At 38.0% G+C, this 57,671-nt stretch carries 48 protein-coding genes, 1 tRNA gene and 1 pseudogene (2 of these 50 cut by a window edge); 23 read left to right on the top strand and 27 right to left on the bottom strand.

Annotated elements, in window-relative coordinates:
* The 3 genes from mgtA to A7A69_RS01070 form a co-directional block, all read right to left on the bottom strand.
* Positions 1-2,616: the 5' portion of a magnesium-translocating P-type ATPase gene (gene mgtA / locus A7A69_RS01060; RefSeq protein WP_152876004.1), read on the bottom strand. It extends 147 nt beyond the left edge of the window; the window shows 2,616 of its 2,763 coding nt (coding positions 1-2,616); its start codon is at positions 2,614-2,616; the stop codon falls past the left edge of the window.
* 112 nt (positions 2,617-2,728) lie between these two features.
* Complete coding sequence (locus tag A7A69_RS01065; RefSeq protein WP_241675192.1) at positions 2,729-3,355, bottom strand: hypothetical protein; 627 nt, start codon at positions 3,353-3,355, stop codon at positions 2,729-2,731.
* A 375-nt stretch (positions 3,356-3,730) separates the two neighbouring features.
* Positions 3,731-4,174 (bottom strand): RDD family protein, encoded by a 444-nt coding sequence (locus tag A7A69_RS01070; RefSeq protein ID WP_151981930.1) that lies wholly within the window; start codon positions 4,172-4,174, stop codon positions 3,731-3,733.
* Positions 4,175-4,453: 279 nt separating this feature from the next.
* On the opposite strand from A7A69_RS01070, the gene A7A69_RS01075 reads away from it, so the two are divergent.
* Positions 4,454-4,897 (top strand): universal stress protein, encoded by a 444-nt coding sequence (locus tag A7A69_RS01075; protein ID WP_152876006.1) that lies wholly within the window; start codon positions 4,454-4,456, stop codon positions 4,895-4,897.
* A 32-nt stretch (positions 4,898-4,929) separates the two neighbouring features.
* On the opposite strand, the gene A7A69_RS01080 is transcribed toward A7A69_RS01075, so the two are convergent.
* Both A7A69_RS01080 and pepN read right to left on the bottom strand, forming a co-directional pair.
* Entirely contained in the window at positions 4,930-5,274 is a 345-nt protein-coding gene (locus tag A7A69_RS01080) for a hypothetical protein (protein WP_241675193.1), read from the bottom strand.
* A 201-nt stretch (positions 5,275-5,475) separates the two neighbouring features.
* Positions 5,476-8,082, bottom strand: coding sequence for an aminopeptidase N (pepN, locus tag A7A69_RS01085; RefSeq protein ID WP_152876007.1), 2,607 nt, complete (start codon positions 8,080-8,082; stop codon positions 5,476-5,478).
* Between the two features lie 369 nt (positions 8,083-8,451).
* On the opposite strand from pepN, the gene A7A69_RS01090 reads away from it, so the two are divergent.
* From A7A69_RS01090 to thiM, 3 genes are all read left to right on the top strand, one after another.
* A complete protein-coding gene (locus tag A7A69_RS01090; protein ID WP_120369269.1) occupies positions 8,452-8,709 on the top strand; it encodes a hypothetical protein in 258 nt (85 codons plus the stop codon).
* Positions 8,710-8,856: 147 nt separating this feature from the next.
* Positions 8,857-10,014 (top strand): hypothetical protein, encoded by a 1,158-nt coding sequence (locus A7A69_RS01095; RefSeq protein WP_152876008.1) that lies wholly within the window; start codon positions 8,857-8,859, stop codon positions 10,012-10,014.
* A gap of 28 nt (positions 10,015-10,042) precedes the next feature.
* Positions 10,043-10,867 carry a hydroxyethylthiazole kinase gene (thiM, locus tag A7A69_RS01100; RefSeq protein ID WP_152876009.1) on the top strand — a complete coding sequence of 275 codons (825 nt, stop codon included), beginning with the start codon at positions 10,043-10,045 and terminating at the stop codon, positions 10,865-10,867.
* 51 nt (positions 10,868-10,918) lie between these two features.
* Here the strand turns inward: thiM and A7A69_RS01105 are convergent, their stop codons facing one another.
* From A7A69_RS01105 to A7A69_RS01115, 3 genes are all read right to left on the bottom strand, one after another.
* Positions 10,919-11,770: an AraC family transcriptional regulator gene (locus tag A7A69_RS01105; protein ID WP_152876010.1), complete on the bottom strand. Its 852-nt coding sequence runs from the start codon at positions 11,768-11,770 to the stop codon at positions 10,919-10,921.
* Positions 11,771-11,831: 61 nt separating this feature from the next.
* Positions 11,832-12,203 carry a 5-carboxymethyl-2-hydroxymuconate Delta-isomerase gene (locus A7A69_RS01110; RefSeq protein ID WP_152876011.1) on the bottom strand — a complete coding sequence of 124 codons (372 nt, stop codon included), beginning with the start codon at positions 12,201-12,203 and terminating at the stop codon, positions 11,832-11,834.
* Positions 12,204-12,214: 11 nt separating this feature from the next.
* Positions 12,215-13,927 (bottom strand): AAA family ATPase, encoded by a 1,713-nt coding sequence (locus A7A69_RS01115; RefSeq protein WP_151981942.1) that lies wholly within the window; start codon positions 13,925-13,927, stop codon positions 12,215-12,217.
* A 228-nt stretch (positions 13,928-14,155) separates the two neighbouring features.
* Between A7A69_RS01115 and mdh the strand changes: the two genes are divergently transcribed.
* Positions 14,156-15,328, top strand: coding sequence for an iron-dependent methanol dehydrogenase (gene mdh / locus A7A69_RS01120; RefSeq protein WP_120369275.1), 1,173 nt, complete (start codon positions 14,156-14,158; stop codon positions 15,326-15,328).
* A gap of 166 nt (positions 15,329-15,494) precedes the next feature.
* On the top strand, positions 15,495-16,457 hold the full coding sequence (locus tag A7A69_RS01125) for an alpha/beta hydrolase (RefSeq protein WP_152876012.1): 963 nt from the start codon (positions 15,495-15,497) through the stop codon (positions 16,455-16,457).
* A gap of 3 nt (positions 16,458-16,460) precedes the next feature.
* Here A7A69_RS01125 and A7A69_RS01130 read toward each other — a convergent pair whose 3' ends face one another.
* Entirely contained in the window at positions 16,461-17,645 is a 1,185-nt protein-coding gene (locus A7A69_RS01130) for a helix-turn-helix domain-containing protein (protein ID WP_152876013.1), read from the bottom strand.
* A 153-nt stretch (positions 17,646-17,798) separates the two neighbouring features.
* On the opposite strand from A7A69_RS01130, the gene exaC reads away from it, so the two are divergent.
* Together exaC and A7A69_RS01140 are read left to right on the top strand one after the other, a co-directional pair.
* Complete coding sequence (gene exaC, locus A7A69_RS01135; RefSeq protein WP_152876014.1) at positions 17,799-19,310, top strand: acetaldehyde dehydrogenase ExaC; 1,512 nt, start codon at positions 17,799-17,801, stop codon at positions 19,308-19,310.
* A gap of 262 nt (positions 19,311-19,572) precedes the next feature.
* Positions 19,573-20,289 carry a glutamine amidotransferase gene (locus A7A69_RS01140; protein WP_152876015.1) on the top strand — a complete coding sequence of 239 codons (717 nt, stop codon included), beginning with the start codon at positions 19,573-19,575 and terminating at the stop codon, positions 20,287-20,289.
* A 19-nt stretch (positions 20,290-20,308) separates the two neighbouring features.
* Here A7A69_RS01140 and A7A69_RS01145 read toward each other — a convergent pair whose 3' ends face one another.
* Both A7A69_RS01145 and A7A69_RS01150 read right to left on the bottom strand, forming a co-directional pair.
* Complete coding sequence (locus A7A69_RS01145; protein ID WP_152876016.1) at positions 20,309-20,716, bottom strand: GFA family protein; 408 nt, start codon at positions 20,714-20,716, stop codon at positions 20,309-20,311.
* A gap of 120 nt (positions 20,717-20,836) precedes the next feature.
* Complete coding sequence (locus A7A69_RS01150; RefSeq protein WP_120369281.1) at positions 20,837-21,418, bottom strand: YceI family protein; 582 nt, start codon at positions 21,416-21,418, stop codon at positions 20,837-20,839.
* A gap of 303 nt (positions 21,419-21,721) precedes the next feature.
* Between A7A69_RS01150 and A7A69_RS01155 the strand changes: the two genes are divergently transcribed.
* Positions 21,722-22,132, top strand: coding sequence for an OsmC family protein (locus tag A7A69_RS01155; RefSeq protein WP_152876017.1), 411 nt, complete (start codon positions 21,722-21,724; stop codon positions 22,130-22,132).
* 135 nt (positions 22,133-22,267) lie between these two features.
* On the opposite strand, the gene A7A69_RS01160 is transcribed toward A7A69_RS01155, so the two are convergent.
* Together A7A69_RS01160 and tkt are read right to left on the bottom strand one after the other, a co-directional pair.
* Positions 22,268-22,549, bottom strand: coding sequence for a hypothetical protein (locus A7A69_RS01160; protein WP_152876018.1), 282 nt, complete (start codon positions 22,547-22,549; stop codon positions 22,268-22,270).
* A 119-nt stretch (positions 22,550-22,668) separates the two neighbouring features.
* Positions 22,669-24,657: a transketolase gene (tkt, locus tag A7A69_RS01165; RefSeq protein ID WP_152876019.1), complete on the bottom strand. Its 1,989-nt coding sequence runs from the start codon at positions 24,655-24,657 to the stop codon at positions 22,669-22,671.
* Between the two features lie 692 nt (positions 24,658-25,349).
* Here tkt and metK point away from each other — a divergent pair.
* Positions 25,350-26,516: a methionine adenosyltransferase gene (gene metK / locus A7A69_RS01170; RefSeq protein ID WP_152876020.1), complete on the top strand. Its 1,167-nt coding sequence runs from the start codon at positions 25,350-25,352 to the stop codon at positions 26,514-26,516.
* 100 nt (positions 26,517-26,616) lie between these two features.
* On the opposite strand, the gene A7A69_RS01175 is transcribed toward metK, so the two are convergent.
* A complete protein-coding gene (locus tag A7A69_RS01175) occupies positions 26,617-26,865 on the bottom strand; it encodes a hypothetical protein (RefSeq protein WP_120369286.1) in 249 nt (82 codons plus the stop codon).
* A 245-nt stretch (positions 26,866-27,110) separates the two neighbouring features.
* Here A7A69_RS01175 and A7A69_RS01180 point away from each other — a divergent pair, with 245 nt between their 5' ends.
* Both A7A69_RS01180 and A7A69_RS01185 read left to right on the top strand, forming a co-directional pair.
* On the top strand, positions 27,111-27,308 hold the full coding sequence (locus A7A69_RS01180; RefSeq protein ID WP_152876021.1) for a hypothetical protein: 198 nt from the start codon (positions 27,111-27,113) through the stop codon (positions 27,306-27,308).
* A gap of 129 nt (positions 27,309-27,437) precedes the next feature.
* Positions 27,438-28,838, top strand: coding sequence for an LLM class flavin-dependent oxidoreductase (locus A7A69_RS01185; protein ID WP_152876022.1), 1,401 nt, complete (start codon positions 27,438-27,440; stop codon positions 28,836-28,838).
* Positions 28,839-28,912: 74 nt separating this feature from the next.
* Here A7A69_RS01185 and A7A69_RS01190 read toward each other — a convergent pair whose 3' ends face one another.
* Positions 28,913-29,479 carry an FxsA family protein gene (locus A7A69_RS01190; protein ID WP_152876023.1) on the bottom strand — a complete coding sequence of 189 codons (567 nt, stop codon included), beginning with the start codon at positions 29,477-29,479 and terminating at the stop codon, positions 28,913-28,915.
* A gap of 126 nt (positions 29,480-29,605) precedes the next feature.
* Here A7A69_RS01190 and ruvC point away from each other — a divergent pair, with 126 nt between their 5' ends.
* Entirely contained in the window at positions 29,606-30,151 is a 546-nt protein-coding gene (gene ruvC / locus A7A69_RS01195) for a crossover junction endodeoxyribonuclease RuvC (protein ID WP_120369302.1), read from the top strand.
* A 6-nt stretch (positions 30,152-30,157) separates the two neighbouring features.
* On the opposite strand, the gene A7A69_RS01200 is transcribed toward ruvC, so the two are convergent.
* Entirely contained in the window at positions 30,158-31,645 is a 1,488-nt protein-coding gene (locus tag A7A69_RS01200) for an NAD(P)H-hydrate dehydratase (RefSeq protein WP_152876024.1), read from the bottom strand.
* A gap of 28 nt (positions 31,646-31,673) precedes the next feature.
* On the opposite strand from A7A69_RS01200, the gene queG reads away from it, so the two are divergent.
* Together queG and bioB are read left to right on the top strand one after the other, a co-directional pair.
* Positions 31,674-32,780 (top strand): tRNA epoxyqueuosine(34) reductase QueG, encoded by a 1,107-nt coding sequence (gene queG, locus A7A69_RS01205; protein ID WP_152876025.1) that lies wholly within the window; start codon positions 31,674-31,676, stop codon positions 32,778-32,780.
* A gap of 77 nt (positions 32,781-32,857) precedes the next feature.
* Complete coding sequence (gene bioB / locus A7A69_RS01210) at positions 32,858-33,847, top strand: biotin synthase BioB (RefSeq protein WP_120369292.1); 990 nt, start codon at positions 32,858-32,860, stop codon at positions 33,845-33,847.
* Positions 33,848-33,889: 42 nt separating this feature from the next.
* On the opposite strand, the gene A7A69_RS01215 is transcribed toward bioB, so the two are convergent.
* Positions 33,890-34,099 (bottom strand): hypothetical protein, encoded by a 210-nt coding sequence (locus A7A69_RS01215; protein WP_151981968.1) that lies wholly within the window; start codon positions 34,097-34,099, stop codon positions 33,890-33,892.
* A 243-nt stretch (positions 34,100-34,342) separates the two neighbouring features.
* On the opposite strand from A7A69_RS01215, the gene A7A69_RS01220 reads away from it, so the two are divergent.
* Together A7A69_RS01220 and A7A69_RS01225 are read left to right on the top strand one after the other, a co-directional pair.
* A complete protein-coding gene (locus A7A69_RS01220; RefSeq protein WP_151981970.1) occupies positions 34,343-35,281 on the top strand; it encodes a SphA family protein in 939 nt (312 codons plus the stop codon).
* Between the two features lie 52 nt (positions 35,282-35,333).
* Positions 35,334-37,304, top strand: a complete 1,971-nt coding sequence (locus A7A69_RS01225) for an alkyl/aryl-sulfatase (RefSeq protein ID WP_152876026.1) — start codon at positions 35,334-35,336, stop codon at positions 37,302-37,304.
* A gap of 556 nt (positions 37,305-37,860) precedes the next feature.
* On the opposite strand, the gene A7A69_RS01230 is transcribed toward A7A69_RS01225, so the two are convergent.
* The 7 genes from A7A69_RS01230 to A7A69_RS01260 all read right to left on the bottom strand — a co-directional run bounded on the left by A7A69_RS01230 (position 37,861) and on the right by A7A69_RS01260 (position 49,591).
* Complete coding sequence (locus A7A69_RS01230) at positions 37,861-39,555, bottom strand: ShlB/FhaC/HecB family hemolysin secretion/activation protein (RefSeq protein WP_152876027.1); 1,695 nt, start codon at positions 39,553-39,555, stop codon at positions 37,861-37,863.
* A gap of 4 nt (positions 39,556-39,559) precedes the next feature.
* A complete protein-coding gene (locus tag A7A69_RS01235) occupies positions 39,560-44,101 on the bottom strand; it encodes a two-partner secretion domain-containing protein (protein WP_152876028.1) in 4,542 nt (1,513 codons plus the stop codon).
* 577 nt (positions 44,102-44,678) lie between these two features.
* Positions 44,679-45,461, bottom strand: a complete 783-nt coding sequence (locus tag A7A69_RS01240) for an enoyl-CoA hydratase-related protein (RefSeq protein ID WP_120370582.1) — start codon at positions 45,459-45,461, stop codon at positions 44,679-44,681.
* 18 nt (positions 45,462-45,479) lie between these two features.
* Positions 45,480-46,271, bottom strand: coding sequence for an IclR family transcriptional regulator (locus A7A69_RS01245; RefSeq protein ID WP_151980603.1), 792 nt, complete (start codon positions 46,269-46,271; stop codon positions 45,480-45,482).
* 42 nt (positions 46,272-46,313) lie between these two features.
* Complete coding sequence (locus A7A69_RS01250; RefSeq protein WP_152876029.1) at positions 46,314-47,216, bottom strand: hydroxymethylglutaryl-CoA lyase; 903 nt, start codon at positions 47,214-47,216, stop codon at positions 46,314-46,316.
* Positions 47,217-47,225: 9 nt separating this feature from the next.
* A complete protein-coding gene (locus A7A69_RS01255; RefSeq protein WP_120370579.1) occupies positions 47,226-48,407 on the bottom strand; it encodes a CaiB/BaiF CoA transferase family protein in 1,182 nt (393 codons plus the stop codon).
* A 17-nt stretch (positions 48,408-48,424) separates the two neighbouring features.
* Positions 48,425-49,591, bottom strand: a complete 1,167-nt coding sequence (locus A7A69_RS01260; protein ID WP_152876030.1) for an acyl-CoA dehydrogenase family protein — start codon at positions 49,589-49,591, stop codon at positions 48,425-48,427.
* 203 nt (positions 49,592-49,794) lie between these two features.
* On the opposite strand from A7A69_RS01260, the gene A7A69_RS01265 reads away from it, so the two are divergent.
* Both A7A69_RS01265 and A7A69_RS01270 read left to right on the top strand, forming a co-directional pair.
* Positions 49,795-51,066, top strand: coding sequence for an MFS transporter (locus A7A69_RS01265; protein WP_152876031.1), 1,272 nt, complete (start codon positions 49,795-49,797; stop codon positions 51,064-51,066).
* 45 nt (positions 51,067-51,111) lie between these two features.
* Positions 51,112-51,420, top strand: a pseudogene (locus tag A7A69_RS01270) (type I restriction enzyme endonuclease domain-containing protein); the annotation flags it as partial.
* 174 nt (positions 51,421-51,594) lie between these two features.
* Here the strand turns inward: A7A69_RS01270 and A7A69_RS01275 are convergent.
* Positions 51,595-51,671, bottom strand: a tRNA-Ile gene (locus A7A69_RS01275).
* Positions 51,672-52,151: 480 nt separating this feature from the next.
* On the opposite strand from A7A69_RS01275, the gene A7A69_RS01280 reads away from it, so the two are divergent.
* Positions 52,152-52,682, top strand: coding sequence for a ferritin-like domain-containing protein (locus A7A69_RS01280; protein ID WP_120370576.1), 531 nt, complete (start codon positions 52,152-52,154; stop codon positions 52,680-52,682).
* Between the two features lie 410 nt (positions 52,683-53,092).
* Positions 53,093-55,252, top strand: coding sequence for a TonB-dependent receptor (locus A7A69_RS01285; protein ID WP_152876032.1), 2,160 nt, complete (start codon positions 53,093-53,095; stop codon positions 55,250-55,252).
* A gap of 371 nt (positions 55,253-55,623) precedes the next feature.
* On the opposite strand, the gene A7A69_RS16515 is transcribed toward A7A69_RS01285, so the two are convergent.
* On the bottom strand, positions 55,624-55,782 hold the full coding sequence (locus A7A69_RS16515; RefSeq protein WP_171406786.1) for a hypothetical protein: 159 nt from the start codon (positions 55,780-55,782) through the stop codon (positions 55,624-55,626).
* A 362-nt stretch (positions 55,783-56,144) separates the two neighbouring features.
* Here A7A69_RS16515 and A7A69_RS01290 point away from each other — a divergent pair, with 362 nt between their 5' ends.
* Together A7A69_RS01290 and A7A69_RS01295 are read left to right on the top strand one after the other, a co-directional pair.
* Entirely contained in the window at positions 56,145-56,705 is a 561-nt protein-coding gene (locus tag A7A69_RS01290) for a 1-acyl-sn-glycerol-3-phosphate acyltransferase (RefSeq protein ID WP_120370575.1), read from the top strand.
* 111 nt (positions 56,706-56,816) lie between these two features.
* A complete protein-coding gene (locus tag A7A69_RS01295) occupies positions 56,817-57,566 on the top strand; it encodes a YebC/PmpR family DNA-binding transcriptional regulator (RefSeq protein WP_120370574.1) in 750 nt (249 codons plus the stop codon).
* Positions 57,567-57,618: 52 nt separating this feature from the next.
* On the opposite strand, the gene A7A69_RS01300 is transcribed toward A7A69_RS01295, so the two are convergent.
* On the bottom strand, positions 57,619-57,671 hold the 3' end of the coding sequence (locus A7A69_RS01300; protein ID WP_120370573.1) for an Lrp/AsnC family transcriptional regulator. Its footprint extends 418 nt past the window's final position; 53 of the gene's 471 nt are visible here — the last part of the coding sequence; its start codon lies beyond the right edge, outside the window; the stop codon is at positions 57,619-57,621.

The following is a 57,671-nucleotide window of genomic DNA, read 5'->3' on the forward strand; positions in this document are numbered from 1 at the left end:
AAATATTCCAATTGCACTGATAAGAATGGTCATCACTACAAGTGGTGTGGCTGCGCAGCTTTGAATAAACGGTATCTTTCTGGTTCTGATCATATGCACAATCAAAGTTTGAGTGAGTAATCCAACCACAAACCATCCCGATTGAAACAAGCTTTGTTGGGCAGGTGTATTGGCATGGAATACAAACCACATTAAACAAAAGGTCAAGATGTCAAAAATGGAACTAATTGGACCAAAAACCACCATAAAACGCCCAACTTCTGAAGGTTGCCAACGTTGAGGTTTTTCAAGTTGCTCATCATCAACGTGATCAAATGGAATGGCAATTTGAGATACGTCATAAAGTAAGTTTTGCACAAGTAAATGGATTGGCAGCATCGGTAAAAATGGAATAAAAGCACTTGCTACTAATACCGAAAAAACATTACCAAAATTTGAACTTGCCGTCATTTTGATATATTTCAGCATATTGGCAAATGTTCTACGTCCCTCGATCACTCCATTTTCTAAAACCATCAAACTTTTTTCGAGCAGAATAAGATCTGCTGACTCTTTCGCAATATCGACAGCCGAATCGACTGAAATTCCAATATCAGCAGCACGAATGGCAGCGGCATCATTAATACCATCGCCCAAAAAGCCAACCACATGACCATTGGCTTTGAGTTGTTCAACAATACGTTCTTTATGGATCGGGCTTAATTTTGCAAATATGGTGTAGTCTTCTACCGCCTGTTTTAACTCTGCATCAGAAAGGGTTTCAATCTTACCGCCCAATAGGACTTTATCATTGGGAATTCCAATTTCATGACAAATTTTCTGAGTTACAAATTCATTATCCCCTGTTAGTACTTTTACAGTCACACCATGCGCATGGAGTTGCTTTACCGCAGGTTGTGCGGATTCTTTTGGCGGATCTAAAAAGGTGATATAACCCGTTAAGATCAAGTCACTTTCATCATGTACGGAAAAGTTTTCCTGAGTCATCTTGAAATCACGATAAGCAACAGCCACTACACGTAATCCTTCACGATTGTAGTTCTGTGTGATCTCTTCAATTTCATTGCATAATTCGGCTGTTAGCTCTTTAATTTCCCCCTTGATTTCGACATAGGAACACACCTTAATGACTTCCTCAACCGCGCCTTTGGTGATCATGCGTACTTGTGATTGGGGCGTGCGAACTACAACAGACATGCGCCGACGTTCAAAATCAAATGGGACTTCATCGATTTTTTTGAAACGCAGTTTTTCAAACTTCATGTCCTGATCTACTGCTTCAAGCACAGCAACATCCAGCAGATTTTTCAAACCTGTTTGATAGTAACTATTCAAAAAAGCCTGCATGAGTACTGTATGAGATTTTCTGCCGTGTACATCGACATGATGAGATAAGAAAATCTTATCTTGCGTCAAGGTTCCAGTTTTATCAGTACACAATACATCCATTGCACCAAAGTTCTGAATTGCATCTAGCCGTTTTACAATCACTTTTTTTCGAGAAAGAAATACCGCACCTTTTGCTAAGGTTGACGTCACAATCATCGGCAGCATTTCTGGTGTTAAACCAACAGCAACAGACAAAGCAAATAATACAGCTTCAGCCCAATCCCCTTTGGTAAAGCCATTAATAAACAATACAATCGGTGCCATAATCAGCATAAAGCGAATTAATAACCAACTGACTTTATTGACCCCCAATTGAAATGAAGTCACGCTTCGATCAGTCGCAGTAACCCGATGCGCCAATGCACCAAAATAACTTTGAATCCCTGTATGAATTACCACAACTTTTGCTGTGCCAGATACAATATTGGTTCCCATAAATAGCAAATTATCCAGTTCCAGAGGCGTATGAATATCCTCATTTTTCTGAATTGCATATTTTTCAACAGGCATAGATTCACCCGTCATAGCAGCTTGCGAAACAAATAGATCTTTTGCTGAAAGAATACGACAATCTGCTGGAATCATATCTCCCGCAGAAAGCAAAATAATGTCACCAGGAACTAAATACTGGATGGGCATTTCAAATTGAATATTTTTAAGCTGTTTGACATGCACCCCGTATCGTTGTTGTAAAAGTACTAAGTCCTGATAGCCCATCTCACGACGCAATACCATAGCAGTATTGGTCACCATTGCTTTCAAAGCATCAGCTGCTTTATTGGATTTTGACTCCTGCCAATAACGTAGGAAAGTCGAAAGCAAAACCATAATACTAATAATGACTGTACCAGTAAGATCATCAGTTAAAAAAGCCACCAATGCCAAGATACTTAACAGCACATTAAATGGATTTCGATAGCAATACCAAAGGTGCTGCCACCATCTTAAAGGTTTTTCTTGAGCAACCTCATTTAAACCAAATTTGAGTTGTTGCTCATGTGCTTGGGCTTCTGTTAAGCCTTCTTCATGGCTAGATAACTCATTGAGCAATGTTTGGTTTTCTAACTGTGAATACGTTTTTAATTGGACGGCTAAGGTTTGTCCAACTTCTCTGGCATAACTGGATTGATGTAACTCTTTAAAAGAATTATGTCTTGCAAAGAAACGTTTCAAATGAAAAGTTTCAAGAAAACGAGTAAAAAGCCGTTGCCATAGATCATATTTCATGAGGAGATCTCCTTTTTTCAGGCATACGAAGTCCGTACCTTATTTGGATAAATAAAGCGTGTTTAAAAAAAATGTTTTAGAAAATAAGCGTATTAATCTTTAAACGATAAGATTAGGGCGTAAAACTTAAACCAAAGCCAAACCATCGCTCTCGAAAGGTATCGAGACGCTGCCCCACAGAAGCTTCAAATGTTAAAATATTTGGAATAAGAGAATAATGAAGAGCACTTTGTACAAATGGTGCGTGTCGATCTTGATTATAGCTTTCAAGACTTATGTCAGTTCGTGGACTTAGCACAAGATTAGAGGCAACACTCCAACGCAGTAAATGTACCTGTTCTGATGCATACTGATAACCAACGTTACTATACAAATGAAAATTATTATTAAGAAAATCTAAACCAAAAGGAATATTTAAAAACCATTCAATATTATCTTTTTGATTAATTTCACTCTGTTGCCCAGACAATTTTAGACTTGCCGCCACTCCCCACCCATTCATGGGTCTAATCACGCTTTTAAGCTGCGCCGACCAATGCCCCTCATTTGAATTGAGAAAGTCACTATAACCTAATGAAGTTTCAATACCTTCAATTAACTGACATGCAGTATTGAATTGATATGTCGTCTCGGCATGAGAAGGAGCAATAATAGCGGATTCTAACTGACAGTGTTTTGCAGGAACAATCTCAGTATCATCTGTATTCAGTAGTGGATCGGCTTTTGTATATTGAGACAATACTAGACAAATCCAAATGCAAACACATTGAATACTATAAATTTTTAAAATTGAAGCATGTAACCACATTGGCTTCTCCCAATTATTAAGGGAGTCTAAGCAGGCAGCATTACACCTAGATGAAATATCCAGTGTATGTAATATCGATATGGGTAGAAATGTTATGACAAACTATCTCGTTGCAAGATAGCCGCCCTAAGTGACTGGTCTTGCTCAGATGATCGTTTGCGTAACAGCTTTACTGCATAACCTCGAACAACTTCCCACTTAGGGTCTCCTTTTACTAAATTTGGCTGTATTATATTGGGCTTTTCTTAATTTACAAGTTTTTTTAAACAAACATTTTGCAAATGAACAATATCGACCCGTAAATCTTTAAAGTTCGCGCACGACCACTGTCTTTGCCATTTTATCGTGCCAACCCTGTTTTTTAGAATCAAATGCAATCCAGATAAAACCCAGCATAAATACTAAAGTGGATGGGATATAACCAACATAACGAATAATTGATTGACCTAAAGTCAGCTTATTACCTGTTTTTTCATCCAGAACCTTTAAACGCATCAGACGCTTGCCCGGTGTGCCGCCCAAATAAATCCAAAATAAAATAGTATATAAAAACGGAAAAATATAATTCACTAAAATATCAAACCACAAAGACGCGTTTTGATCACTCAAACCTGTCGAAAAAACCAGATCATAATTACCCTGATAAAAAATCCAAGCAGAAGGAATAATCGCCAGTAACATAATCAGGCTATCAATAATTGACGCACCACACCGCACCCAAAAGCCTGCGTATTCATATTTATAAGACATATTTTCCTCTCATTGTTGTTATCAGGATATCTGTTGTATTTCAACTTTTACAGTAATGCCATCCTAATAGAAAAAAGTGAAAGACGAAATACGCACGACATTCATGATGCATATTTATTATGCAATCAGAACACGTCGTTTAAAATGATTAAGTGCTGATACATGATGTTATTCCAGTTTATACAAATAATAATAATTTTTAGAGACAAAAGCATTGAATACTATGTTAGCCTAAAATTATAAAAGATTTTTAGAAACAATAAATTAAGAGGAAATATTATGACTTATCAACGCATTTTGGTTCCAGTCGATGACTCACCTATTTCAGATGCAGCAGTGAAACATGCGATTGATGTTGCTAAAGCATTTAATAGCAGTGTAACGGTAATGAGTGTAGTTGCAGTTGATCCTTTTGTCGGTGTCGATTTTTATAAGGTTGCACCTGCTGTAACTGAACATTTGTTTGAAGCTGAAACAAATGCAGAAACGCATTTACAAAAAATAAGTGATATTTTTAGCTCAAATGGAATTGAAACAAACACGAAAATTATTAGAGAAGAACCTACAGCGACAGGAATTTTAAACATTGCGGATGAAGTTAATGCGGACTTAATTATTATGGGTTCTCATGGTCGTTCAGGTTTAAAAAAATTAGTGTTGGGTAGTGTTGCACAAAAAGTGCTTGCTGAAAGTCCCGTACCTGTTTTGATCGTCAAAGCTTAAAATACAAAAACCGCCTCGGCGGTTTTTTTGTTCTAAACATTTTCGTCTTGAAAATATTTAAGCCAAAATGCTTCACGACATTCAGAATTAAACTGAATCCGTTTCGGCGTTATATTGCCAGATTGATTTTGATGAGTTACGACCTCATAGCTAATCCAATGTTCACGGCAAGCTTCGATTTCAATAGGTACTGCATCATGTTCTTCAATTTTTCGAATCATCGTGCCATTTTCAAACTGAAAAAGAGACATTTTTCCGATCACTTGAACATCACCATCAAACCACTCTTTTATTTTTTCTTCCTTATCAATAATTTGATATTCAGAAGGTTGCTCAGGATAAAGAATACTTTGAATGTATTTTGAAAGATGGGACATAACACACGCAATCATGCATAAGTTGCTATCATCATACCACTAAAGTATAGAAATGATGCCCGTATAAATGAGCCTATGTGTAAAAAGCAATCAAAAAAAGACTAGAAATATTCAGCAGTGATTGAATAATTTTCAGTTTCAAGCAAATTAACGATTTGCTGCATAATCCTAATTGGTGAATTATGCAGCAGATTATTTCAATTAAACACTTAAAATACTATTTAATGTTTCAGTCACATTTTTAGATTTCACACGAGTTTGCAAAGCTTTTAAGGCTTTTTGTACATTGCTACGTTGAGGCTCAGCTAAAGTGTACCAACGTGACAAAACCTGCAAAAGACGCGAACCTAAGATTGGATTCTTCCCATCAAAGTATTCTGCTAGCCCAATATAATGCTCCACACCAAAACTCCATGCATTGACAGGATTATTACTTAAACCGCCACTGACTGCACGTACTCGATTTGGTGTTCCCAAGTCATAATCTGGATGCTGAGTTAAGCTTTGAATCGTTTCAGCCGTTGCATTTGGATTGGCTGCCTGCACCATAAACCATTGATCCAATGACAAAGCTTCATCTTTATAACGCGCATAGAAATCATCTAATGCTTGCTGAGCTTGAGGTGCATCATTCCAAACCAATATGCGTAAAGCGCCTAAACGTTCCGACATGTTACCTGTTTGACTATATTGCTGATAAGCCAATTCAAACACACTGTCATCTCCCTGACGTGCCATCATAGCCAGCATGATATTTTTTAAAGCACGCTCGCCCATCGCTTGGGAAAAGTCATTTTGCAAAGATGGATCAAGCGACAAATAGGTTTCTTTCCAGAAAGAACCCAATTCACGAGCCAATGTTTCCAACACTGAATTACGTTTTTCATGAACCCCTTCTGGCTCATAATCAGCATCAATACGACTACCCAAATAACCTTCAGTTGGCACATCAAATAAACGAGATGCCAATAGTGGATCTTTGCTGACCAAATCGGGCAAGGTATTTTTAATTGCCTGAATATAAGGATCAACCTGATGATCTTTAAGCAAGATTCGCTCAAGTAAAGTCTGCGATGCCTGCCATTGGTTAAATCCATTGGTTTCATGCTGAATCAGAAACGCGAGTTCGTCATCATTATAGTCAAACTCCAGATTTACCGGTGCTGAAAAATTCCGCAACAACGACACCACAGGCTGCTCAGTCACCTGCGTAAATTCAATTGTGGCAGTCTCTTGGTCAAAGAGATATACCCCATCTTGAACACCATCGACAAATAAATCAGGACAATGAAGCGTATATTGCTCACCTGTTTTGGCATTAAATAGCGCCAACGCGACAGGAATGGGAACTGCTTTTAAATTTGGATATTTCGGATGCGTCTTTAAGCTTTGTTTGAAGCTCAATCTATAGGTCTGTTTTTGTGCATCAAATTGACCATTAATTTCAAGCTTAGGCGTACCAGGTTGGTTATACCAGATTAAAAATTCGGATAAATCTATGCCTGAACCTGCCGAAAGTGCATCAACCCAGTCTTCTACAGTGACTGCTTGACCATCGTAACGGCGGAAATATTCATCTGTCCCTTTGCGGAATTTTTCTTTTCCAAGCAAAGTTGACATCATACGGTTAATTTCTGCACCTTTTTCATATACGGTAGCGGTATAGAAATTATTGATTTCAACAAAATGGTCTGGTCTTGGTGGATGTGATAATGGACCTGCATCTTCAGGAAATTGATGTGCTTTAAGCACTGCAACATCGTCGATGCGTTGTACCGCAGCCGATTGTAAATCTTCTGAAAAAGACTGATCACGAAATACAGTTAAGCCTTCTTTTAAACATAATTGGAACCAATCACGACAAGTAATTCGATTTCCTGTCCAGTTATGAAAATACTCATGAGCAATAACCGATTGCACGCGCATAATTGCTGCATCGGTGGTGTATTCTTCATCAGCAAGGACACAAGAGGTATTAAAGATATTTAAACCTTTATTTTCCATTGCACCCATATTGAACTGACTTACGGCGACGATCATGTAATTATCAAGATCATATGCACGACCATAATGCTCTTCATCCCAACGCATCGAATGTTTTAAGGCTTGCATTGCAATGTGGCATTTTGGAATGTCTTTTTCTATTGCGTAGATTTCCAGTGCAACATCACGCCCTTCAGAAGTAGTGTAATGATCTTTTAATACCGCCAAATCACCAATCACACAGGCAAATAAATAGCTAGGTTTCTTGGTTGGATCTTGCCAAATTGCAAAATGACGGTTCTCACCCACTTCACCAGTTTCGAGCAAATTGCCATTCGCTAACAATACTGGATATTTTTTATCGGCTTCAACACGTGTGATAAATTCAGACAATACATCGGGGCGATCTGGATAAAAAGTAATTTTACGGAACCCTTCTGGTTCATTCTGGGTGACAAACAAGTCGCCTGCTTTATATAAACCTTCAAGTTGTGTATTGCTTTCAGGATGAATAATAACTTGCGTATTTAATATCACATCATCAGGTGCACTGCGAATGACAAGTTGTTCGGAATCAAGTTGATACTGATCGGCTTGTAAACTTTGTCCATTCAATACAACCGATTTCAACTCAAGATCACGACCAAGTAATATCAAATCTCCTGCGGTTTGGCGTTTCATCACCAATGTTGCATCAACCTGAGTGTGATCATCATAAACCTGAATATTGAGGTTAACTGACTCCACTAAAAATGAAGGTTTTTGATAATCTTTAAGATAAACAGTTTGATCTGCCTGAACGTGTGGATTCGCCGCAATATTCATATATTTTCCTATAGTGCCACTTCACGCATGGCATCAGTATTTATTGTGTATGAACCTGATCATACGCCAACTTGCCGAAAGTGTCTGCGTTGTTTCGATTTAAAATTAAGATGGGTGTGATCAATTTAATTTCAATTGTGAAAAGATTTCAAATGTTCAAAAAGTAATTTTTTACCCTTTTTTCTCTGCAAAAAGTTACATGTTTAATTCCCAAAATGTACATTTTTTAGCATTGATTACTTCAATTTACTTTTTTTCTAAACTCATTACATTTTGTGCACGCTTTTTGCTTAGTCTTAAATGACATAGTCAGTCAATATAATGATCACAACCAGTCAATAGACAGAAAATAGCCGAGAGGTGAATAAGATGGAATTAACACAACATTTGCACCGTGCAGAAAACATCAAAGCCATTCATGATTTACATGAAGCAGGTGTTTGTCATAACGTTATTGCTGTTTTTATGACAGCAGAAGGTATTACACTTGACGCACAGGATGTGACTAGCATTGTGAACACCTATGATGCATTAGGTAAAGAAAAAGCACCAAGCAAAAAAGTCAAAGCACTCATCGCTGCCAAGAAATTGGGACAGCATGATGAATCACTCCCTTGCCCTGTTTAAATAAAGCAATTTTTTAGATCAAGAAAGCCTAAACTTTACAGAGTTTGGGCTTTTTTACTTTGATGGAGTTTCAATTATTCCAGTTTCCCCTGACCATTCGACTCAGAGCAAGCTATAATCTTCTTTTTACTCACGTATAATTTTCGCATGATTTTGAATATTCTGAAAAAACAGCTTGATGAAAGTACTCTCTGCCCTTTGTGTCAGGCAGCGATGTACTTTGTAGAAGCGGATCAGTTTGATCAGGATGTCCAATTTCACGAATGTAGCCATTGTCAGCACCAAGTTTTTAGCGATACAAAAATGGTCTGTCATTGTGCAAGCTGCACCAAACAACGCAAAAAAATGATGCAGGAAACACTGCAACAAGAACAGCGTAAAAACAAAATTAAAGATGATATTATCTATAATCTGGAAAGTTTAAGTCTATTGCATAAACTTTTTCTTCTTGCTTTGCTTGATGATCGAGTTCAGGACAATCTGGTACATGATGAATATATTCATTGGGATCAAATCAAATACGAATACATTAGCCCCAATTATTTATTTCAATATGCGCTGTTAAAAGAACTCATTAAAGCTGGAATTTTGGTCGCCCAAAACAAACATGATGATGCTCAAACATTTTATGTAAGAGTACGTTTAGACGGTTATAGCGAACCCACATTATTTAGTCTTGCCCAACAATTACGTCATTGGTTCTATGAAAACTTAAGTCTAGGCATTCCCTACAAAACGACTGAGGAAGTCAAAGACGTTCTTTTTTTAGTGCTTTATCAAGAAATTATTCAATTTATGCAGATGTATTGTCGTACATGGGGCATACAAATTGCAGGAAATCGGAGCTTTCAGCAGTTTTGTTATCGCCTCATGGATAATCTGGCCATTGGTCAAATTTATTATCTAATTCAAACGGCACTTGAATATTTACATACAAAAAAAGCGTTACAGCCACGCAATGAAAATTTCATTAATACCAATATTTTAAAGAAAACTTTAGAACAATATCGGGAACGCTCGGTTAATGAAAAATGGGAAACCTCTACGCTGCCACGCCCCATGAATCTGCCATTAAGTAAAATGAGCCAGATTTTTTTGTTCCATTTTTTGTCTTATGATGAAAATATTTTCATTCAACCCATCTGGCGAGCATGGAGAAAAATTGAGCCACGTCTGAACTTCTACTCGATCAAACGCTGTATGTATTGTGGTTCTCATGATTTAGAGGTTGATTATGATGCAGCCGACTACGTATCGTTAATTTGCCGTAACTGCAAACATCAAGATCACTATTTTACGCAATAATTCTTATAAATTTTTGAGGGGGAAAAACATGTATAACTCATCCAATATTATCGCCTATGTCATTGACGCATGGCAAAAACTACAAGAACAAACACCACTGGTTCAATGTATCACCAATAGCGTTGCAGCAAATTATGCAGCCAATGTACTTTTAGCCGCAGGGGCCTCTCCTGCGATGATTGACAATCCATTTGAAGCGGAAAGTTTTACTCAAATTAGTGCTGCATTGAGCATCAACATGGGAACGCCAACCAGTGAACAAATGCAGGCCATGCAGATTTCTGCACAAACGGCGAATAAGCAACAAATCCCATGGGTGCTCGATCCTGTTGGTTATGGCGCAATTTTAAAATGGCGCAGTGACATGGTGGATACCTTACTGCAATATCATCCTGCGGTCATTCGCGGCAATGCTTCTGAAATTAGTGCTCTTGCAGGAAATATTACTCAAGCAAAGGGCGTAGACAGTACTCTGAAAAGTGATGACATGTTCCAACTTGCACAAAGCCTACTCAACAAAACCAGTTGTGTGGCAATCTCGGGGGAAAATGACTATATCCTGTCAAATACGATGACGTGCATCGTTAAAATTCGCGGCGGCAGTCATTTACAACCTAAAATTACCGCGACAGGCTGTGCGTTAGGCGCATTAATTGCTGCATACTGTGCAGTTGCACCTGTGCATATTGCAGCTATTGCCGCACATGTCCACTTCGCTATAGCAGGTAAACTCGCCTATGATCAGGCACAAACGATTGGTAGTTTTAATACCATGTTTATGGATTATATTCACATGATGGATGCCAATTTGATTCAGCAATATGCCTGTATCGAATTAATTTCGGATGATTAATCAACACTTATTCCAAAAAAGAGACGAAAATAATCGTCTCTTTTTGCAGATCTATTTTAACAATAGATAAATATCAGTGATTAAATCTGCTTCATTCACTTCATGTACAAAGTTATGATAATGAAAGAAAACAGGGTAATCGCCAGCTTCTTCCTGATGTTCTGGTAGCCAATTTCTAAACAGGAAATATACACTGTCTCGAATCTGGTCATGGCTACCTAAATGCCGCACCATGGCATAACGTCCTGCAGGAATTTCCCCCATTTCAATACCATCATCATTCTGATCAATTGATTTATTGATCGAACCTGCAATATCAAAGCGAAATTCTTGTTCAGGTGTCTGCTCAGGATCAGAGAAAGGAATGCCATAGGTTGCAGATGTTCTAACAGGAGATAATCCTGTTCTTTTACGCCATTCTATAAATTTAGCAGCAGTTTCAAATACTTTTTCAGGCGAACCACGATGCGAAATATAAGCTATTTTCTCTAGCGGTCGCTCAATGATGTTTACGTTCATGTCTAACTCACTTTTAGGGGTGAAATAAACAAACTTCGTGTGCCAATTTTGCCAGTTAGGCTCAGTTCTAAAAGCACGAGGAGTTTGATCAAATGAACGCTTAAATGCTCTTGTAAATGCTTCAGGACTGTCAAAGCCAGAATCCAAAGCAATCTCAATCACTTTAATATCTTTGTTAAAAGCTAACCGAAATGACGCACGTTTGAGTCGCAACATTTGCCTGTACTTCATCACACTGATACCCAAGTGTGCAGCAAAAATACGATGAAAATGAAATCTGGATAATCCAGCCACATCACTCAAGACTTGTAGACTCAATTCATCATCTAAATGATGTTGAATATAAGTACATACTCGTTGTAATTTCAGATCATACGCCATCATAGCTTCAACACTTGTTCATTTGACAGAAGCATTATGAAAGGATTAAACGCACCGATCCTGATCAAAATTGCGGTTCAATCACGTCTTTAAAATAATTCTGTTTAGGCATTTCAATCAACTCTACACAGCTTTGAACGGTTATTTTTTGATGATTTAATACATGATCAGCGCGTAGTGTATCTAGTACTTTTTGACCTATTTCTGTTTTTTGTTGTTGACTACGTCCAGACAAAAGGTAAACCTTAACGTGCACATAAGCTTGCTGTTCAACCCCAAGCCCTATTACCACGGCATCATCCATGTGAGCTCTGGATTTAATATCAAGTGCTTCGCAATAACCTGTTTCTACCAGTGCAGTGTTGATTTTCAATAATAATGGTTTAGGTTCAAAATCTTCCAGATTTGCAGAATAATCAACAATTACATGGGGCATAGTCAATCATCCTATTCAATAAACAAAAGCGCTAAACGCACCTGATCATAGCCCATGCGTGGACTGGTTAATTCCACAATAGGTCTGAGTTTGATAGAACCATCATCATTAAAGTTTTCTGACCGTTTGCTTTTTTGCACACGCTTATACAACTTTCTTATTTGCTCAACCACTTCATCTCCAGGATGTGCAACAGAAATATCCAATCCTTGCTCTTTGTGTAGACGTGCCAAATGGTTAATCACGGTCGCAGGCGTTAAACCACGTTCTGTTGCGATATCCTGAATCTCATACCCTTCTTCAAATAAAGCACGAGTTTCATCCAGTGTTGCAGAACCATAGTTTTGCTTTTCACCTTTGGCCAGTTTTTTCTCGTTTCTTTGGATCTCAGTCTCATTCAGCGTACCGCCACAATGGCGAATAAAAGCTTTATGTTGATCGCTTAAATCGGCATCAAGAAAATGATCTTCTGCATCCTGAGATAATTCCTGAAATCTTTTATCGGCTTTTAAAGCCAATGAATCTAGTTCTAAAGCTTGTGCATTAAAACCCAATAAACGCAATCCCGTTAATGATTTAAGTCGCGATAAAGCCACATAGCCCTGTCCTTTTTCAAAGGTATGTGAGAGATTAATTTCTGCGGCTTCCAAGGTCATGCCCTGACTTTTATGAATAGTAATCGCCCATGCTAAACGCAGTGGAATCTGCTGAAAACTGGCAATGCTTTTACCTGCTTCATTTTCAATTGACCAAGTTTCGGGTTCAACAAGCAAAGTCGTACCATCGGTTAATTTTACTTTGGGCAAAATGCCGTGTTCATCATCTTCTTCAAAACCAATGACTTCACCCAAGCTGCCATTGATATAACCCATATCGAAGTTATTCTTTACAAACATGACTTTGGCATGTTTTTTCAACATTAATTCTTCAGGAGCGCGTACAGAAGACTTTAAGGTTTCCAGCATTTTCTCGTTGCCATCTAGCACAGCATTGAACTGATGTTCTTCAGTTTCAATTTCATTGAGATGTTGAAAATTAATATTATCTACGTCCATATTATGCGTGTAGAGTCGGGTAAACGTATCCCCAATATCTTGTTGGCGCGATTGTTGCAAAGCTTGCGTATGTTCTTGCTGAATATTCTGCGCACGAATAGCATTTAAAATCTGATTTAGAATTTCATCATCTTGACGATGCTGTTCAGTCAAATAACATACCCGAAATTTTGCCTCAACCCATGCATCCGACATAAAACAGAACTTGTCACGATTACGTTCGTCATTTTTTCCTACAGGCGGTAACTGAAAAAAATCACCTGCCACAATGACTTGAATTCCACCAAAAGCATCATCACTTTCTTTAAAATATTTTAAGACCTGATTGACCAAATTGAGTTGTTTGGCATGTAACATCGAAATTTCATCAATAATTAAAACTTGCGCATTTTCAAGGTGTTCTTTTAAATATTTGCGCTCTTTCATGCGTTTTAAATCATCTTCACTAAGATGATTTTTAATACCAATCCCTGCCCAAGTATGAATAGTCATTCCATTCATATGCGTTGCTGCAATGCCTGTAGACGCGGTCACAGCAACAGGCACTTTACGTGCTTTTAAATAATTAATGTATTGATTCAGGGTATACGTTTTTCCTGCACCAGCCGAACCTGTTAAAAAAACATTTTCACCCGCTTTTAGTAACTTAAGTGCAGTTTCTTGCTTCATAACCTGATCATTTCCGTAAAACAGTCCATAGCTTAACGGCTTTCATGCAAAAGTGAAATCCGAAAGCCGCTCAAAATATAAAAATACATATATATCAAAAAGATAAAATAAAATATTTATTGGTAGGTTTTTGGTAGGTAGGAAAAAAACAGTCAAATCCGAATACTAGCCTCACGGTGAAGGTCACCTGTAAAAACAAATGGACTAAATGGAAGAAGGAATCGCTCCATGGCTTTAAAAAATATTGCTGACCAAACAAATGGTTTTTATATCCCATGTGTTTCACTTTTTGGCCCAGGCTGTGCCAAAGAAATTGGAACTAAAGCACAAAATTTAGGTGCAAAAAAAGCACTTATTGTCACCGATGCAGGACTTTTCAAGTTTGGGGTAGCAGACACGATTGCTACATACTTAAAAGACGCAGGTGTAGACAGTCATATTTTTGCTGGTGCAGAGCCCAACCCAACTGACAAAAACGTGCATAGTGGCGTCACTGCTTATAATGACAATGACTGTGACTTTATTGTCTCTTTAGGTGGTGGTTCTTCACATGATTGCGCTAAAGGGATTGGACTGGTGACCGCAGGTGGCGGACATATTCGTGACTATGAAGGCATTGATAAAAGTAAAGTTCCGATGACTCCGTTGATCGCGGTGAATACCACAGCGGGTACAGCCTCAGAAATGACGCGTTTTTGTATCATCACTAACACCGACACCCATGTCAAAATGGCAATTGTTGACTGGCGTTGTACTCCTCTTATTGCGATTGATGATCCTAAACTCATGGTCGCCAAACCAGCCAGTTTAACTGCTGCAACTGGTATGGATGCGTTAACCCATGCAGTTGAAGCCTATGTTTCTACCGCAGCCAATCCCATTACCGATGCCTGTGCAGAAAAAGCAATTTCAATGATTAGTGAATGGCTTAGCCCTGCGGTTGCCAATGGCGAAAATCTGGAAGCACGTGATGCAATGAGTTATGCGCAATATCTGGCTGGCATGGCATTTAACAATGCTTCACTCGGTTATGTACATGCGATGGCACATCAATTAGGCGGTTTCTATAACTTACCGCACGGAGTTTGTAATGCTGTGCTATTGCCACATGTCTGCGAATTTAACCTGATCGCTTGCCCAGACCGATATGCACGAATTGCGGAACTTATGGGTGTACAAATACAAGGGCTCAGTAAAAATCAAGCTGCACACGCAGCGATAGCAGCAATCCGTGAATTGTCCAAATCGATAGGTATACCTTCTGGTCTCAATGAACTAGGGGTTAAACCTGAAGATCTGGCGACTATGGCAGAAAATGCGCAAAAAGATGCTTGTATGCTCACCAATCCAAGAAAGGCGACTCATGCACAGGTTGTGGACATTTTCAAAGCCGCACTTTAATTTGATTTCAATTAATCGTCTGCTACTTTGTCCTTAGAGCAAGCTTCTCTCTCCAACCGGCTTGCTCACTTGAGGGAATATTTCTCCAAGATATTCCCTCTTTTTTCTTTACTTCAATTGACAAAATCTACATTTCATACAAGGATGACAGCATGCATTAAAACCAATGAATAAAAATATGAATCAATATATTCCAGATATTTTAGGTGAAGGCTACCAACAACTGACTTTAACCTTTCCAGATGATTATGAAGGTAAAGTTATTGCGACATTAGTCCGTAAAAAAGCAGCAATATCAACCAATAAAGCCGTTTTATATATTCACGGCTTTATCGATTATTTTTTTCAGACCGAAATGGCTGAACAATTTAATCAACATGGTTATGATTTTTATGCACTGGATTTGAGAAAATATGGACGTTCTCATCTGCCCCATCAAATATTATTTAATGTTCTTGATTTAAATGAATATGATGCGGAAATTACAAAAGCGCTTAATATTATTGGCGAGGAAAATCATAGCCAGATATTGTTAGCAGGACATTCTACTGGTGGACTCACTGCAACACTATATGCCGCACATCATCCCGATCATCCGCTGATCAAGGCACTCTGGGCCAATAGCCCTTTTTATGATTTTAATATGAATGTACTCAAAAAAACTTTGGGCATTCCATTTTTAAGTCAAGTTGGTCGTTACCTACCTCAAGCTAAATTCCCAAGTGGGTTAAACAAATGGTATGTGCCAAGTTTGCATAAAGATTATTATGGCGAATGGTCATTTGATTTGAACTGGAAACTTCTAAACATGAAGCAAGTTCAATTAAGTTTTATTCGTGCCATTCATGTCGCACAAAAAGAAATTCATCAAGGAGTTAGGCTTACTATTCCTGCGTTGGTTATGCACTCTAGCCAGACTAAAAACCCAAGAAAATGGAGCAAAAAAGCCAGGCAAAGTGATGTTATTTTAGGTGTAAAAGATATTGAAAAATATGCTGAAAAAATTAAAGGTGATGTCAGCACACAAACCATTCAACATGGTTTGCACGATTTGGTTTTGTCACCTGAACCTGTTCGTCAGCAGGTATACCAACAACTGTTTGACTGGTTAAATATCAAATTACCTTAAAATTTATGGTTCTGCCTGTTGGTATTTAATTAATGACTGATGGGCAGGATGATCTGTAGGTAATAACTCCATTAGACGCTCTACAGCATCGATGGCTTCAGGGAAACGCGCAACATGCTTGAGCAACATATCAGTCTCTTTGGCTTTGAAAATAGCATCGCTTAAACGTGACTCCAAACAATCACGCCATGCACATAAAAAAGGACTCTCGGTTTTTGTTAGAAAAACCCCTGTATAAAGTTGCAAAGCAGAAGAGACATAACCCGCATCTAAAGCTTTTTCGGCCTGTAAAAAATCAGCTTCGACATGTGCCAGTAAACGATAAGGACGTGAACCGAGCATTCCCCCAAGCACATCGCGTAACTGCGACATTTCAGCTTTTAGCGTTCCCATACTGACTTTACGTTCACCATAAAGTGCCTGATGTAGTGTTTCCAGATTTAAACCTTGTGGACATAATGCCAAAATACTCAAAATTTCAATCTGGCGTGGTGTCAATACCAAATTTTTTCCATTAAATAGCACTTGTGGAATAGAAAATGCCCGAATATAGATTTGTTGGCGTTGCTGTTCTTGTAAAGCTGTTTGAATAATCGATGCACAGCGTTCAGCAGCCAAAATACCCAAAGAATTATGATTCGTCCATGTCGTGGATAAATCGATCACTCCAAGCAATTGTCTAGAATGCGGATCGATAATCGGTGCTGCATAACACACCCAATCTTGCACTGACTGCATGTAATGCTCATTGGAAAACACGCAACTGGATTGGCGAGTTTTGATGGACAAGGCTAATGCATTTGTCCCGACCATTTCTTCGCCCCACTGCCCGCCTTCGACAAAGTGTACCCGTTCAGCCGCACTGCGCATCTGTTGACTCGCAGCTGTCCAGATAATGGTACTACCGACATCCCCTACTGCAATCACCATAGAAGATTGTTCGGCGACATGTTTAAGATCATTACCACAATACTGTAAGGCAATATCCAGTGCAGACGGCTGTTTTTGCACTAAAGTTAATAACGGCGCAGCGGAGCGTTCTTTGGGAATAGCCGCAGAAACTGAACGTTGCCATGAACTGGCAATGCTTTCATTCATCTCACCTGCCTGCTGAGTAGAGGAAATGCTTTGTTGACGAAGCGTCTCAACTCTGCTGCGTTGTTCCCTGAGCTTTTGTTTTGTAACCATTTGTATATTCCCTGAAAATTGTCATGGTCTCCAACCTTTTTCCAACCTTCCGTCTTATATGCTAACTCTATAGCGTACAAAAGTACCTTATACCAAAGCTGTATAAGCTTCAAATTTGATATGTATATCAATGATAAGCAAAGGAATATTTATATGCGTTACATCAATCCCAATCAACCTGGTTCAAAGGTTCAATTTAAAGCCCAATATGAAAACTTTATTGGTGGGCAATGGCTTGCCCCTGTAAAAGGAGAATACTTTGAAAATATCTCTCCTGTCGATGGCAAAGTATTTACAAAAATTCCGCGTTCAAGTGCGGAAGATATTGAGTTGGCTCTAGATGCTGCAAATAAGGCAAAAGCAGAGTGGAATAAAGCCTCTCCAACAACTCGCTCTAATTTGTTATTAAAAATTGCAGATCGTCTTGAAGCAAATCTGGAAATGCTCGCGGTTGCTGAAACATGGGACAACGGTAAGCCTGTACGTGAAACACTGGCTGCGGATATTCCATTGGCGATTGATCATTTCCGTTATTTTGCGGGTTGTGTTCGCGCTCAAGAAGGCGGGATTTCTGAAATAGATGAAGATACCATTGCCTATCATTTCCATGAACCTTTAGGCGTCGTTGGCCAGATCATTCCATGGAATTTCCCGATTTTAATGGCAGCATGGAAACTTGCACCTGCATTGGCTGCGGGTAACTGTATTGTACTTAAACCTGCGGAACAAACACCTGTCAGTATTTTGGTGTTAGTTGAACTGATTCAAGATATTTTACCCGCAGGTGTATTAAATATTGTGAATGGTTATGGCGTGGAAGTCGGTCGTCCATTGGCAACTAATCCACGTATTGCAAAAATTGCATTTACAGGTTCAACTAAAGTCGGGCAACAAATTATGCAATATGCGACTGAGAATATTATTCCAGTCACGCTTGAACTTGGTGGTAAATCACCCAATATTTTCTTTGAAGATATTCTGGATAGAGAAGATGACTTCCTTGAGAAAACCCTGGAAGGCTTTGCCATGTTTGCCCTAAATCAGGGTGAAGTATGTACCTGTCCTTCTCGTGCGTTGGTTCAGGAAAGCATTGCAGATCGTTTCTTAGAAATGGCAATTGAACGCGTTAAAAAAATCAAAACGGGACATCCATTAGACACTGAAACCATGATTGGCGCTCAAGCATCCAAACAACAGTTCGACAAAATTATTGGTTGTATTGATACAGGTCGTAATGAAGGCGCACAATTACTTACAGGCGGTGATGCACGTCATGATGTTGATGGCGGTTTTTATATTGAACCGACCATTTTCAAAGGCAACAACAGCATGAAAATTTTTCAGGAAGAAATTTTCGGGCCAGTATTATCGGTCACTACATTTAAAGATTTTGACGATGCTATACGCATTGCCAATGATACCGTATACGGTTTAGGTGCTGGCGTTTGGTCTCGTTCTGCACATACTTCTTATCGTGCAGGTCGTGCGATTGAAGCGGGTCGTGTCTGGACTAACTGTTACCACATTTACCCTGCACATGCGGCATTTGGTGGTTACAAACAATCTGGTATTGGTCGTGAAAACCACAAAATGATGTTGGATCATTATCAACAAACTAAAAACTTATTGGTCAGTTACTCAACCAAACCAATGGGCTTTTTTTAAAAAATAATCTCAGCACGATTAAAAATAGAGGCGATGTAATCACCTCTATTTTTGTATAAGCATCGTTTTAAGAAAAACTATATACATTTGAATGAGCAAAAGATATCAAGTGTGTCTTTAAAAATAATAAAGATGGCTGTGCTTTAAGCCAGATCGCATAAAATGTCATGGGTATTTTCTTTGAAACCCAACCAACAATACAGTTTTCTTTTTGATGATTTTCGCTTAAGGTGAAATATATCGATGTAATATTGAATCCGTTATGACTCAACATACTTTTTCCAAAACCATTTACGCTATTCAGCATGTCGCTTTTGAAGACTTGGGTTCATTAGAAGATATTTTTTATCAGTTAGGCTTTCGGATTCGCTATTTTGAAGCAGGTATCGATGATCTAACGCCAGCGCTAAATTATGAAGGTCTTACCGTGATTTTGGGTGGGCCAATTGGTGTTTATGAAGAACAAGATTATCCTTTTCTAACAGCAGAAATTGCATTACTCAAACAACGTCTTGCCGATAAAAAACCGACCTTAGGCATTTGTCTGGGCGCACAACTTATTGCCAGTGCATTAGGCGGCAAAGTGTATGCAGGTCATCAAAAGGAAATTGGCTGGAGCGAGTTAGAAATTAAAACAATCGAACATAATATTTTAGAACCCCTTGAAAATGTTTCGGTTTTACACTGGCACGGCGATACCTTTGAATTGCCTGAAAATGCCACTTTACTTGCCAGTTCAGCACTTTATCCCAATCAGGCATTTTCGATTGACCATCATGTACTGGCTTTACAGTTTCATATTGAAGTGGCTGAGGACATGTTTGAACGCTGGCTGATTGGTCATACTTGTGAATTACGTCAGGCTCACTTGTCGATTCCTCAACTACGTGAAGAAAATGCGATACATGCCCACGCGCTTGAACATGCTGCCTATCATGTAATGAAACAATTTTTGAAACAAATCCAGCTATTAAATTAGAAAAGGTCTTCGATCTTCTTTAATTTCCAGAGGAAAATAAATTAATCACGTCCTGTTCGGTCAACTGTTTTGCTGAAGATAAAAATGGATAGTATGCAGGTTTATGATCTGCATAGATTTCCAAATGAATTTTTGCCTGCTCTGGTAAATCAAACAGTTGTGCGTTTAAGTTATAATAATTTCGCTCATTGAGTTTGTAATATAAATTGGTGCCACAATTTTTACAAAAGTAACGTGCTGCCCATTCAGATGATGCATACTTTCCAATTAATTTTTCGCCAGTCACTTTCAAATGATCAATAACTTCAACCGTTAATGAAGGCCCACCACCCCATTTTCGGCACATAGAACAATGACAAACTGCAATTTGATCTATATGAATATTTGCCTCAACTTGCACCGATCCACATAAGCATTGACCTAACATTGTTTTTCCTCTTGTAAAATGATTTGATTATTTTTAGTTCTTACAAGTTCACTATTCTACAAAAGAAAAAACCCATCATGTTTTTTTAATGCATGATGGGTCTCATCGAACTGTAAACTATTATTTCTTGGCAGCTTCTGCTTCAGTGGTAATGTTTACAGTAATTTTATCACCAACATTTGGCACATAGTTTCCGATACCGAAGTCAGAACGGTTAAATGAAGTGGTTGCATTGAAACCAATTGCTGGTACTTTCGCCATTGGATGTTCACCTTGTTTATTCAACACCGCATCCAGTACTACAGGCTTAGTAATGCCTTTAACGGTTAAATTACCTGTAATTTTGAAGTGTTTTTTGTCTTTGGTTTCAACCTTAGTACTTTTAAAGGTAATGTTTGGATATTTTGCGGCATTAAACCAGCCTTCTTCCTGAAATTCTTTATCTAATGCAGCAACGTTTGAATTTACGCTGCTTACTGGAATTGTCACTTCTACAGATGAGTTGGCAGGTTTTGCATTATCAACTTTAATGACACCCTGAATATCGGTAAAGTTAGCACTTGGCGTAGAAAAACCAAAGTGATTCCATGAAAATACTGTCGCCGTATGGGTCGGATCAATCTTATAATCTACTGGTGCAGCTAAAGTTAGAGTACTTGCAACTGCAACAGCCAAACCGAATGATAATGTTTTTAAACGCATGATTTTTTCCTACTCAGTGAATAGTTATAAGTTTATACATTGCCAATTTTAATGCACTGTTATTTATAAGACGAATTGTTGCAAGCATGCAACAATCGGGTTTTAATTAAATTTACTTAATAAAAGTTATGAAATTTAAAAATAAAACATTAAATATTTAAATAAACCTAACTAAAACTCTTTATTATTTAGATAAAATTAATTAAACATCATTAAAAAGCTCATGACTACATACAAAATAACAACAAGTACATTCTCTTTTATGCTAAAGATACTACTTTATTGATCATTTCAGGTTATCGCATGTCATACACTGCACAAGCCCAAAGCACTCAAACACCTTATCGTGTCACCCTTACCGATCCTTCTGGACATATCTGGTACGTCGATGAACCTGTAGAAAAAGGTGGGCAAAACACTGCGCCAAATCCAATCTTGATCCTTCTCTCTGCTTTGGGTGCTTGCACAACGGTGACTTTACAAATGTATGCAGACCATAAGCAAATACAACTTGAACATGTACAAATCGATTTAGTATTAAATCCTCAAGGAGAAGCTGTATCTTCTAATGCTAATCAAATTGAACGTAACATTAAGCTAAAAGGAAACTTTACTGAAGATCAGCACAAACGTTTATTAAAAGTTGCAGAAAGTTGCCCTGTCCATAAAATTTTGACTTCAAATATCACCATTCAAACTGAGATGACATTTTAATACTTTGCACATGTATGGATGTTGAATGCCGATTAGCTCGGAAATATTTAAGATTTGAATATCAATATTTCTGAGTGAACTAATACCAGATTAAGTTATATCAATTGTTTCAAATACGTGATATCTACTCAAAAACTATAAGATTTCTTTCCAATTGCTGCCAATTTTCACGAAATCAGGTAATTTTTCACTGTGAAATACATTGTTCTCATTATCAACAGCAAATTTTGAGACTGTATTATCATGTTCTGCATTTAATTTTTGGTAAAAACTAAACTCTCCTAGTACACCATCCAGTGCGGTAGACTGTTTAATATCAGTCGCCAGTGCATTAGAAATGTATTGTGCAGGATGAACAATAAACTCACACTCGCCTGTGACCGTTTCGCCATTTAAATCAACAAATGAAAATTTCATGATGACATCCAATTAAACTGAATCCTTAAAAAATATATCATAGAAATACAGAATCAAAAAACCCAGTCAAACTTTTGATTGACTGGGTTTTCAAAGCGAAATGCTTTACGAAAATTGACTTATGAAGTTAAAGACTGAACAGCCTCAACCACAGCTTCAGTGGTAATTCCAAAGAACTTAAACAGATCTTTAGCTGGTGCAGACTCACCATAAGTCGTCATACCAATCACCTTGCCATCTAAGCCAACAAACTTCCACCAATAATCGACGTGCGCTGCTTCAACTGCAACACGGGCGCGGATATGGGCTGGCAATACTACTTCACGGTAAGCCACGTCTTGCTTCATAAATTCTTCTGCACATGGCATAGACACCACACGCACACCTTCAAGTTGAGCATAAGCATTCATTGCCAGTTCAACTTCTGAACCTGTCGCAATAATAATCGCTTTTAACTCACCTTTTTCCTGAGCCAATACATAACCACCTTTCGCAGCGTTTTGAATTTGCTCGTCAGTACGAGTTTGGAATGCCAAATTTTGACGAGACAAAATCAATGCAGATGGGCCGTCTTTACGTTCTAAAGAAGATTTCCATGCAATCGCTGTTTCAACGGTATCCGCAGGGCGCCATGTATTTAGATTCGGGGTAGAGCGCAATGAAGCAATCTGTTCTACAGGCTGATGCGTTGGGCCATCTTCACCTAAACCAATCGAGTCATGAGTATAAACATGGATCACACGTTGCTTCATCAATGCCGACATACGTACTGCATTACGTGCATATTCCATAAACATAAGGAAAGTTGCAACGTAAGGAATAAACCCACCGTGTAATGCAACACCATTGGCGATGGCTGTCATGCCAAACTCACGTACACCATAATGTACATAATTACCTGCTGGATTGTCCTGAACCCCCACACAACCTTTCCAAATGGTGAGGTTAGAACCTGCAAGATCGGCTGAACCACCTAACAACTCAGGCAACAGTGGTCCAAATGCCTGTAAAGTATTTTGGCTGGCTTTACGAGTTGCAATGGTTTCAGCTTTAGCATTTGTTTGTGCAATAAATGCAGCTGCTTGAGCCGCAAAATCAGCAGGTAAATCGCCAGAAATACGGCGTAGCAATTCACCCGCTTCCGTTGGATATTTTTCTTGATACGTTGCAAAAACTTTGTCCCAAGCGGATTCAGCTTGTTGACCTTTTGCTTTGGCATCCCAATGCTCATAAATATCAGCAGGAATAACGAAAGCCTTTTCTTCCCAGCCTAACACTTCACGAGTAAGTTTGATCTCATCGGCACCGAGTGGCGCACCATGACTATCTTCTTTACCTTGTTTATTTGGAGATCCTAAACCAATAATGGTTTTACAGATAATAACCGTCGGTTTAGACGTTTCAGCCTGCGCCTCTACTGTGGCTTGACGAATAGCATCAGCATCATGACCATCGACACGTAGTACTTGCCAACCATATGATTTAAAACGTTGTTCTGTATCATCACTAAACCAGCCTTCAACTTCACCATCAATTGAAATGCCGTTATCGTCATAGTAAGCGATCAGTTTACCCAGACCCAATGTACCCGCAAATGAACATGCTTCATGGGAAATACCTTCCATCAAGCAGCCATCACCCAGAAAACAATAAGTATAATGGTCAACAACAGTTAAATCAGCTTTATTAAATTGTGCCGCTAATGTTTTTTCAGCCAAGGCAAAACCTACAGCATTGGCAATCCCCTGACCTAAAGGACCTGTTGTAGTTTCGATACCAGGTGCGTAACCTAATTCTGGATGACCTGGTGTTTTAGAATGTAATTGACGAAATTGCTTGATATCTTCAATTGAAACATCGTAACCAGTCAAATGTAGCAACGCATATTGCAACATTGAACCATGACCATTTGACAATACAAATCGGTCACGGTTCGCCCATTGAGGATTGGCTGGATTATGGTTTAGAAACTCACGCCAAACGACGTCTGCAATGTCTGCCATACCCATTGGCGCACCAGGATGGCCTGAATTTGCCTGTTGTACAGCATCCATAGCCAATACACGAATTGCGTTTGCAATACGACGTTCGTTTAAAGGGGTCGTCATAGGTCAGCGTCCAAATAAATCGATAGAATAAAAAAGGTGAGCATGAATCGGGATTCAAAAACAGGCTATATTGTCTTAAAAAAAAAGGCACGGGTAAAGCCTATGTCGTGATTTTCCGTACTTTTATATGACAGTTTTGGCTGAATAAACGTAATTTTTCCTGATTCACTAGATTTATTTTTTCCTTTCTTATATTTATTCAAAAAAACACCTCTCCAAAATATTTGTAATTTTTATACTAATCCCATTAAATCAATGGATTAAATTTATCAAAAAAACCTCATCATGTTTTTAAAATAATTAATTGTAGCCTTGTACAATATTTAAAAGTTAAGTACAAATAAAAAGAGAATTTTATTAAAATTTCTATAAAAATAATGAATGACATTCAACTTAAATTTTATATTTGTAATTTTAATTGTATTTTTTAATGTTTAAGATTTTCAAACACAGGAAAATGCAGAAATAAATGATAATTATTTTATAAATCAATATAATAAATTTAAAATTTAATAAAAAAGTGTCTTTTAGCAATCTTTTCCAAAGCCCTATATAAGTTTTACTCATACATATATCAAATAAAACAAGGCAAAAATAGAATAAATTCACGCAATTTAGTCAGGTTAAGCTAGTCCTAAAGGTCAAGTCGATGTAACATATTATGTCTTTAAAATTACTGTGATAGGACTTTCATGCGCGAGTACGCTGTTTTTACTTCGGAATCTGTAAGCGAAGGCCATCCGGATAAAATGGCTGACCAAATTAGTGATGCGATTCTGGATGCGATCTTAAAAGAAGACCCATATGCGCGGGTTGCTTGTGAAACATTAGTAAAAACAGGTGCTGTGGTTCTTGCTGGTGAAATCACAACAACAGCCAATGTTGATTTCGAGGCGATTGTACGTCAAACCGTAAACGGGATTGGTTATCACCATTCAGATCTTGGTTTTGATGGATCAACTTGTGCTGTGATCAATATGATTGGCAAACAATCTCCTGAAATTGCGCAAGGTGTAGACCGCCAAAAACCTGAAGATCAAGGTGCAGGTGATCAGGGTTTGATGTTTGGTTATGCCAGCCGCGAAACCGATGTACTTATGCCAGCGCCTATTTCTTATGCCCATCGTTTAATGGAACGTCAAGCTGAATTACGTCGTTCAGGTGTGTTGCCTTGGTTGCGTCCAGATGCAAAAAGTCAGGTGACATTTGCCTATGAAAATGGTCGCCCCGTCCGTTTAGATGCAGTCGTTCTATCTACTCAGCATGACCCTGAAATTTCTCAGATTCAGCTTAAAGAAGCGATTATTGAAGAAATTGTAAAACCTATAATTCCAGCAGATATGTTCCATGCAGGCACAAAATTTCACATTAACCCAACAGGTATGTTTGTGATTGGTGGTCCTGTAGGCGACTGTGGTTTAACGGGCCGTAAAATTATTGTAGATACTTATGGTGGAATGGCTCGTCATGGTGGCGGTGCTTTCTCTGGTAAAGACCCATCTAAAGTTGACCGTTCCGCTGCTTATGCAGGTCGTTACGTGGCAAAGAATATCGTTGCAGCAGGCTTAGCAGATAAGTGTGAAATTCAGGTAAGTTATGCTATTGGTGTTGCTGAACCAACCTCTATTTCAATCAATACTTTTAATACTGCAAAAGTCGATGATGAGCTTATTATCGCTTTAGTCCGCGAACATTTTGATTTACGTCCGTATGGTATTACCCGTATGTTAAACCTGTTACAACCGATGTATAAGCAAACTGCTGCATACGGCCACTTTGGTCGTGAAGGCACAGATCATGCGTTTACTTGGGAAAAAACAGATAAAGTTGATGTTCTTAAAGATGCCGCTGGTCTCTAAGTCAACACTTAGCATCTTAAACAAACCCGCATTTGCGGGTTTGTTTTTATTAATACCAAATGAAAATATTCATTGAGTAAGTCCTACTCATCAAGAATAACTAATTAGTTTTCTTTTCATTAGAATTTAATACATCCAGTATCGACTTTTGTGTTGGTGTATCTGTCTCATGTGTTTGAGTATAAAATTGGACAGATTTAAATACCATTACAACAGCGAGACACCCCACAAGGCAAAAAATCCACCATCCGTATGGACTACGGATATGTTGTGAACCACAATAAGGACATTCTTTATCTGTAGATGCAACGACCTTGTTACAACATGCACAGTGATATTGGTACAGCATAGTAATCCTCCCACACGACCCTAAGCTTGTTTTTCTAGTCTGTTTAGCTAAAGCTAAATCATTTTAGGCCTTATATTTTTATATTATGTGAAATAGAAGACGATTTCAATGAAATTATAAATAGATGAAATTCATTAATTATCATAAATATAGCCAATTTTTGACTTAGATCACTATATAAAAAATAGAATTATCTACAAAAATTTTGTTAAAATTTATTAATAACGTCTCAGAGGTTGCTCATCATGACACAATTGATTAATAAAGGTGGTTTTCGTGAACGGGCTAATCGTAGTCGAAAATACAAAGATTCTGAAAATGAAAAAACCATGTTAGTTTCAAATAAATACCAGCCTTCTGTAAGGCCCGAATCTCATCTTAACAATACATCTTCAGTAGATATTCAGCCTAATTCAGTTGAGATCAAAGATATAAATCCATAGGCATTTTATATCTTAATAAATCATGTTTTTTTATTAAACAATAATAATAAAAGCTCTGAATTAATCCATATAAAGCGCTCGATTGTTTTGACTTAAGCTCATCATAAATTGTGAAAATAGAGTTTCGTAATGTCAAAACAAATACGATTTAATGCTTTTGAAATGAATTGTATCGCCCACCAGTCACCAGGTTTATGGTGCCATCCGCAAGATCGCTCACGTGAATATAAAGATCTCGAATATTGGACGGATCTAGCGAAGATATTGGAACAAGGGGTTTTTGATGGCATCTTTTTGGCAGATGTTCTAGGGATTTATGATGTCTATCAACAAAGTGCTAAGCAGGCTTTAACAGGCGCTGTACAAGTTCCTGTCAATGATCCTTTGCAACTCATACCCGCTATGGCGGCTGTAACAAAGCACTTGGGCTTTGGCGTCACCACCTCTATTTCATTTGAACATCCTTATCCTTTTGCACGGCGCATAAGTACGCTCGATCATCTAACCAAAGGTCGTGTAGGCTGGAATATTGTAACGTCTTATCTGGCAAGTGGTTCTAAAAATTTAGGCTTATCAAATCAAGTCAGTCACGATGAACGATATGATATTGCAGATGAGTATCTTGAAGTTCTATATAAGCTCTGGGAAGGCTCATGGGAAAATGATGCTGTTCTAGCTGACAAAAAAACGGGAGTCTTTGCAGATTTTAAAAAAGTGCATCCGATTCAGCACAAAGGAAAATATTTTGAAGTTCCTGGTATTCATATTTGTGAGCCATCGCCTCAACGTACACCCGTTTTATATCAAGCAGGCGCTTCAGGACGAGGTCAGACCTTTGCCAGTCAAAATGCAGAATGTATTTTTATTGCAGCCCCATCAAAAATCGCAACTCAAAGTGTTGTCAAAAGCATTCGTCAAAAATTAATCGAAAATGGTCGAGATCCTTACTCAGCTAAAATTTATGCGCTTCTGTCTATCGTTACAGATGACACAGATGAAAAAGCACGCGCTAAATTTAAAGAATACCAATCTTTTGCAAGCTATGACGGTGCTTTAACTTTATTATCAGGTTGGTCAGGCGTGGATTTTTCTCAATATCAATCTAAAGATAAAGTTGAATATATTCAAACTGATGCCATTCAGTCATTACTCGACTCTTATGTCAATGCTGACCCAGCTCGGATCTGGACAATAGAAGAAATTGCGAATTGGATTGGTGTCGGTGGTAATGGACCAGTTTTAGTCGGTTCTGCTCAAACTGTAGCTGATGAATTACAGCAATGGGTTGAAGACACCGATGTTGATGGCTTTAATCTCGCCTATATTTTAGCGCATCAAACTTTTCAGGATGTAGTCGATTTTATTGTCCCTGAGTTGCAAAAACGTGGGGTGTATCCACACCAATACAGTGAAGGAACATTAAGAGAAAAATTATTCAATTCCGAAGCACATTTACCAAACTGGCATCGTGGTGCGACTTATCGTACTGGCCAAACAGCGCCTACATCTGCATTTAAAAAAGTGATTTAATATATTCTGAGAGATAAAAAACCGAATCAAATAATCGATTCGGTTTTTATCTTACAATTCACATAAATTGAGTTCTAGTCTTTATCCTTATGCTCAATTTTCTTAACTTCAGGTATGACTTCACGTGCTTCACCATCAATTACACTAGAATCACGATACTGACCACCTGACTGTTGATTTTGCATATCCTGCATTTGACGCATCATGTCGGCAAATGGGTTTTGCCCCGCCTGACCGCCTGCACTTCCCATCATACCGCCCATCATTTTATCCATCATGGCTTGTTGGCGTTTTGCCATGGTTTTCATTAGGGCATTTTGAAATATTTTTTGCACAGCAGGGATAAGAATCAAAACTGCCAAAATATCAGAGATAATCCCTGGTAACATGAGCAGGAAACCTGCCATTGCCATTGCAAGTTTTTTACTTACAGCGGGATCAGTTCCGGGTTGCCCAGTCATCTGCATTTGCTGTAATTGCGGCATAATCCCAGACGTACTGGAACGCAGCATATTTAACCCAATAAAAAATGCAATAATAAACCAGAAAAAAACGTACCAGCCGCTAATAAATTGGGCAATACCAATCCACACCGCAATTTCGAGAATCGCACCAAGAACAACAATCAATAATAAATTCATGTAAAAACGTATCTATCTCAAAAAATAAATGTTTGCAGCAGTATTAACCACTGATCTCAACTGAATCAAGATTTTTTAATGCTGTTATGTAACAATATGGGCAATCTTTTATTTTTAAAGTCTGTTATGCCATTAATTATAGGAATTGATCCTGGTTCACGTCTTACGGGTTACGGAATCATTGAAAAAGATGGCGCTCAGTTACGTTTTATTGATGCAGGAACAATTCGCACTGAAAGTCAGGACATGCCTGAACGTTTGAAGCGCATTTTTGCAGGGGTTGAACGGATTGTAAAATTTCACGGCCCTACCGAAGCTGCGGTTGAGCAGGTTTTTATGGCACAAAATCCAGATTCTGCACTTAAGCTTGGCCAAGCCCGTGGAGCAGCAATCGCCGCATTGGTGAATCTTGATTTGCAAGTCGCTGAATATACGGCACGACAAATTAAACAATCTGTTGTGGGTTATGGTGCAGCGGATAAAGAACAAGTCCAGATGATGGTAATGCGAATTTTAAGCTTAAGTATTAAACCACAAGCCGATGCCGCAGACGCTTTGGCAGCCGCCATTTGTCATGCCCATGTATCTGGAAGCATGAGCAAGATGGCAGTTTTAAATGCTCTGGGTGGAATGGCACGTGGAAGAAGTCGTTATAATAGTAGAAGGCGCTAAGTTAAATTAAATATTCACAAGCTGATAAATTGCCTCTGACATATGCTGCGCCTGAATTCCTCTTTGACCCTTTTCAGCCAATAAATCACCAGCCTTTCCATGTAATGTCACAATGTCTGAAAGTGCAATATCTGCATGGAACTGCGCTTTTAGACTTGCAATCATGCCTGCCAATACATCGCCCATCCCGCCTGTACCCATCCCTGCATTACCTGTTGAACAGACAAATAACGTATTATTTTCCAGAATCAAACTGCCAGAGCCTTTCAATACCCAATTGCCCTGATATTTTTTTTGTAGCTGATGTATTGCCGCCACTCGATCTTGTTCAATCTGTTGTACAGTCGTATTCAGTAATCGGGCAGCTTCAGCCGAATGGGGCGTTAAATACATATTTTCAGGCAAATGAATATCTTCTTGTTTTGCTAAAAACCAGAGTGCATCTGCATCTAATACAATTTCAAGCTGAGTTTGAGTTTGCAGAAGATCAAACCAACGCTTAAAAATCTGGGCTGACTTATCATCTCGTCCCAAACCCATTCCAAAGCAAATTGCATCGACATGGCTAAGTAAGTCTTCAATGTTTGGTTTATCAAGTTGATGAATATCATGCACCATAATATTTGGAGCGCGTGACAATATTGCTGAATGATGTGATGTATCACAAATCATGGTAACTTTCCCTGCACCAGCATGAAATGCTGCTTCACCCGCCATGATCACAGCTCCCCCCATATTGGCATGACCGCCCACCACTAACACATGCCCATAACTTCCTTTATGACCAAAAGCCTGACGTTTGGGTAAATGAATATGTGAAGATGTAAGATACGCGACTGGCTGTAATTCATCATCACATGGAATCAATGAAATAACTTCTAGTTGTCCCACATATTCTTTGGCCTGTCCTGTAACAAGTCCTACTTTTATTGCCAAAGCCGTAAAAGTAATATCGGCTTTAATCGCAAACGGTATCGCCTGACCTGTATTTACCTCTAATCCACTGGGAACATCGATGGCAACTTTTAAACCAGATAAATAATTAAAATGCTGAATCGTATTTTGCCAGTGTTGATCAAGCTCACGATTTAATCCAATTCCAAATAACGCATCAATATGACAATCGAACTGATCTTGTACATCAAAGTGTGGCTTAATATTCACATTATAATTTTGAGCATAGCTCATCGCTTGCTGTAAATCTGAAGAATCACCTACTGGTGCTGCAAAAACTTGAACGTCATATCCTTTTTGTTTTAAGTAAGCAGCAGTAAAGTAACCATCCCCTGCATTGTTACCAGAACCACACCAGACTGCAATTTTTTTGATGCTTAGGCTATTTTTTAGAATATGTTGATTTAATCGTTCAGCGATTGCCCATGCAACTTGCTGCATTAAACCCAAAGAAGAATTGTGCTGTGTAAACCAACGTTGCTCCCATGTTTGAATACTTTGACGATTATAAACAGGGCTATGGTAAACTTGAGTTCGCATTTTTCTTCTTCCTCATTATTTTTGGCATATGTCGTCTATTTCAGCAACTTCAATTCCTGTTCTTCAATACAATGCCATTGAACTAAAACAATGGATTAAAGGACAAGCTTTGGCACTTGGTTTTGCTGATTGTGTCATTGCCAAACCAGATGCTCAAGAGCAAATGCCGCGCTTTGAAGAATATTTAAAACGTGGCTACCATGCGGATATGCACTATTTAGAGGAAAATCTAGATAAACGTGCAGACCCCAAATTGCTCGTTCCCGGTACAAAAAGCATTATTTGTGTGCGAATGAACTATCTAGTTGAAACACCTAAGCCACGTTATGTACCCGATGAACCGAATTCTGCAATTATCGCTCGTTACGCACGTGGCCGTGATTATCATAAAATTATGCGGGGACGTTTAAAAACATTGGCGTCCAAAATCAGGGAAAAAGTTGGGGAATTTGAATCACGCCCTTTTGCAGACTCAGCACCTATCTTTGAGAAAGCATTGGCTGAAAGTGCGGGAATGGGTTGGACAGGTAAGCACACCCTGCTTATTCACAAGAAATCAGGTTCTTTTTTTGTGTTAGGTGAATTATTTACCTCACTCGATTTGCCGTTTGATGAACCTGCTACAGCACATTGTGGTTCTTGCAGTGCTTGTATTGATATCTGTCCGACTCAAGCTATTGTTGAACCTTATATGCTAGATGCAAGAAAGTGTATTGCTTATCTGACCATTGAATATAAAGGAATTATTCCTGAAGAACTTCGTATCGGCATTGGCAACCGAATCTTTGGCTGCGATGACTGTCAATTGATTTGTCCGTGGAATAGTTTTGCAAAAAAAGCATCCATTTCCGATTTTCATCCACGACATGGGCTGGACAATATTTCATTGTTAGAAATCTGGCAATGGGATGAATCGACCTTTTTAGGCAATACTGAAGGTAGCCCGATTCGACGCACAGGATATCAATCTTTTAAACGCAATATTGCAATTGGATTAGGCAATGCGCCCTATTCTGAGTTAATCATAGCGCAACTTTTACAAGCAAAATCTCAGCATGATGAGATTGTTAACGTGCATATTGACTGGGCAATTGAACAACAATTAGTAAAGCAACTCGCAAGTCAACAAAAATGATGTTTTTTGCCCTATGGCTTTGGCATGAATTCTGTATGATAAGTTGCTAGTAAAAGCAATCATCATGGATTATGACAATGACCTTACGTAATGATTGGACTCGTAACGAAATCCAAGCACTATATGATCAACCATTTTTAGATCTGGTTTTTCAGGCGCAACAAGTGCACCGTCAACATTTCTCTGCCAATACGATTCAGGTCAGTACCTTATTATCCATTAAAACAGGTAAATGCCCTGAAGATTGCAAGTATTGTTCGCAATCGGCACGTTACGATTCAAAATTAGAAGCAGAAAAACGAATTGCTGTTGAAAAAGTTATTTCTGAGGCCCAAGCAGCCAAAGAATCAGGTTCATCACGTTTTTGTATGGGCGCTGCTTGGCGTAATCCCCATGAACGCGATATGCCCTATGTTCTTGAAATGGTACGTGAAGTCAAAGCATTAGGACTTGAGACATGTATGACACTAGGCATGCTTAACCAATCACAGGCTGAACGCTTACAAGAAGCAGGACTGGATTATTACAATCACAATCTGGACACTTCACGCGAATATTATAGCAATATCATTAGCACCCGTACCTTTGATGATCGTTTAAATACTTTGGATCATGTACGCAATGCAGGCTTGAAAGTCTGTAGTGGCGGTATTGTTGGTTTAGGTGAAGATAAGCAAGATCGGATTGGATTATTGTACGAGCTTGCAACTTTACCTATTCACCCTGAATCTGTGCCTATTAATATGCTAGTACCGATTGAAGGAACACCACTGGCTGATGTAGAAAAACTAGAAGTGACTGAATGGATTCGTACGATTGCAGTTGCGCGTATTATTATGCCGCAAAGTTATATCCGACTTTCTGCAGGTCGCGAATCACTGAGCGATTCAGATCAGGCACTGGCATTTATGGCTGGAGCAAACTCTTTATTCTCTGGAGATAAATTGCTTACAACACCGAATGCAGGTGAAGGAAGAGATCAACAGCTTTTCGCTAAACTGGGACTAGTGGCAGAAAAACCAAAAATTTCTGCTCGTGAATTGGCTGTAGATGCCATGAGTGCATAATTTTTTAAGCCCTCTCATTTAGAGGGCTTTATTTTATGCGTTTTAAGAGGTTACTAAAATTCCATATTGCGCAGTTAAATACATCCCTTCACGGATAATATCTTCCCCTGCCGCATGCCTCACGATAAGCTGCTGAGTATGTACATCAAAACTCAACGAATCGAATATATCTTGATGCTGCATTAACCAAATCATCGTCTGATCAATTTGATCTGTGACAATATGATGATGTAAATTTAATTTATCAGACATAATTAAACTCAAATTTAAATTCTTTTGAGATTGTAAAATACAGATTAATAATCTGGAAGTATAATGAATGAAAAGTCATTGAAAAAGTGAACAAAATGACTTTCGATGAATATGAATTTTCTATAAAAAAAGTGGTAAAAAAAATGCGCTATAGTAGATTAATATAATCGCCTTATTTTATAATTAACCAACTAAAAAATAAACTTATAATTAATTTATAACGCTCGAATACAAGGAATATCGATGAAAATATTTTTAAAATATGGTTTAGTGCCGATCACATTATGTCTATCTATATCCCAACAAATATATGCGGTCGAGGGAGCTTCAGGTAGACCAAGTACAGGCATGCAGGTGGTTCCATTGAATGCAGTACTCCCTTCAGAAGAAGGTGGCATATTAAGTCTAGTGAGTGTCTATTACGATGGAAGTTTAAATGCATCCAAACAGGTTCCTATCGCGGGTCAACTCGTTGGAGGAATTGATTATCAACTTTCCTATAACTTATTAAATGGGGTATTTATCTGGAAAACCTCGCCACAGTGGACTTTTGCAACCAGTGTCGGAGTACCTGTACAGTACACCAATATTCGCTCTTATGTGAATGACCGTGAAAAACAAGAAAGTGCTACAAAAATTGGCGATGTGATGTTTTCGCCTATTATTGCTAATTATCATATAAATCCTATTATGCATGTTTTGTTTGGTGTCAACGTCTATGCGCCAACAGGCAGTTATGATGTCAACAAACTCAGCAATGCGAGCCAAAACACCTGGACATTTGTTCCAAATATGGCAATGACAACCATTTTACCAAGACTGAAAGCTGAAATTACAGCAAATATGGGGTATGAGTTCTATACCAAAAATGAGGCGACTGATTATAAAAATGGTGAAATGTTCCGCCTTGATTTACTTGGTTTAAAACGATTTGAATCAGGTCTAGGGCTCGGGGTAGTCGGTGGGATGATTTATCAAACTACGGATGATGATAGTCGTTTTTCAGATCGTTTAGATGGATTTAAAGGTCGATCTTATGGTGTTGGCCCAATCTTAACTTATGAAAAAAAACTTGGGCAAGATTATTCACTTTCACTTTCTGCTCGAGGTGTGCATGAATTTGATGTCAAGAATAGACCCGAAGGTACAGCTTACCAACTTAATCTTTCACTCCAATACTAAAAACAGTTTTATTAGCCCTAATTACAATGAATTTAAATGTGAGTATATCTAGATGAATCAATCTTCTTTAAACAAAAAACTTATTTGTACGGTGCTCATGAGTAGTATGCTTTGCACGCATTTATATGCAAAGCCTGCCACTACGACAACTCAACAGGCCAATAATGCAATTTACAATGTACTGCCTTTTAATGATAAAAAAGACTTTGAAGACGCTCAAAGAGGATTATTACTAAAACCTGAACATCTTACAATTAAAGATGAAAAAACAGGTAAAGTTGTTTGGGATTTAGAATCATTTAAACAGTACATCAAACTAGAAAATCCTGCTCCCCCTTCTGTGAATCCAAGCTTATGGCGTAATGCACAGCTTAATTTACAATATGGTTTATTCGAAGTTAAACCGGGTATTTATCAGGTACGTGGTTATGATTTAGCAAATATTACATTTATTCGCGGTAAAACTGGCTGGATCGTTTTTGATGTTGGCAGTGTAAATGAAACCGCAAAAGCAGCTTATGATTTAGTTACTGAAAAATTTGGTAAATTACCAATAGTCGCGATTATGTATAGCCATCCACATGTGGATCATTATGGCGGTGTAAAAGGGCTTATCACAGATCAGGATGCACGAAGCGGTAAAGTTAAAGTCATCGCACCCGATGGTTTCATGGAACATGCAATTAGTGAAGGGGTTATTTCTGGAAATGTGATGAGCCGTCGTGCAATTTACATGTATGGTGCCTTACTTCCTCGAAGCCCTGAAGGAAGTGTGGGAGCTGGTTTGGGCCTAACAAATCCGGGAGGTACCACAACTATTATAGAGCCAAATACTTTAGTCAAAAAAACGGGTGAAAAATTAAACGTTGATGGCGTTGAAATGGTCTTCCAAATGACTCCAGGCACGGAAGCTCCCGCAGAAATGAACGTATATTTGCCACAGTTTAAAGCAATGTGGATGGCCGAAAATACAACTGCCACTATGCACAATATCTTAACGCTTCGCGGCGCTCAGGTTCGAGATGCTCTCAATTGGTCAAAATATATTAATGAAACAATTGAGCTATATGGCAATGATATTGATGTCAAATTTCAAAGTCATCATTGGCCAGTCTGGGGTAAAGATCAAGTCCATGATTATTTAGAAAAACAAAGAGACTTATATAAATTCATTCACGATCAATCTGTATATCTCATGAATAAAGGATATACAGGTGAAGAAATTGCTGAAATGATTAAACTACCACCAAGCCTTGAGAATTTTTGGGATGGTCGTAGTTATTATGGAACGCTCAAGCACAACTCTAGAGCAGTTTATCAACGTTATGTAGGTTGGTATGATGGAAATCCATCAAGTTTAGATGTATTACCTCCAGTAGATGCTGCGAAAAAATATGTGGAATATATGGGTGGAGAGCAGCAAGTCATTGAGCGAGCTAAAAAAGATTTTAGTAAGGGTGAATATCGTTGGTTAGCTATGGCGCTAAAGCATGTTGTTTTTGCAAATCCAAATAATGTAGAGGCTAAAAATTTACTCGCGGATACTTATGAGCAATTGGGCTATCAAGCTGAATCGGGACCTTGGCGTTCAGTATATTTACAGGGAGCCAATGAGCTAAGAAACGGTGTGCCAAATAGACAGCTAAGTGGTACAGTCAGCCCAGATACTATTCAAGCCATGCAACCAGATTTGTTATTTGATTTCTGGGGTGTCCGTTTAAATGCTGAAAAAGCACAAGGAAAACGTTTAGCAGTTAACTTCAATTTCCCAGATTTGAAAAAAGACTACACCGTTTCTGTTAGTAATTCTGTTTTGAACTATTCAACTGTACCGACTACTAAAGTTGATGCAACTGTAACATTGAATAAAACGACTTTAAACGCGATCCAACTTAAACAAGCAACATGGCAGGATAAAATCAAATCAGGGGATATAAAAATTACAGGTAATCAACAAGCCTTGACTGATTTAGTTGGACTAATTGATGAATATCCTTTCTGGTTCAATATCGTAACACCATAATAAGAGTTTAAATTTTTTGAAGATTTAAACTCTTATATCAAACAACGCCTGATGAATCTCATTGGGCGTTTTTATTGTACAGATAAATTTTTTTTGAAATTCTTTATAGAGCGTCAATTCGAAATTTTCACTTTACTAATGCATGGTCTTTGTTGTAGCAAAATGCAGAGCATGTAAAAACCAGTTGATCTGTACTCATCAGATGAATCATATATATTACTAATATGGCGGGATTGAAGATAGGCAGCAACAATTGTCACGTTTTAATGCTGTAAAGAATGCTTTTGAGTTATTAAAATAAGTGTACTTATATCAAACCACAATAAAGATAAATTTAGAAATACTGAGCTGCGCACGACGGATTCTGAAGTATTGTAAGTTTTGTCTTAAAATTTCTAATAGATAGATTCAGTTTTAAAAAAATTATCAATTACACAAAATAATTGAATATAAGCCATCCATGGAATTTCCAAATTAAGGCCTGTATCACCAAGACACAGACCTTAATTTCAAATGAATATGATTACACTTTTATATCAAATAAGTGCTTTTATCATTAAAACGTCTTTCTCAGACTCAACCAGTATTGATGATCGTCCCGATCTTGCATCTGCTTTGGCGTATTCCCGATTGGAAATGCAACCTCTGCATTCGCCTGTATGTTCCAGATATTAAACCAGCTCAAGCCCAAACCCGCACTACTTAGTCTGGCCGTATTATCGCCTGTCACCCCAATCCATTTATCTGCATTTAAGGTGACATCCGCACTATCAATAAATATCTTGGCGCCAAGCTGGTTTCGTTTATCCTGATACAGTCGTTGTCTTAGTTCTAGATTGGCCATGTAGCCACTGGAGCCTGAGAATTGGCTAGATTCATAACCTCTGACGCTAAACGGTCCACCGCCCATATATTGCTCTGCACTGTCCAGATTATAGGGACTGTATTGACCTGATAAGCCAATAAAAGCTTGTGTGCCATAACTACCCAAATTTTGTAGTCGTGACAAACTTAGGTTAACCGCATAGAAATCGTCGCCAGTTTTAGCTGATTGCGCATCAATAAATTCGGCTTCATCGTTCTTGAATTTGACCCGACCAAAGCGTGTTGCCGCACTGAGTTGGTTAAGCCCTCCTCCGGCCCATTGATCGTAGTGTGAGGCGTCCAATCTAGCCGTCAATAGATCAATATTACGGTGTTTGTAGTATTGGCTCAGTGGAATATCATCTTCGAGCTTTTTATGGTCATACTGTACGCTGAGTATTACTTCTGATGTATTGCTCAGTAATGCAGGCTGGCTAAGCCAGATACTGCTTTGTTCTGCTTTGCCTTCGGTGCCAAGTGCTTTGAGTTCTTTACCCAGTTCATAATCTAGTCGGGAATAGCTGGCTCCTGCACGGGTGCCCATGCCTGTAAAGGTAAATTCATAGCCCACTTTTCCGTAGTTGAGTGCTTTGCCTGTGGTCATGCCATCCAAACTCAGTACATCCCCCAGTCCGAGTAGGTTGTTTAGACTCAGTCCTGCGTTGTATCGGGCTTCTTTGGTATAACGGTTGCCGTAGTTATCTGCACCTATGTAACCTGAGAGCAAGTTGCTATTTTCTACATCGATATCCAGTTGACTGGTTCCTGTCTGTTCGCCTGGACTCAGGATGTTTCTGGTGGTGACGCCATTTAAGCGGTTGAGCAGTTTAAGTTGTTGTTCGAGTTGCTGGTTGTTAATCTGTTGCCCACTTTGCAGAGGAGCGACGGTTGCATTGAGTAACCATGCTTGTGTACGGCTATGGTTGTGTATCTCCGTTTGTTGGTATCTGGCTTCGAGTACTGCGATACGTACAGTACCATTGTTGAGGGTTTGTTGTGGTAGATAGGCACGGCTGTAGGCATAGCCCTGTTGTTTATAAGCATCGGTAATGCGTTGTGCCAGTTGCCACAGTTGTGCCAGTGTTTGCGGCTTGCCTTCGGCATCCGCGACGATGGCATGTAGTTTGGCTGTGGCAATTGCGGTATTACCTTCTATTACAATGCGATTAACTTGTATGTGTTGCTGGTCATCCGCTTGGGGTGTGGTTGCTTTTGTAGTTTCGATAGCAACTTTGTCCTGAGGTGTTGCCAGTTGGTTCAGCGGTTGTTGTTCTTGTAGCAGTTGTCCTGCATTGGGTGCAGGGGCTGCGAAACTAGCTGAAGTAGAAGCAAGGGTTAGTGTCACAATAGACAGGCTAAGTCGTTTCTTTTGGTATTTGATTTTCATAATTTTAGTACCCTCCTTTCATTACTTGTAGTCCGTTGATATTCACCCCGCCATTTTGTACATCGATCCGCGCTGAATTTTGTGGTTGTATTTGATGATCTGTAACAGGCTGGAATTGTATGGCTTGTAGATAGCCTGTTGGGGTCAAGAGTGTCATATTGGCAGTAGTTTGTGCAGTGTTCTTTATTAGTTGATAGTTGGCTGCATCTGCTCCTGCCAATTGTATATTGTTGATATTCACTGTTTTATCCTGTCCAATCCCAAGATCGCTAAATTGTCCCTGTGCTGAAGCCACGTACAGATCATCACCTGTTATTTTGCCTAGAAGCTGGCTGTTATTAAAATTAAGTGTGGCATTCGTTGTACCATCAAAGAAACGGCTGTTTGCAGTGATACCATCGACCTGTGTGATCAGGGCTTTATTGATTGTTCCTGTGGCATTTTGAGTTTGGACTATGTAGTTATTGCCATTATTTCCATCGTTAATCACAACACCTGTGACATTTAGGGTGCGGTTGCCTGCATTTCGACTATCAAAGACTTGTGTGGCACTTGCGCTGTCATTACCTTGTAAGCCTGTGATGCTGACGAGACCTGTTGAGGCGTTAGTACCATCATAGGTGCGGGTATCGCTTACAGCATTAAGATGAAGTTGTGCTTTGGCAATATCTAATGATCCATCGATAAAAGTGAGATTGTAATTGCTATCACTACCTGTTGCCTTGCTGCTATAACTGCCTGCATTTTTACCTGTGCCTGATGCAGTCACGCCTGTCAGTACGGATTCAGTTTCTCCATTGACTAAGCCTGTGGCGGTAAAACCTGTAACCGTTTGGTCTTTACCGTTATATATGGCACTGTGGTTGCTATTGGCTATGACCGTGGCATTGGCTTTGGCAATATCCAAGGATCCATCAATAAAAGTCAGGTTGTAGTTATTGTCAGAGCCTGTGGCTTTGCTGCTATAACTGCCTGCATTTTTACCTGTGCCTGATGCAGTCACACCTGTCAGCACGGATTCAGTTTCTCCATTCACTAAGCCTGTGGCGGTAAAGCCTGTAACACTTTGGTCTTTGCCGTTATACACCGCACTGTGGTTGCTATTGGCTGTCACAGTGATATCTTTTTTACCAACTACCCATGTCCCATCATTACGTTGTGTAATATTGTAGTTACCATTGGTCAATGTGCCATCAACAGTTAAGCTATAACTGCCTGCATTGGTCGTATTGTTAATGCCAAAGCTGTTGTTTAAACCCGTTAAGACTGCTGCGGTTTCACCATTGACTAAGCCTGATGCATTAAAGTTCGGATTAACTTGGTTTGTATCACCATAGATCGATGTGCCACCATTCGCTGTCACAGTGATGTCTTTTGGGATAACTTTTAAAATACCAGCATTTATTAAATTGAGGTTGTAACCTTGCTTATTATTAAAATTAGTTGGGAAAATTTCTATTTTATAAGGATTTGCGTTCACATCAGCTAAAACATTTGTTCCTGCTGAGTGAATATCTAATCCTACTTTTAAACTATTATTTAAAGCATCATCTAGACTATGACCTTTGTATGCCCCTTCAACACCGCTTAATAGCCCTTCTACTTTATAAGCATCTATCAAATCAATAGTTTCACCGTAATTTTTTATTTTATCCAAAGTTGTCAAATTAATATCTAAATTTTCAGAAAAAATATATCTGTTGCCAGACTCACCAATATTTGATGATCCATTTACACCCAATATAGCTTTATTATTACTATCAAGATTGTTATAAGAATGGCCTGATTCAATATTATTAAGATATATAAGCCATCTACCTTGACTGGAATTTAAAGCAGATGCTCCTTCATTATTAATAAATTTCCCATTAGATGATAAATTTATATCTTTATCTACATTGATTACACCATTTAAACTTAAATCCGAACCTGCCCTTACTGTTAAATAATCGGCAGAAATTGATTTTAAATTCAATAAATTTACATCAGAAATTAGAATATTTTTACCATAAGCACTGATTGTACCTACAAAATCGTTCATCGAATTGATAAGTGTTATGTTACCGCTTGCGCTAAATGAAGTATTACCATCAATTTTTAGCAGAGCGCTTTGAAAAATATCACCATTAATAGTCGTCGCAACTAAATCTCCAGTTGCATTAACAGTATCTAACTCTAAATTAGTAGTATTATTAAGAGTAATATCATGCCCAGTTAAAGCAACTTTTTTTCCAAATTGGTTATTGGTTGAAGCAAGTGTAATATTGTTATCCGATGTAATCTGGGCAGAACCACCCACTGTATAGCCAGAACTTTGGATCAAGCTTTCATGGGTATTAATATTTAAATCACCAAGACCATTAATACCTAAACCGCTAAAAATTTTAGCAAAAATGCTAATCTGATTAGCAGAAATATCACCATTAATATGAATAGCACCTGATGATGCAGATAAATTTAAATTGTTAGTGCTACTCTGAGTACTTATAGTAGCGGTATTAATATCTCCACTAATACTTCTCAATGTCGTATTACCTTGCAACTTTAATACTTTATTGAAAGTAATATCACCTATAGTCGTAATATCACCATTCGTCATACCCAACCCATTAACATTTAACGACTGCAAAGCTATAGAGTTACCAACATTGCCATCAAATATTACATCTGAGGTAGTATTAATTGTTAAAGCATACTTTCCGTTCAAGGTTCCACTGAGTTGAATCAGTCCCAAAGTACTAGTCAAATGAGTATCACCCATCAGTTCAATATTACCCTTTAAAACCTGCAGACCAACTGTATTAAGCAGAGTCGGCAATTTTATTGTTGGTGCATAAACGATTAGACTATCTACGTCAATCACACCGAGTGTCAAAGCACTACTGGCTGTCAATTGAGTGTTTCTAGCATTGATATTAACTAGACTACTAAAACTATTACCGACATTGGTTAAAGTTACATCTCTTGATGAAACTAAAGATAGATTTCCAGCGACTGTAAGGGCTTGGTAATTGGCTAAAGCTATTTGAGTAACCAAATTTAAGTTGCCTCCAACATTCCCACCAATGCTGTTGATCGAATTGCCAACAGAACTAAGAATTACATTACCGGATGTGTTAAAAATTAATCCGCCCCTTACTGCTCCAGCAGTTTGTATAACGTTTTTACCATTCAATAAAATAGAGCCTCCATCCATATTTGCTCCAATATTGATATTGTTGTAAGCCGTTAAGATCAGACTATTGGCACTCCCCCAAGTTACATCCGCATTAACATTGATGTCACCTGATTGACTCTTATTTGCTCCATCTGTATTCAGGGTCACAGTGCTCGTCTGAAGAAGGTTTTGTAAATAACTTGCACTAATTGAATTGGCAGTGGTATCGGGTCCTCCATTAGTGATGGTCATTTCAAATGGATCAATTAAATAATTACCAACTTTTCCACCATCAGATAAAGTCGAAACTTTGGCTGTATCTTGTATTTGAACTTGTGCAGCACTTGTTTCTATAAATCCACCATCTGCACCATTTTTACCTTCAGCCTTTAGGATTCCACTGACTGTGGTTATTCCATTTTGCATATCACCCAATAGGATGATTTCACCTTTCGCATTTTGGCTTAAGCGATTCGCTTCAATAATCCCTGTATGATTCACTACAGCTTTACTTAAACTGTCTTTGGCTTTGGCAGTTAAATAAACTGCGCCATTATTTGCTTGTATGGCGCCGCCATTATCCACCAAGCCTTGTAATGTGCCCAAGTCGATTTTGTATTCAGTTAAGCGACCATCCTGTAGTTGTAAACTCACCTGATCGGCTGCGGTCAAATGCACGACATTTGTGCCTGTACCATTGTTTTGAATGCTTCCCTGATTGTTCACCACGGGTGCAATGAGTGCGACTACACCACCATGGGCTATGATACTGCCGTAGTTTTCAATACTGCCTGCGCTGCCATTATTTTTTAAGGTAAATTTCCCCTGCGTCAGATCGCTATCTGCAAGGTTAAGGGTAGATGCAACGATACCACCCACATTGACTTGTGCCGTTTTGCTAAACACCACACCATTGGGGTTGAGTAAGAAGATTTGTCCATTGGCATTTAAGCGCCCCATGATCTGGCTGGCATTACTGTCTAGTACTCGGTTAATTGCTATGGAGGAACTGTTCGGTTGGTTGAAGTTTACTGTGGCATCCTGACCAATGTTAAAGCTGTTCCAGTTGGTACTCAGGTTTTGAGTGTTCTGGTTAATGTTAAGCGTGTTGTTATTTTGGTTAAATTGTGCCGAGCCCTGTGTGACCGTTGCACCTGTCGGTAAGCTGTTTGGGTTAATTTCAGCATAAATGGAGAGTGGCAGTAGTGCCAGTGCAAAACCAAGACCTGTCAGTGATAATAGATGAGAGCTTACTGCTTTATGCTGATCGAGATTAGCACCGTCTTTTATGACACTTTGAGATTGTGCAGTATTGTGTTTTCCAAGTTCTGAAACCACCTGCCAACACAATAGGCTTTTATTCCATATCACTTTATAGATCTTGTTCATTTCCCACCCCGCATCATAACCATGATTATTTTTTATGCATTAATTATGTATTAAATCAAGTTTTGATCATTTGGTATATCACTGAAATTGGGTATTCCGACCAAAATGAAAGCTTTAGTTCAAAAGTAAATGGGGGCATTAATAAGTAAGATATAAAAAGAAATTTGAAGAAAAATTTAGCCCATCAGACTTTTGATTATTTACACAAAATTAAAATATAATGTCGATTAATTCGCCATAATTTAATAAAGACCGACATTAAGAAAGCTAAAGAATTAGACTTTTTTTAGCTTTTTTTTGTTGAAAAATCATAAAAATTTCAAATAACTATATGAATAATAATAACGTATAGATTGCAATTTATAAAAAGCCGTGAATTTATTGCAACAGAATCAAAGACCAGAAGCAATAAACCTTAGATAAGTATCTTTTTTAATAGACCGCAGAAAATCACAATCGATCGTTTCTGGATGAACATATTAAGCGGAAAAGACCGCAAAATGACAATGTATGCTAAGAAATGGAGACTTTCATTTTTTAGCACGCTTCACTCTGACAAAAGTAACTATGATGTCATTTAAATAGACGTATTCTTTTGCAAGAAAGCTTGCAGACGAGTTTGTCCTTCATCCGAAGTTCGTCTTTTAGCAATCATTTTTTCTGTATAGATTTTTAAATCAAGAGTAAATTCAGAGGAATAAATTTTATTAAATAGCTCTTTACATGCTTGTTGAGCTTGAGGACCTTTTTTCAGAAAATTGAGAATAAACTTATCAACTGCTGCATCTGCTTCTTCACATGAAAATACTTTTTGTACCAAACCGATTTTTTCAGCCAATTCGGCATCAATCACATCAGCAGTCATAGAATAGTAAAGTGAATTTTTATAGCCTATCGCTTGCTGTACATAAGGTCCTATCGTGGCTGGTATTAGCCCTATATTAACCTCAGACAAACATATTTTAGAATCATCAATTGCAATCGCCATGTCACAGCATGCAATTAACCCCACCGCCCCACCATATGCTGCGCCATGTGTCACAACAAGGGTTGGTACCGCAATATGCTTTAAGTCCCACAGCATATCTGCTAAATATTTTGCATCTGTGAGATTGTCGTCATAACTTAAATTTGCGGAGGATTTCATCCACTCAATGTCAGCACCTGCACAAAAGTTTTTTCCACGTGATCTTAAGATAAATAAGCGAATGTTTTTCTTCTCATTAATGGCTTTAAATTGAGCCGACAACTCTGCAATAAACTCAGCATTTAAAGCATTGAACTTTTCTGGGCGGTTTAACCAAAGAGTTGCAACACCAACATCACTAATATCAAGTTCCGTGTATACAGAATGCGTCATATATAATTCCTTTATCCATTATTGAGCCCCCATCTCTTGAAGCTCTTCATTAATCATCTCAATGCATTTGGACAGCGCTTTAGGATGCGATGACCATAATTTTTTCATTCTATTTAGTGGTCCAACAATCGAAATACCATACCATTCTCCTGAGCAAGTTAATGGCATTGCAATTGCCGCCAGATCTTCTGCACTCTCTCCTAAATTTGAAGAAAATCCATTTTTTCTTACCTCCTCTAAAATATTGAGGAATTCACGCGGCGATGAAATCGTTTGTTCACTAAATTTTGTCATTTTAAGATTTAGTAATTTTTCCAAAACAGATTCATCGTCATATTGAGCCAGAATAGCCTTACTGATTGAATTAGCATGCAATGGTCGTAAGTCGCCTATTTGTGCTGCATAACGAATGACTTGGTTAGATTCAATCACATCTAGATAAATCACCTCATCCTCTTGGATCTTGCCAAAAACAATACTCTCACCCACTTCTTTTTGTAGCCGTACCAAATGCTCATGAATTATTTCAAGAATTTGATTACCATCATGGATTTTAATAGCCTGAGTTTCTAATTTACGTGTAGGATAGTACCCACCACGTCTTTTCACTTCGTATAAATAACCTTTATCAACCATTGTGCGCACCATCGACAAACAACTTGATGTTGGAATATCTAGGTAATTTGCCAATTCACTTAATACCAAAGGTCTTTGATAATGGGCAAATACCTCAAAAAGATCCAAAGCTCGCGCTACTAGTTTTACAGTCATATTCTTTTTCCATTCCCAATATTGAGTACGGTATAACATACTTTTTTCAAAAAGAATTTTCGATATTGAGGATATATTCCATTACTTTGTATTTGCCCGTGAAACTTTTGAATTAGTTTCTCGAACTAGAACACGATTAATAAAATTACCTGCCTCAATCAACTTTGATAAATTAACACCTGTTTCATAACCAGAATTTTGCAACATATAAACTAAATCCTCTGTCGCTAAATTTCCCGATGCCCCTTTGGCATAAGGACACCCACCCAAACCAGCCACAGAACTATCAAATGTTCGTATTCCTTCTTGCAAGCTTACAAATACATTGGCTAAAGCCTGACCATAAGTGTCGTGAAAATGCCCTGCTAACATTGAAACAGGTATCTTCTCTTTCATGGCTTTTAATAACTGTAGTGTTTTGAAGGGAGTCCCTACTCCTATCGTGTCACCTAAAGATACTTCATATGCACCGAACTCTATCAACTGCTTCGTTAAATCAACAACTGATTGAGTATTTACCTGACCTTCATAAGGACAACCAAGTACACATGAAAGATAAGCTCGAACTTTTATATTATTTTTTTGTGCCTCTTTAATAACTTCTCGAGCGACTGTAATCGATTCATCAATACTTTTATTAATATTTTTTTTGGAAAAAGATTCAGATGCTGCAATAAAAACAGCAATTTCCTTTACTCCATTATTAATTGCGCTTTCCAATCCTTTAATATTGGGAACCAAAGCAGCATAAGTTTTATCAGGGGTAGAATGTTTGTGTAAATATTCAAAAATTTCTGATGTAGCTTCCATTTGAGGCACCCACTTTGGAGAAACAAAGCTACCGCATTCTAGATAATTCAATCCTGCATGATCCAAACGCTGAATGAGTTCAATTTTATCCTCTAAACTAATGCAGAGCTTCTCATTTTGTAATCCATCACGTGGAGCAACTTCGACGATATTGACCCATTGACTATGATTCATAACTTACTCCTAAGATGCTTTACCGCATTTTTTATTAACTTTAGTTGAAACTGCATCTTGGTTTAAATTGGGCGGTAATCGATAAATCGTTCCTGGTGTTCTTGAAAACTTAGTCGGTATATCTGTAAGGCGGATAACCCCTTCCGTGGGATGTTGGAAAGTTTTAAAGAATCCTATTTGCTTTAAATGTTCATCATCCAACAAAGATTCAAGGGTATTCACTTTAGCCATTGGAATATCCGCATCTTTAAGCAAAGTGATCCATTCATCTGTAGTTTTAGTTTTCATTATTTCGGACAAAATACCGTACATCTCATCAATATTTTTTCCACGCAAGGCTGGGTTAATAAATCGCTCTTCTTTAGCATAATGTTTTAGGCCAGAAAGAATAAAAAAACGTTCCCATTGGGCAGATGTATAAGGAAGTATTCCTAAAAAACCATCTTTCGTCTGATGTGGTTTCCTAGATTTTGACAAAACCCGACCATAACCCATATTAGGTTTTGTATTTTCGATGAAAGTAGCCTCAGACATATGTTCCATGAGATTAAAAGAAACCATAGTTTCAAACATTGGAACATCTACAGCTTGCCCTATACCAGATCGCTCGCGTTCAAATAAAGCCATAGCGACGGCATATGCTGCTGTAATTCCAGTTACTTTATCTGCAATAACTGTATTTAAGTATTCTGGCTTATATTCAGCTTTATTGCGCCCTTGCAAATCCGCCAAACCCGACATCGCTTGAATTAAGTCATCATAAGCGGGTTTACCTGAATATGGCCCATCTTCTGAGAATCCATAGACACCACAATAAATAAGGCGCGGATTAATGCTCTGTAAACTGGCGTAATCCAAACCTAATTTCGCCATAGATTTTGGGCGAATGTTATACAGCAGAATATCAGCAGATTCGACCAACTCTAATAGCTGAACTTTTTCATTTGGATTTTTTAAATTTAAAGCAATACTGCGCTTGTTTCGATTCAATTGAATAAATGAAGCACTCATAGTTGAATGTTTAGAAGGAGCTGTATAACGAAATACATCACCCTCCAATGATTCAACCTTAATTACATCTGCTCCCATATCACCAAGAATTTGGGAGGTATAAGGTCCCATTACTACAGAAGATAAATCAATAACTTTTACCCCAACTAAAGGGCCTGAGGGTTGATATAAAGTATCCATACTTTCCGCACCTTGTATTAATATGACTTTGGTAAATCAAGCACTTTTTCAGAAATGAAATTCATAATCATCTGTGGACTGATTGGTGCCAAACGTGGGATCCAGCATTCACGCATATAGCGCTCCACATGATATTCCTTGGCAAAACCCATACCACCATGTGTTGCTACAGCAGCTTGACATGCTTGAAAACAAGCTTCTGCAGCTAAATATTTTGCAGTATTTGCTTCAGCACCACATGGCTTACCTGTGTCATATAATGTCGCAGCTTTGAATACCATTAAATTCGCTGCTTCTAAGGCCATCCAAGCTTGTGCCAATGGATGTTGAATACTTTGGTTTTGACCAATCGGACGACCAAAAACCTCTCGCTCTTTGGCATAAGTAACAGCACGTTTTAATGCCGCTTGCCCCATACCAATCGCTTCAGCAGCAATCAAAATACGTTCAGGATTCAAACCATGTAATAAATAGCTAAACCCCTTTCCTTCTTGGCCTATAAGGTCTTCATCTGGAACAAATAAATTATCAATAAATAGCATATTTGAATCGACACATTTACGACCCATTTTCTCAATACGCTGTACTTCAACATGCTCACGATCTAATTTTGTATAAAACAGACTTAAGCCATCTGTTGACTTTTTAACTTCATCCTTAGGCGTGGTACGTGCAATAATCAACATTCGATGAGCTTGCTGCGCTGTTGAAATCCAAATTTTTTGACCATTTAAAATATAGCCTCCTGCTACTTTTTTAGCAAAAGTTTTTAAGCTAGTCGTATCTAAGCCCGCATTGGGTTCTGTTACGGCAAAACATGCCTTTTCCTCCCCCGCAATCAATGGTGGTAAAAAGCGCTGTTTTTGCTGCTCATTGGCAAAAACTTGTACTGGATTCAAACCAAAAATATTCATATGAATAGCAGATGCGCCCGACATTCCTGCTCCAGAAGCACTGATAGCTTGCATCATAATTGCTGCCTCAGTAATTCCTAACCCCGCACCACCATAATTCTGCTCCATTGCAATTCCTAACCAACCGCCATCTGCCATTGCTTTATGCAATTCGTGTGGGAAATCACCACTAGAATCCTTCTTCAACCAATATTCTTCATCAAATTGTTTAGAAATTTCTTCGATAGATTCTTTGATTTGCGCTTGCTCATCAGTCATCAAAAAATTCATTTTTAAATCCATTTAATTCACATGTATGAATTAAATTATCCATACAAGAAATATAATTTCAATTAAAAAATTAAATTATATGTGATAAACATTTTAAATATTTGATTTTTAAATATTAAAAAAATAAGTATTGATTTTATGAATTATAAATTATATTCATATATAGGAATCATAAGATCCAATCAGAAAAGGACTACTATACAATGGATATTGTCAACAAGGAGATAGAGTCTCCTAAAAAAAAGATTCAAATACTGGTTTTTCTATTTGCGTTAATTGCACTTATTGTGGATGGAACGGACTTCATGATGCTGTCATACAGCATGGTCAGTTTAAAAAAAGAATTTGGCTTAAGTAGCTTTCAAGCAGGGACATTTGCAAGTTTCACTTTAATGGGAATGCTCGTCGGTGGAATTATTGGTGGCTGGACATGTGACCGTTTTGGCAGAGTGCGCACCATTACTGTTAGTGTAGCGCTTTTCTCAATAGGAACTTTCTTATTAGGCCATGCACAAAATTACTGGCAGTTCGGTATTATCAGATTTCTTGCTTCCATGCCACTAGGTGCAGTTTATCTAGCCTCAAATATTTTAGTATCAGAATATTTTTCCACCAAATATCGCTCTACAGTGATGAGTACCATGTTATCTGGCTATATTATCGGGTTTATTTTAGCAGCGTATTTAGCAGGTATCATTATTCCTGAGCATGGCTGGCGATGGTTATTTTATATTGCCTTAGTTCCTATTGTACTGGTACTTTTTGTGCAAAAATTTATACCTGAACCTCAAGCATGGCGTAAATTACAAGAGCTTAGGAGACAAGGCATCAGCGCCAATCCGATCACTAATTTAACAAATACACAACATCAATCAGGATTAAAACAAATCTTTAAAAACCCAGAATCCAGATTGATGTTCATTTGTTGGACATTAATTTCATTTTTCCTACTTTACGGCTATTACGGTGTTAACGTCTGGATGCCATCATATCTAGAAAAAGATTTAGGTATGAATTTTAAAGCTATGACCAATTATATGATTGGATCATATATCGCAACAATTTTAGGTAAAATTTCTGCTGGTGTATTGGCTGATAAATTAGGAAGACGCTTTGTTTTTTCCGCAGGCTGTATTTGTACTGCTGGTTTTCTACTAGTTTTAGTAAACTACAACAATGCAGAAAATATTTTAATGCTGCTAATCATATTTGGTTTTGTTTATGGCTTTTCGACAGGTATTCACACCACTTATTTAACAGAAAGTTTTAGTACTGCAAATCGAGGTTTAGCCGCGGGTATTTCTTATAATATTGGTCGAATAGGTGGTGCTATTGCCCCTCCCACCATCGGCTTAATCGCAACACATACATCTTTTGCAATCGGTTTCTTTGTCATCTGCACGGCATATGTAATCACAGCACTGATTCCAGCACTTTTTATTAAAGATCGAATGTACGATCCTCAAAGCACATAACTATTTGATAAGTTTAGCAAAGGCACCTACTGGTGCCTTTACTTCATGCTAAGTACTACCATTAAAAGTTATCAGAACAAAGTACTCACTGCTGCTGAAGTGATTGATGAACTCATCAAGCTTGCAAAGACTATTCAGGAATCCGACAAACTTGCTGCTGAACTCAATTTGACTGAATACGAGTAGCATTACTCTGCTGTTGCTAAAAATGACACTGCAAAAGAACTCATGCAAAAATATATATTTAGAGAGCTTGCACTGGTACTTAGCGAATTTATTCGCCAAAAGGTTATGTTGGATTGGACAATTAAAAAAGCTGCACGTGCAAAGTTAAAAGTAATTGTGAAAAGGCTACGCAATTGGCACATGAACTAGCAAAGTTGTCAGATTTAGAAGAAGCATAATAATGAATTGGTCCATCGGACTTTTGAACTGATGGACCATCAAATAGACCGTGGATCTAAAGTTTTTTTACGCCTATTTTCATTGAAAAACCCTCTAAACTCATGGCTTAGAGGGTTTGATATTTGGTGGGCCCACCGTGACTTGAACACGGGACCAACGGATTATGAGTCCGCTGCTCTAACCAACTGAGCTATAGGCCCAAATAACGTAAAATATTGAATAATCAATAATTTTAAAAGAACCAGATGTTAACTAACGTGATCAGTAATAACAAGTATTTTTTAACTTTTTAGCAAATACTAAAACGTCATGATTCTACTCGGGTGATTCTATCCGATATAGATCAGTCGAGTAAAGTTAAGATACTGATTTTTTGATCATTAAAGCTGCAATTAAAAACATAAAAGCAACTTAGCGAAGAATACAAAATATCAGTGCTTATCCATTACTCAATCAATAAACAAAATAATAATGATTTTCATATACTTGTGTTTCTAATTTTTACAAATATCATCCCCATCTCTCCTATTTATTTTAGGAATATTTAACAACAATAGTGATTAAGAAATGTGTAATGGCATATCTTATTTAGCTTTTATAAAAAGATTTAACCTCGTTTTCTGATATCACCAAGATATTAAAATTTATATATGTAATTCAAAAAGTTGAGGAACTTACCCATGTCGAATGCAGAATTTACAGATATTGCAACTTTACGTCAAAGAGCACGTCAGCATGTCGAAGAAGGCGCTGTGACTGAAGGATATTCAGCAGACCGTGAAGAAATTATTAAATTACTCAATGAAGCGTTGGCGACTGAATTAATTTGTGTTTTACGATATAAACGCCATTACTTTATGGCTCAAGGTGTTAAAGCATCGGTAGCTGCTGCTGAGTTTCAAGAACATGCAGCTCAAGAAGCGACTCACGCAGATAATCTTGCGGAACGCATTGTGCAATTGGGTGGTGAACCCAATTTTAACCCTAAAGGTTTAGAAGATCGTTCACATGCAGAATATGTTGAAGGTACAACCTTAAAAGAAATGGTAACTGAAGATCTGGTTGCTGAACGTATCGCAATCGATTCTTATCGTGAAATCATTCAATATATCGGCGACAAGGATCCAACAACTCGCAGAATTCTTGAAGATATTCTTGCTCAGGAAGAAGAACACGCCGATGACATGGCTGATATTCTAAGTGATCTTTAAAGCTTTCGGAAACATTAAATGATTTTAGTTGTTTTGGCTTAAACCAGATCAGGTAGTCACCAATATTTGATTGAGACTGCCCTTTTTAAATTTGAGCTAAATTCTTTGTGAAAGAGAAACACATTTGCATTTATCTCATGCAAATGTGTTTTAATTTTGATCTTTAAAAACATGCCTAGTCGTGATTATTTATAAAATCTATATGAAAATCATGATTCATTTAGTCTAGCTATACACTAAAAACCATAAATTAAAGAAATTTTATCTTATTGATTTAAGAGAACTTAATATTAAAATTTAATTTGAAATATCAACAAAATTATGAATAATCAATAACATATAGGCTTGAATATAGCTTTTAAATCAAGATAATAGCAATCATTCTTAAATCTTTTTCTTTGAGCATTTCAATGCGCAAACATGTACTTAGTTCTTCTATTTTATGCTTTGGATTTTCAACATCATTAATGGCAACTACAAACGACACAATTGTAGATGAAATGCACTCTGATGTACTTCCTGTGATTTCGCTAAAAGCAAATATAAACGATGCTCTAATGCCAGCGGTTCATGCCAACTCCACTTTAAAGTCAGATGCCCCCCTATTTAAAACAGCGCAATCTGTTAGTGTAATTACACGTAAACAATTAGATCAAAAACAGGCAAATACGCTTGCTGATGCGATCAATGGTGTAGCAGGCGTTAGCGCAGGTTATTTAGGTCGTCGCGGTTGGGATGATTTTTTTATACGGGGGCAAAACTCGTCCGATCAAATTTTTATTGACGGCTTAAAACAAAGCCAATCTACCTCTGAAGGCGTTGCTGTAGAACTTTCAGGCATGGATCAAGTGCAGATCATAAAAGGCCCAGCTTCTGTAAATTTTGGTTTGGTGCAACCTGGTGGCATGGTTAATTTGGTCACTAAGCGGCCACAGTCTCAAACTTTTGTAAATACTGCGCTCACCTATGGTAGTTATGATTTGAAACAGGCCACGTTTGATATGAACTACGCGCCAAATCAAACAGCAAAAGGCGCTTTTCGTTTCACAGGCCGTATTGCGGATCAAGATGACCCGACTGATTATGTTTATTTTAAAAATTTTTATGTTTCCCCTTCATACAATTTTGATTTAGGTGATAAAGCTGATTTATCAATCATCGCAAGTTATCAACATCGTGAATATCTGCGCCAACAGGGTTTGCCTGTGCTTGGAACGTTAAAAGCCAATCCCAATGGCGCTATTGATCGTGACTTGTATATCGGTGAGCCAGAATTCGGAGCTTATAAGGGTGATGTATATCGAACAGGTTGGACATATCAATACACTTTTGATAATGGCTGGAAATTCAATCAAAATGCAGCAATACAAAAGTTACAATCAACTGGGCACATTATTTTTACTCAAACAGGTTCCTCGTTTTGGGCTGCAAATGCTCCAGCCTACACAACATTAAATCGTAGTAATAATGGTCGTTATCAGACACATGACATTACAACCTATTCTATTGATAACAGTATTCAACGTGATTTTAATCTTCTAAATATGGTTCATAATCTGAATATTGGTGTAGATGCCATGCAAACCAAAGATGATTATGTCAATGATCGATACACTACGGGTAATTTGAATCTATATCAACCTGTGTATGATCAGACAGTTAGCTATGTCAAAAACAATAGCACTGAGGATATTAATCGCTTGCGTTATACTGGCTTCTATATACGAGATCGTATCAATATCACCGAAAAAATAATTTTAAGTCTGGCAGGTCGTCAGGATTGGGCACAAGCCTCAACCCAAAATGTATCGAAAAATGGTGTGTTCAACAAATTGGCTCAAATCCAGAACTCCGATCAAAAATTTACTGGAAATGCTGGTTTGCTCTACAACATAAATGACATGATTGCTCCGTATGCAAGTTATGCAACTTCATTTTTACCAAATACCCGCACAGATGTATCAGGTAATATTCTAGCGCCTGAAACAGGTAAACAAGTTGAAGTGGGTTTAAAGCTGCAAAGTCTGGATCAGCGTATTCAAAGCAGTATTGCCCTTTACGATTTACGCCGTCAAAATGTCGCAACCGTAGATCCCAATAATTCTGGCTCTTATGTTTTAAATGGCGAACAACAAACTCGAGGCATAGAAGCAGAAATTAATGCTTATCTGTTAGATCGTTTAAAACTCTCCGCAAGTTATAGTCATCTTTTCGATGCCAAAACAACAAAAGATACAGTACTTACCAATATTGGCTTACCGTTAAACAATATTCCGCAAAATACTTATAGCTTGTCTTCGCGTTATTATCTTGTTGAAAGTGATTTAGGCTGGTATCTCGGTGGGGCTATTCGTGGTGAAAGTTCAAAATCGTATAATGGTCTGGATACTCACATACCATCATATATACTTTACGATGCAGAGGCTGGATATGATGCAGCACACTGGGGAGCACAGCTATCTATCAAAAATTTATTCGATAAAGACTATTACGCTGGTCTGCTTAATAGCAATATGGTCACAATAGGTGATCCAAGACAAATCAATTTCACCGTAAAATTTAAATACTAAAAAATCTATTGAAAATCTTTTTAGGGCGTTGCTACGCCCTATTTATATTTCAGTCATCTTAGCCCGCTTTCGACGTTTTCGTGATTCGAAATAAACTTCCAACGCACTCCATATACAAATGATGATAAAAACGCAACTTGCAACAATCATCAACGTCATCCACATTAAAATGTCCTTATTTTAATTGGTAAAAATATTTATAAATCAAAGTTAGATAAGACTAAAGTCTATTCTGTTTTTTTATCATCGGAATGGCATTTTTGTTCTTTTTTAACACTTTATTTATATCAACTTATATTTTTTATGAATTAAAAATGGCGCAATATCTGCGCCATTTTTCCTTTAACACGAAGAATAATTCAGATTATATTCTAACGTTGTTGATTAGATTGTTTTTGCTGGTTTTTTTGCTGGTTTGGGTTTTGCTGTTCTTGCTGACGCTGTTGGTCAGACTGTTGGTTATGTTGAGGTTGCTTTGACGGATTCGATTGTTGATCTTGCGATTGACCTTGTTGGCGTTGATTAGACATAACAATGTTCCTCATTTTTGCTTTTTAAATCACCTTAGTCATTTAGAAGTTGAGTTAAAACCCTAAGATGTCCGTTCATGCTAGACCATAAGTTAGGTTTACAATAATTCGGTCTGTAAGATTGTTTAAAGTTATGTAAGACTAAAAAATAGAATATTTGTGTATTTTTTTTAAACAAGAATAGTTTAGCTTCTCTTCAATTATTTGATCGATAAAATAGCTCACCTAATGTCACCTATCCTTACTTAAACTTACGTCAGCATTGAACGTAAAATTTTATACGTTCGTATAAAAATAGCTTTTGCTTCTTGTTTTTTCAATAAAGCGCCCTACACTATGCCGATCTTTAAAGGATGTTCATCATGAAAAAGCAACTTGCCAAGTCTATTTTCAAGCTTTCTGGCTGGTCATATCACATCGAACCCAATACGTTGGAAAATAAACAGGTCATTATTGGCTTTGAACATACATCTAACATGGACGCTATACTTTCATTGGCGCTTTTTGAAATTTTAGAGATCAAAATTCATACACTCATTAAAAAAGAACTTTTTAAAGGCCCACTTAAACCACTTTTAGAAAAAATTGGAGGCATTCCAGTTGATCGTAAAGCCAGTAAGGATATTGTTTCGCAAATGGTTGAACTATTTGATGAACATGAAAGCTTCAATTTAGTGATCGCACCTGAAGCAACCCGCGCAAAAAATGGTGAAACACGTAAACCGATTCGTACAGGTTTTTGGCACATTGCAAAAGCAGCGAATGTTCCTATCGTACTGATGTATGCCAATGCTAAAACAAAAAAAGGTGGTATTTTAGGTAAAATTTATCCTTCTGATCTCAATCAAGATTTGATCAAGATCCAAAAGCTTTATAAAGAAAAAGTTGGCTTGGACATTTATATTCCTGAAACAAAAAATTAGTGTTTGTTGATTTTTCAAAAGCTAGCCTCTTTCTCCTAAAAATAGGCTTATGGTAGAATCTGCACAATTTGATCGGGTACTCATCCCCATCCTTAAGGAGCATATTGCAACATGGCAGGTCATTCCAAGTGGGCAAACACAAAGCATCGTAAAGCAAAACAAGATGCCAGCCGTGCTAAAGTTTTTACCAAATATATTCGTGAAATTGTCACCGCAGCTAAACTCGGTGGAGCTGAAGCCGCCAGTAATCCGCGTTTACGTGCTGTCGTTGAAAAAGCATTATCGGTGAACATGACCCGTGATGCGATTAACCGCGCAATTCAACGCGGTGCGGGTGGCGAAGATAACGATGATCTAAATGAAGTCACCTATGAAGGGTATGGCGTCGGTGGTGTTGCAGTTTTGGTTGAAACCATGACGGATAACTTGAACCGAACTGTGCCCGATGTTCGCCATTGCTTTAGCAAAACCAATGGAAATCTTGGAACTAACGGTTCAGTCTCTTATCTGTTTACCAAACGTGGTGAAATTAGCTTTGAAGACGTTTCGTTAGAAGACAAAATTATGGAAGTTGCACTTGAAGCTGGTGCAGACGATATTGAAATTGAAGAAGATGGCATTTTAGTCATTACCTCACCTGAAAGTTTTGGTGATGTCCAGGATGCACTGACAGCAGCAGGTTTAAAATCTGACAATGCTGAAGTGGTTATGAGCCCATCGACTAAAGCTGAAATTACAGACATTGAACAAGCAAAACAAATCCTAAAAATGATTGATATGCTTGAAGATCTGGATGATGTTCAAAACGTTTATACTAACGTTGAATTTTCGGAAGACGTATTGACTCAGCTCGATGCTTAATCTGAATCTGTTTTAAAAAACGCGCTCACTGCGCGTTTTTTATTATTAATTTTTATAGTTTATTTAACAACTTATAGCAGTTAAATACATTGTATTCCTTAATGA

Origin of the sequence: Acinetobacter guerrae, assembly GCF_009372255.1 — a bacterium.
Classification (GTDB): Bacteria; Pseudomonadota; Gammaproteobacteria; order Pseudomonadales; family Moraxellaceae; genus Acinetobacter; species Acinetobacter guerrae.

Bases quoted from the DNA above. Each gene is read 5' to 3' on its own strand.
- queG (WP_152876025.1), top strand. From the start codon at position 31,674: ATGTCGTCTATTTCAGCAACTTCAATTCCTGTTCTTCAATACAATGCC.
- A7A69_RS01245 (WP_151980603.1), bottom strand. From the start codon at position 46,271: ATGTTATACCGTACTCAATATTGGGAATGGAAAAAGAATATGACTGTA.
- A7A69_RS01150 (WP_120369281.1), bottom strand. From the start codon at position 21,418: ATGCGTTTAAAAACATTATCATTCGGTTTGGCTGTTGCAGTTGCAAGT.
- A7A69_RS01230 (WP_152876027.1), bottom strand. From the start codon at position 39,555: ATGAAAATCAAATACCAAAAGAAACGACTTAGCCTGTCTATTGTGACA.
- A7A69_RS01095 (WP_152876008.1), top strand. From the start codon at position 8,857: ATGATTTTGAATATTCTGAAAAAACAGCTTGATGAAAGTACTCTCTGC.
- A7A69_RS01185 (WP_152876022.1), top strand. From the start codon at position 27,438: ATGTCAAAACAAATACGATTTAATGCTTTTGAAATGAATTGTATCGCC.
- A7A69_RS01175 (WP_120369286.1), bottom strand. From the start codon at position 26,865: ATGCTGTACCAATATCACTGTGCATGTTGTAACAAGGTCGTTGCATCT.
- A7A69_RS01130 (WP_152876013.1), bottom strand. From the start codon at position 17,645: ATGGTTACAAAACAAAAGCTCAGGGAACAACGCAGCAGAGTTGAGACG.
- A7A69_RS01200 (WP_152876024.1), bottom strand. From the start codon at position 31,645: ATGCGAACTCAAGTTTACCATAGCCCTGTTTATAATCGTCAAAGTATT.
- A7A69_RS01280 (WP_120370576.1), top strand. From the start codon at position 52,152: ATGTCGAATGCAGAATTTACAGATATTGCAACTTTACGTCAAAGAGCA.
- A7A69_RS16515 (WP_171406786.1), bottom strand. From the start codon at position 55,782: ATGTCTAATCAACGCCAACAAGGTCAATCGCAAGATCAACAATCGAAT.
- ruvC (WP_120369302.1), top strand. From the start codon at position 29,606: ATGCCATTAATTATAGGAATTGATCCTGGTTCACGTCTTACGGGTTAC.
- pepN (WP_152876007.1), bottom strand. From the start codon at position 8,082: ATGAATATTGCGGCGAATCCACACGTTCAGGCAGATCAAACTGTTTAT.
- A7A69_RS01225 (WP_152876026.1), top strand. From the start codon at position 35,334: ATGAATCAATCTTCTTTAAACAAAAAACTTATTTGTACGGTGCTCATG.
- A7A69_RS01295 (WP_120370574.1), top strand. From the start codon at position 56,817: ATGGCAGGTCATTCCAAGTGGGCAAACACAAAGCATCGTAAAGCAAAA.
- metK (WP_152876020.1), top strand. From the start codon at position 25,350: ATGCGCGAGTACGCTGTTTTTACTTCGGAATCTGTAAGCGAAGGCCAT.
- A7A69_RS01155 (WP_152876017.1), top strand. From the start codon at position 21,722: ATGTCATACACTGCACAAGCCCAAAGCACTCAAACACCTTATCGTGTC.
- A7A69_RS01105 (WP_152876010.1), bottom strand. From the start codon at position 11,770: ATGATGGCGTATGATCTGAAATTACAACGAGTATGTACTTATATTCAA.
- A7A69_RS01250 (WP_152876029.1), bottom strand. From the start codon at position 47,216: ATGAATCATAGTCAATGGGTCAATATCGTCGAAGTTGCTCCACGTGAT.
- A7A69_RS01090 (WP_120369269.1), top strand. From the start codon at position 8,452: ATGGAATTAACACAACATTTGCACCGTGCAGAAAACATCAAAGCCATT.
- A7A69_RS01215 (WP_151981968.1), bottom strand. From the start codon at position 34,099: ATGTCTGATAAATTAAATTTACATCATCATATTGTCACAGATCAAATT.
- A7A69_RS01110 (WP_152876011.1), bottom strand. From the start codon at position 12,203: ATGCCCCATGTAATTGTTGATTATTCTGCAAATCTGGAAGATTTTGAA.
- A7A69_RS01075 (WP_152876006.1), top strand. From the start codon at position 4,454: ATGACTTATCAACGCATTTTGGTTCCAGTCGATGACTCACCTATTTCA.
- A7A69_RS01190 (WP_152876023.1), bottom strand. From the start codon at position 29,479: ATGAATTTATTATTGATTGTTGTTCTTGGTGCGATTCTCGAAATTGCG.
- A7A69_RS01260 (WP_152876030.1), bottom strand. From the start codon at position 49,591: ATGAATTTTTTGATGACTGATGAGCAAGCGCAAATCAAAGAATCTATC.
- mdh (WP_120369275.1), top strand. From the start codon at position 14,156: ATGGCTTTAAAAAATATTGCTGACCAAACAAATGGTTTTTATATCCCA.
- A7A69_RS01080 (WP_241675193.1), bottom strand. From the start codon at position 5,274: ATGTCCCATCTTTCAAAATACATTCAAAGTATTCTTTATCCTGAGCAA.
- A7A69_RS01290 (WP_120370575.1), top strand. From the start codon at position 56,145: ATGAAAAAGCAACTTGCCAAGTCTATTTTCAAGCTTTCTGGCTGGTCA.
- A7A69_RS01160 (WP_152876018.1), bottom strand. From the start codon at position 22,549: ATGAAATTTTCATTTGTTGATTTAAATGGCGAAACGGTCACAGGCGAG.
- A7A69_RS01125 (WP_152876012.1), top strand. From the start codon at position 15,495: ATGAATAAAAATATGAATCAATATATTCCAGATATTTTAGGTGAAGGC.
- A7A69_RS01240 (WP_120370582.1), bottom strand. From the start codon at position 45,461: ATGACGCATTCTGTATACACGGAACTTGATATTAGTGATGTTGGTGTT.
- A7A69_RS01140 (WP_152876015.1), top strand. From the start codon at position 19,573: ATGACTCAACATACTTTTTCCAAAACCATTTACGCTATTCAGCATGTC.
- exaC (WP_152876014.1), top strand. From the start codon at position 17,799: ATGCGTTACATCAATCCCAATCAACCTGGTTCAAAGGTTCAATTTAAA.
- A7A69_RS01220 (WP_151981970.1), top strand. From the start codon at position 34,343: ATGAAAATATTTTTAAAATATGGTTTAGTGCCGATCACATTATGTCTA.
- A7A69_RS01070 (WP_151981930.1), bottom strand. From the start codon at position 4,174: ATGTCTTATAAATATGAATACGCAGGCTTTTGGGTGCGGTGTGGTGCG.
- thiM (WP_152876009.1), top strand. From the start codon at position 10,043: ATGTATAACTCATCCAATATTATCGCCTATGTCATTGACGCATGGCAA.
- A7A69_RS01115 (WP_151981942.1), bottom strand. From the start codon at position 13,927: ATGAAGCAAGAAACTGCACTTAAGTTACTAAAAGCGGGTGAAAATGTT.
- A7A69_RS01145 (WP_152876016.1), bottom strand. From the start codon at position 20,716: ATGTTAGGTCAATGCTTATGTGGATCGGTGCAAGTTGAGGCAAATATT.
- A7A69_RS01265 (WP_152876031.1), top strand. From the start codon at position 49,795: ATGGATATTGTCAACAAGGAGATAGAGTCTCCTAAAAAAAAGATTCAA.
- bioB (WP_120369292.1), top strand. From the start codon at position 32,858: ATGACCTTACGTAATGATTGGACTCGTAACGAAATCCAAGCACTATAT.
- tkt (WP_152876019.1), bottom strand. From the start codon at position 24,657: ATGACGACCCCTTTAAACGAACGTCGTATTGCAAACGCAATTCGTGTA.
- A7A69_RS01285 (WP_152876032.1), top strand. From the start codon at position 53,093: ATGCGCAAACATGTACTTAGTTCTTCTATTTTATGCTTTGGATTTTCA.
- A7A69_RS01180 (WP_152876021.1), top strand. From the start codon at position 27,111: ATGACACAATTGATTAATAAAGGTGGTTTTCGTGAACGGGCTAATCGT.
- A7A69_RS01255 (WP_120370579.1), bottom strand. From the start codon at position 48,407: ATGGATACTTTATATCAACCCTCAGGCCCTTTAGTTGGGGTAAAAGTT.
- A7A69_RS01235 (WP_152876028.1), bottom strand. From the start codon at position 44,101: ATGAACAAGATCTATAAAGTGATATGGAATAAAAGCCTATTGTGTTGG.